This window comes from Pseudomonas sp. BC42, from assembly GCF_021560055.1.
Taxonomy (GTDB): Bacteria; Pseudomonadota; Gammaproteobacteria; order Pseudomonadales; family Pseudomonadaceae; genus Aquipseudomonas.
Map to the genome: position 1 here is coordinate 1,576,721 of NZ_CP091067.1, position 56,955 is coordinate 1,633,675.

The 56,955-nt window shown below is 63.4% G+C and carries 52 protein-coding genes (1 of these 52 running past the window's edge); 27 read left to right on the forward strand and 25 right to left on the reverse strand.

All coding sequences use genetic code 11. From position 1 onward, the window contains the following. The 4 genes from arcC to arcD (L1O02_RS07480) all read right to left on the reverse strand — a co-directional run bounded on the left by arcC (position 1) and on the right by arcD (L1O02_RS07480) (position 4,850). Positions 1–930, reverse strand: coding sequence for a carbamate kinase (gene arcC / locus L1O02_RS07465; RefSeq protein WP_060840697.1), 930 nt, complete (start codon positions 928–930; stop codon positions 1–3). An 88-nt stretch (positions 931–1,018) separates the two neighbouring features. Then, a complete protein-coding gene (locus tag L1O02_RS07470; protein ID WP_015636749.1) occupies positions 1,019–2,029 on the reverse strand; it encodes an ornithine carbamoyltransferase in 1,011 nt (336 codons plus the stop codon). An 84-nt stretch (positions 2,030–2,113) separates the two neighbouring features. Further along, complete coding sequence (gene arcA / locus L1O02_RS07475; RefSeq protein ID WP_060840696.1) at positions 2,114–3,370, reverse strand: arginine deiminase; 1,257 nt, start codon at positions 3,368–3,370, stop codon at positions 2,114–2,116. Positions 3,371–3,422: 52 nt separating this feature from the next. Then, on the reverse strand, positions 3,423–4,850 hold the full coding sequence (gene arcD, locus L1O02_RS07480) for an arginine-ornithine antiporter (RefSeq protein WP_108545338.1): 1,428 nt from the start codon (positions 4,848–4,850) through the stop codon (positions 3,423–3,425). Positions 4,851–5,300: 450 nt separating this feature from the next. Here arcD (L1O02_RS07480) and arcD (L1O02_RS07485) point away from each other — a divergent pair, with 450 nt between their 5' ends. After that, a complete protein-coding gene (gene arcD / locus L1O02_RS07485) occupies positions 5,301–6,728 on the forward strand; it encodes an arginine-ornithine antiporter (protein ID WP_235759741.1) in 1,428 nt (475 codons plus the stop codon). 166 nt (positions 6,729–6,894) lie between these two features. Here the strand turns inward: arcD (L1O02_RS07485) and L1O02_RS07490 are convergent, their stop codons facing one another. The 9 genes from L1O02_RS07490 to gap all read right to left on the reverse strand — a co-directional run bounded on the left by L1O02_RS07490 (position 6,895) and on the right by gap (position 17,876). Continuing rightward, on the reverse strand, positions 6,895–8,250 hold the full coding sequence (locus tag L1O02_RS07490) for a CoA transferase (RefSeq protein WP_235759742.1): 1,356 nt from the start codon (positions 8,248–8,250) through the stop codon (positions 6,895–6,897). 104 nt (positions 8,251–8,354) lie between these two features. Then, positions 8,355–10,499: a methyl-accepting chemotaxis protein gene (locus tag L1O02_RS07495; RefSeq protein ID WP_060840692.1), complete on the reverse strand. Its 2,145-nt coding sequence runs from the start codon at positions 10,497–10,499 to the stop codon at positions 8,355–8,357. 226 nt (positions 10,500–10,725) lie between these two features. Continuing rightward, positions 10,726–11,139, reverse strand: coding sequence for a YbaN family protein (locus L1O02_RS07500; protein ID WP_060845171.1), 414 nt, complete (start codon positions 11,137–11,139; stop codon positions 10,726–10,728). A gap of 116 nt (positions 11,140–11,255) precedes the next feature. Next, complete coding sequence (locus L1O02_RS07505) at positions 11,256–11,864, reverse strand: biliverdin-producing heme oxygenase (RefSeq protein WP_060844427.1); 609 nt, start codon at positions 11,862–11,864, stop codon at positions 11,256–11,258. A 112-nt stretch (positions 11,865–11,976) separates the two neighbouring features. Further along, positions 11,977–14,595, reverse strand: coding sequence for a TonB-dependent receptor (locus tag L1O02_RS07510; RefSeq protein WP_235759743.1), 2,619 nt, complete (start codon positions 14,593–14,595; stop codon positions 11,977–11,979). 122 nt (positions 14,596–14,717) lie between these two features. After that, positions 14,718–15,686, reverse strand: coding sequence for a FecR domain-containing protein (locus tag L1O02_RS07515; RefSeq protein ID WP_060844426.1), 969 nt, complete (start codon positions 15,684–15,686; stop codon positions 14,718–14,720). 113 nt (positions 15,687–15,799) lie between these two features. Continuing rightward, entirely contained in the window at positions 15,800–16,318 is a 519-nt protein-coding gene (locus L1O02_RS07520; protein WP_235759744.1) for a sigma-70 family RNA polymerase sigma factor, read from the reverse strand. 73 nt (positions 16,319–16,391) lie between these two features. Then, entirely contained in the window at positions 16,392–16,856 is a 465-nt protein-coding gene (locus L1O02_RS07525; RefSeq protein WP_060840687.1) for a methylglyoxal synthase, read from the reverse strand. A 15-nt stretch (positions 16,857–16,871) separates the two neighbouring features. Further along, positions 16,872–17,876 (reverse strand): type I glyceraldehyde-3-phosphate dehydrogenase, encoded by a 1,005-nt coding sequence (gap, locus tag L1O02_RS07530; RefSeq protein ID WP_060840686.1) that lies wholly within the window; start codon positions 17,874–17,876, stop codon positions 16,872–16,874. A gap of 223 nt (positions 17,877–18,099) precedes the next feature. Between gap and edd the strand changes: the two genes are divergently transcribed. The 11 genes from edd (at position 18,100) to L1O02_RS07585 (ending at position 31,594) form a co-directional block, all read left to right on the forward strand. Further along, on the forward strand, positions 18,100–19,926 hold the full coding sequence (gene edd, locus L1O02_RS07535) for a phosphogluconate dehydratase (RefSeq protein WP_060844422.1): 1,827 nt from the start codon (positions 18,100–18,102) through the stop codon (positions 19,924–19,926). Next, positions 19,923–20,879: a glucokinase gene (locus L1O02_RS07540; RefSeq protein ID WP_060844421.1), complete on the forward strand. Its 957-nt coding sequence runs from the start codon at positions 19,923–19,925 to the stop codon at positions 20,877–20,879. The genes edd and L1O02_RS07540 overlap by 4 nt, the downstream gene beginning before the upstream one ends. A 108-nt stretch (positions 20,880–20,987) precedes the next feature. After that, positions 20,988–21,719 (forward strand): response regulator transcription factor, encoded by a 732-nt coding sequence (locus tag L1O02_RS07545; protein WP_060840683.1) that lies wholly within the window; start codon positions 20,988–20,990, stop codon positions 21,717–21,719. Next, a complete protein-coding gene (locus L1O02_RS07550) occupies positions 21,709–23,178 on the forward strand; it encodes an ATP-binding protein (protein WP_281063682.1) in 1,470 nt (489 codons plus the stop codon). Before L1O02_RS07545 ends, L1O02_RS07550 begins: the two co-directional genes overlap by 11 nt. Before the next feature lie 226 nt (positions 23,179–23,404). Further along, a complete protein-coding gene (locus L1O02_RS07555; protein ID WP_235759745.1) occupies positions 23,405–24,664 on the forward strand; it encodes an AGE family epimerase/isomerase in 1,260 nt (419 codons plus the stop codon). A gap of 116 nt (positions 24,665–24,780) precedes the next feature. Continuing rightward, positions 24,781–26,073, forward strand: a complete 1,293-nt coding sequence (locus L1O02_RS07560; RefSeq protein WP_060840680.1) for an ABC transporter substrate-binding protein — start codon at positions 24,781–24,783, stop codon at positions 26,071–26,073. 187 nt (positions 26,074–26,260) lie between these two features. Next, entirely contained in the window at positions 26,261–27,169 is a 909-nt protein-coding gene (locus L1O02_RS07565) for a sugar ABC transporter permease (RefSeq protein ID WP_060840679.1), read from the forward strand. Beyond that, entirely contained in the window at positions 27,162–28,007 is an 846-nt protein-coding gene (locus L1O02_RS07570) for a carbohydrate ABC transporter permease (protein WP_019094567.1), read from the forward strand. The genes L1O02_RS07565 and L1O02_RS07570 overlap by 8 nt, the downstream gene beginning before the upstream one ends. 3 nt (positions 28,008–28,010) lie before the next feature. Then, positions 28,011–29,171 carry an ABC transporter ATP-binding protein gene (locus L1O02_RS07575; protein ID WP_060840678.1) on the forward strand — a complete coding sequence of 387 codons (1,161 nt, stop codon included), beginning with the start codon at positions 28,011–28,013 and terminating at the stop codon, positions 29,169–29,171. A gap of 88 nt (positions 29,172–29,259) precedes the next feature. Continuing rightward, positions 29,260–30,609 carry a carbohydrate porin gene (locus L1O02_RS07580; RefSeq protein ID WP_235759746.1) on the forward strand — a complete coding sequence of 450 codons (1,350 nt, stop codon included), beginning with the start codon at positions 29,260–29,262 and terminating at the stop codon, positions 30,607–30,609. 130 nt (positions 30,610–30,739) lie between these two features. Then, a complete protein-coding gene (locus tag L1O02_RS07585) occupies positions 30,740–31,594 on the forward strand; it encodes a D-hexose-6-phosphate mutarotase (protein WP_060844419.1) in 855 nt (284 codons plus the stop codon). A gap of 45 nt (positions 31,595–31,639) precedes the next feature. Here L1O02_RS07585 and L1O02_RS07590 read toward each other — a convergent pair whose 3' ends face one another. Continuing rightward, the gene (locus tag L1O02_RS07590) at positions 31,640–32,500 is read right to left on the reverse strand and encodes a MurR/RpiR family transcriptional regulator (protein WP_170001736.1); all 861 of its coding nucleotides are present in this window, start codon (positions 32,498–32,500) and stop codon (positions 31,640–31,642) included. A 226-nt stretch (positions 32,501–32,726) separates the two neighbouring features. Between L1O02_RS07590 and zwf the strand changes: the two genes are divergently transcribed. From zwf to L1O02_RS07605, 3 genes are read left to right on the forward strand one after another with little or no spacing between them, the layout of a single operon-like run. After that, positions 32,727–34,196, forward strand: coding sequence for a glucose-6-phosphate dehydrogenase (gene zwf, locus L1O02_RS07595; RefSeq protein WP_060840675.1), 1,470 nt, complete (start codon positions 32,727–32,729; stop codon positions 34,194–34,196). Beyond that, entirely contained in the window at positions 34,183–34,896 is a 714-nt protein-coding gene (pgl, locus tag L1O02_RS07600; RefSeq protein WP_108545346.1) for a 6-phosphogluconolactonase, read from the forward strand. The genes zwf and pgl overlap by 14 nt, the downstream gene beginning before the upstream one ends. A 17-nt stretch (positions 34,897–34,913) precedes the next feature. Further along, a complete protein-coding gene (locus tag L1O02_RS07605; RefSeq protein ID WP_235759747.1) occupies positions 34,914–35,579 on the forward strand; it encodes a bifunctional 4-hydroxy-2-oxoglutarate aldolase/2-dehydro-3-deoxy-phosphogluconate aldolase in 666 nt (221 codons plus the stop codon). Between the two features lie 170 nt (positions 35,580–35,749). Here the strand turns inward: L1O02_RS07605 and L1O02_RS07610 are convergent, their stop codons facing one another. Both L1O02_RS07610 and L1O02_RS07615 read right to left on the reverse strand, forming a co-directional pair. After that, a complete protein-coding gene (locus L1O02_RS07610) occupies positions 35,750–36,940 on the reverse strand; it encodes an aminotransferase class V-fold PLP-dependent enzyme (protein WP_235759748.1) in 1,191 nt (396 codons plus the stop codon). Positions 36,941–36,953: 13 nt separating this feature from the next. Further along, positions 36,954–37,190 carry a DUF3820 family protein gene (locus L1O02_RS07615; RefSeq protein WP_015636734.1) on the reverse strand — a complete coding sequence of 79 codons (237 nt, stop codon included), beginning with the start codon at positions 37,188–37,190 and terminating at the stop codon, positions 36,954–36,956. Between the two features lie 230 nt (positions 37,191–37,420). Between L1O02_RS07615 and L1O02_RS07620 the strand changes: the two genes are divergently transcribed. The 4 genes from L1O02_RS07620 to L1O02_RS07635 all read left to right on the forward strand — a co-directional run bounded on the left by L1O02_RS07620 (position 37,421) and on the right by L1O02_RS07635 (position 41,102). Next, positions 37,421–37,888 (forward strand): PA2169 family four-helix-bundle protein, encoded by a 468-nt coding sequence (locus L1O02_RS07620; RefSeq protein WP_060840671.1) that lies wholly within the window; start codon positions 37,421–37,423, stop codon positions 37,886–37,888. A gap of 155 nt (positions 37,889–38,043) precedes the next feature. Next, positions 38,044–40,032, forward strand: a complete 1,989-nt coding sequence (locus L1O02_RS07625) for an FUSC family protein (protein ID WP_060840670.1) — start codon at positions 38,044–38,046, stop codon at positions 40,030–40,032. Continuing rightward, positions 40,019–40,225, forward strand: coding sequence for a DUF1656 domain-containing protein (locus L1O02_RS07630; RefSeq protein WP_060840669.1), 207 nt, complete (start codon positions 40,019–40,021; stop codon positions 40,223–40,225). Before L1O02_RS07625 ends, L1O02_RS07630 begins: the two co-directional genes overlap by 14 nt. A gap of 10 nt (positions 40,226–40,235) precedes the next feature. Further along, on the forward strand, positions 40,236–41,102 hold the full coding sequence (locus L1O02_RS07635) for an HlyD family secretion protein (RefSeq protein ID WP_129406427.1): 867 nt from the start codon (positions 40,236–40,238) through the stop codon (positions 41,100–41,102). A 61-nt stretch (positions 41,103–41,163) separates the two neighbouring features. Here L1O02_RS07635 and L1O02_RS07640 read toward each other — a convergent pair whose 3' ends face one another. Beyond that, a complete protein-coding gene (locus L1O02_RS07640) occupies positions 41,164–41,634 on the reverse strand; it encodes a MaoC family dehydratase (RefSeq protein WP_011062855.1) in 471 nt (156 codons plus the stop codon). A gap of 50 nt (positions 41,635–41,684) precedes the next feature. Further along, entirely contained in the window at positions 41,685–42,629 is a 945-nt protein-coding gene (locus tag L1O02_RS07645) for an alpha/beta hydrolase (RefSeq protein WP_060840667.1), read from the reverse strand. 213 nt (positions 42,630–42,842) lie between these two features. Between L1O02_RS07645 and fadD2 the strand changes: the two genes are divergently transcribed. Further along, entirely contained in the window at positions 42,843–44,531 is a 1,689-nt protein-coding gene (gene fadD2 / locus L1O02_RS07650) for a long-chain-fatty-acid--CoA ligase FadD2 (protein ID WP_060840666.1), read from the forward strand. Positions 44,532–44,870: 339 nt separating this feature from the next. Next, on the forward strand, positions 44,871–46,562 hold the full coding sequence (fadD1, locus tag L1O02_RS07655; protein WP_060840665.1) for a long-chain-fatty-acid--CoA ligase FadD1: 1,692 nt from the start codon (positions 44,871–44,873) through the stop codon (positions 46,560–46,562). Positions 46,563–46,628: 66 nt separating this feature from the next. On the opposite strand, the gene L1O02_RS07660 is transcribed toward fadD1, so the two are convergent. Beyond that, positions 46,629–47,006, reverse strand: a complete 378-nt coding sequence (locus L1O02_RS07660; RefSeq protein ID WP_060840664.1) for a hypothetical protein — start codon at positions 47,004–47,006, stop codon at positions 46,629–46,631. A 211-nt stretch (positions 47,007–47,217) separates the two neighbouring features. Here L1O02_RS07660 and L1O02_RS07665 point away from each other — a divergent pair, with 211 nt between their 5' ends. From L1O02_RS07665 to def, 3 genes are all read left to right on the forward strand, one after another. After that, positions 47,218–47,409 carry a CsbD family protein gene (locus L1O02_RS07665; RefSeq protein WP_235759749.1) on the forward strand — a complete coding sequence of 64 codons (192 nt, stop codon included), beginning with the start codon at positions 47,218–47,220 and terminating at the stop codon, positions 47,407–47,409. Between the two features lie 189 nt (positions 47,410–47,598). Continuing rightward, positions 47,599–48,543: a YihY/virulence factor BrkB family protein gene (locus L1O02_RS07670; RefSeq protein WP_060840662.1), complete on the forward strand. Its 945-nt coding sequence runs from the start codon at positions 47,599–47,601 to the stop codon at positions 48,541–48,543. A gap of 2 nt (positions 48,544–48,545) precedes the next feature. After that, complete coding sequence (gene def, locus L1O02_RS07675; protein ID WP_047305712.1) at positions 48,546–49,085, forward strand: peptide deformylase; 540 nt, start codon at positions 48,546–48,548, stop codon at positions 49,083–49,085. Positions 49,086–49,100: 15 nt separating this feature from the next. Here def and L1O02_RS07680 read toward each other — a convergent pair whose 3' ends face one another. Continuing rightward, complete coding sequence (locus L1O02_RS07680; protein WP_235759750.1) at positions 49,101–49,526, reverse strand: GNAT family N-acetyltransferase; 426 nt, start codon at positions 49,524–49,526, stop codon at positions 49,101–49,103. 324 nt (positions 49,527–49,850) lie between these two features. Continuing rightward, complete coding sequence (gstA, locus tag L1O02_RS07685; RefSeq protein ID WP_108545354.1) at positions 49,851–50,453, reverse strand: glutathione transferase GstA; 603 nt, start codon at positions 50,451–50,453, stop codon at positions 49,851–49,853. Between the two features lie 98 nt (positions 50,454–50,551). On the opposite strand from gstA, the gene L1O02_RS07690 reads away from it, so the two are divergent. Then, positions 50,552–51,412, forward strand: coding sequence for a LysR family transcriptional regulator (locus L1O02_RS07690; RefSeq protein ID WP_108545355.1), 861 nt, complete (start codon positions 50,552–50,554; stop codon positions 51,410–51,412). Between the two features lie 519 nt (positions 51,413–51,931). Beyond that, positions 51,932–53,251, forward strand: coding sequence for a PAS domain-containing methyl-accepting chemotaxis protein (locus tag L1O02_RS07695; RefSeq protein WP_060840658.1), 1,320 nt, complete (start codon positions 51,932–51,934; stop codon positions 53,249–53,251). 60 nt (positions 53,252–53,311) lie between these two features. Here the strand turns inward: L1O02_RS07695 and L1O02_RS07700 are convergent, their stop codons facing one another. The 4 genes from L1O02_RS07700 to L1O02_RS07715 all read right to left on the reverse strand — a co-directional run bounded on the left by L1O02_RS07700 (position 53,312) and on the right by L1O02_RS07715 (position 55,936). Then, on the reverse strand, positions 53,312–53,818 hold the full coding sequence (locus L1O02_RS07700) for a hypothetical protein (protein ID WP_060840657.1): 507 nt from the start codon (positions 53,816–53,818) through the stop codon (positions 53,312–53,314). Between the two features lie 173 nt (positions 53,819–53,991). Then, entirely contained in the window at positions 53,992–54,735 is a 744-nt protein-coding gene (locus L1O02_RS07705; protein WP_235759751.1) for an NAD(P)-dependent oxidoreductase, read from the reverse strand. Between the two features lie 38 nt (positions 54,736–54,773). Beyond that, positions 54,774–55,406 (reverse strand): glutathione S-transferase, encoded by a 633-nt coding sequence (locus L1O02_RS07710; protein ID WP_060840655.1) that lies wholly within the window; start codon positions 55,404–55,406, stop codon positions 54,774–54,776. A gap of 98 nt (positions 55,407–55,504) precedes the next feature. Further along, positions 55,505–55,936 carry a PACE efflux transporter gene (locus L1O02_RS07715; RefSeq protein ID WP_016967280.1) on the reverse strand — a complete coding sequence of 144 codons (432 nt, stop codon included), beginning with the start codon at positions 55,934–55,936 and terminating at the stop codon, positions 55,505–55,507. Between the two features lie 122 nt (positions 55,937–56,058). On the opposite strand from L1O02_RS07715, the gene L1O02_RS07720 reads away from it, so the two are divergent. Next, on the forward strand, positions 56,059–56,955 hold the 5' portion of the coding sequence (locus L1O02_RS07720; protein ID WP_108545356.1) for a LysR family transcriptional regulator. 21 nt of this gene lie beyond the right edge of the window; only the first 897 of its 918 coding nucleotides appear in the window; its start codon is at positions 56,059–56,061; its stop codon lies off the right edge, out of view.

Genomic DNA, 56,955 nt, shown 5'->3' on the forward strand with positions numbered 1-56,955 from the left:
TTACAGGTAGCGGATGCCGGGTTGCGCCGTGCTGATGCGGGTACCGGCCTTGCCCTGGACGATCGCTTCGATGTCCGAGAGTGAACCGATCACCGCGACTTTGCCAGTGTGCCGGGCAAATTCGCAGGCGGCCTGGACCTTGGGTCCCATGGAGCCGGCGGCAAAGCCCAGCTTGTCCATTTCATCCGGATGGGCCTGGGCGATGGCCTTCTGGGTCGGCTTGCCGAAGTCGATGAAGGCTGCGTTGACGTCGGTGGCGATCACCAGCAGATCAGCCTCCAGTTGCTCGGCCAGCAGCGCCGAACACAGGTCCTTGTCGATCACCGCCTCGATGCCCCGGAGCTTGCCGTCCTCGCCGTACATGGTCGGAATGCCGCCACCGCCGGCACAGATCACGATGCTGCTCTTTTCCAGCAGCCACTTGATCGGGCGGATCTCGAAGATGCGCTTGGGTTTCGGGCTGGCCACCACCCGGCGGTACTTGTCGCCGTCCGGGGCGATGGCCCAGCCTTTCTCCTTGGCCAGCTTCTCGGCTTCTTCCTGGCTGTAGACCGGGCCGATGGGCTTGGTCGGGTTCTTGAAGGCCGGGTCCTTGGCATCCACTTCCACCTGGGTCAGCAAGGTGGCGAAGGGCACCTCGAAGTCCAGCAGGTTGCCCAGTTCCTGTTCGATGATGTAGCCGATCATGCCTTCGGTCTCGGCACCGAGCACGTCCAGCGGGTAGGGCGAAACCTGGGTATAGGCCGCCGCCTGCAGCGACAGCAGGCCCACCTGCGGACCATTGCCGTGAGCGATCACCAGCTGGTTGCCGGGATGGATCTTGGCGATCTGTTCGGTGGCGATGCGGATGTTGGCGCGTTGGTTGTCCGCGGTCATGGGTTCACCACGGCGGAGCAGGGCGTTACCGCCCAGTGCAACGACGATACGCATAATGCAGTCCTTCTAGGGGCTCTGCAGGCGCCGGCTTGCCAACGAACAGCGGTTGGCTGGCAAGCCGGCCCCGGCAGGGGGAGGCGGGTTAGAGGTCGGCCAGGGTCGAAACCAGGATCGCCTTGATGGTGTGCATGCGGTTTTCCGCTTGCTCGAAGGCGATGCAGGCTGGCGATTCGAACACGTCGTCGGTCACTTCAATGCCGTTGGCCAGGTGCGGATACTGTTCGGCGATCTGCTTGCCGACCTTGGTATCGCTGTTGTGGAAGGCCGGCAGGCAGTGCATGAACTTGGTCCGTGGGTTGCCGGTGGCTTTCATCAACTGGGCATTGACCTGGTACGGCAGCAGTTGCTCGATGCGTTCGGCCCAGGCCTCCACCGGCTCGCCCATGGACACCCAGACGTCGGTGTGGATGAAGTCCACGCCCTTGACCGCGGCTTTCGGGTCTTCGGTGAGGGTGATGCGGGCACCGCTTTCCTCGGCGTATTGCTTGCAGCGTTGCACCAGGTCGTCATGGGGCCACAGGGCCTTGGGCGCGCAGATGCGCACGTCCATGCCGAGCTTGGCGCCCACCAGCAGCAGCGAGTTGCCCATGTTGTTACGCGCATCACCCAGGTAGGCGTAGCTGATTTCATGGATCGGCTTGTCGGCGTGCTCACGCATGGTCAGTACGTCGGCGATCATCTGGGTCGGGTGGTATTCGTCGGTCAGGCCGTTGAACACCGGCACCCCGGCGAACTTCGCCAGTTCTTCGACGATTTCCTGCTTGAAGCCGCGGTACTCGATGGCGTCGTACATGCGCCCCAGCACCCGGGCGGTGTCCTTCATGCTTTCCTTGTGGCCGATCTGCGACGAGTTGGGGTCGATGTAGGTGACGTTGGCACCCTGGTCATAGGCCGCCACTTCGAAGGCGCAACGGGTGCGGGTCGAAGTTTTTTCGAAGATCAGGGCGATGTTGTTGCCCTTGAGGTGCTGCTGCTCGGTGCCGGTGTACTTGGCGCGTTTCAGGTCGCGGGACAGGTCCAGCAGGTAGCGCAGCTCGCGTGGAGTGTGGTGTTCCAGGCTCAGCAGGTTACGGTTGTGAATATTGAAAGCCATGATGGATCTCCTTTGATTTCGGTCGTCCACTTGCCGAGGCCCTTTGTGGGGGCAACGGCAAGCTGCTATGTCGGATAGGGGCGCTTAGTAGTCGATCGGGTCGCGGATGATCGGGCAGGTCATGCAGTGGCCGCCGCCACGGCCCCGGCCCAGTTCGCCGGCGCTGATGGTGATGACCTCGACCCCGGCCTTGCGCAGCAGGGTGTTGGTGTAGGTGTTGCGGTCGTAGCCGATGACCACGCCCGGTTCCACGGCCACCACGTTATTGCCGTCGTCCCATTGCTCGCGTTCGGCGGCGAAGCTGTTGCCACCGGTTTCCACCACGCGCAGGGCCTTGAGGTTGAGGGCCTTGGCCACGGTGTCGAGGAAGCTGGTTTCCTCGCGGCGCACGTCGATGCCGCCCGGCTTGCTTTCGTCAGGGCGCAGGCTGAAGGCGACGATCTGGCTCACCACTTCCGGGAAGACCGTGACCAGGTCGCGGTCGCAGAAGCTGAACACGGTGTCCAGGTGCATCGCTGCGCGGGATTTCGGCAGGCCGGCGACGATCACCCGCTCCACGGCCTTGTGCTTGAACAGGTTCAGCGCCAGTTGGCCGATGGCCTGGCGCGAGGAGCGCTCGCCCATGCCGATCAGGACCACGCCATTGCCGATGGGCATCACGTCGCCGCCTTCCAGGGTGGCGTTGCCGTGTTCCTGGTCCGGGTCGCCGTACCAGATCTGGAAGTCGGCGTGGGTGAACTCGGGGTGGAACTTGTAGATGGCGGTGGTCAGCAGGGTTTCCTGGCGTCGCGCCGGCCAGTACATCGGGTTCAGGGTCACGCCGCCGTAGATCCAGCAGGTGGTGTCGCGGGTGAACTGGGTGTTGGGCAGCGGCGGCAGGATGAAGCTGGAGTGGCCGAGGAAGTCGCGGAACATCTCGATGGTCTTGCCACCGAAGCTGGTGGGCAGGTCATCGGCGGACACGCCGCCGATCAGGAACTCGGCGACCTTGCGCGGCTCCAGGCTGCGCAGCCACGAACCGACCTCATTGACCAGGCCCAGGCCGACCTGGTTGGCGGTGATCTTGCGCTCCAGAATCCAGTCCAGGGCTTCGGGCATGGCGACGATGTCGGTCAGCAGGTTGTGCATTTCCAGCACATCAATGTCCCGCTCGCGCATCTTGGTGACGAAATCGAAATGGTCGCGTTTGGCCTGGGCCACCCACAGCACATCATCGAACAGCAGTTCATCGCAGTTGTTCGGGGTCAGCCGCTGATGGGCCAGGCCTGGGGAGCAAACCATGACTTTGCGCAGTTTGCCGGCTTCGGAATGGACGCCGTACTTAACTTTTTCCGTGGTCATTACTGTGATCCTCCAGAGACAAAACAATCGGGGTGTGGCTTCAAAGGCCGTGCTACAGGGTCAGGAAGCCGTCGTAGAGTCCGTAGGCCGCCACCAGGGCGCCTATGACCACCGCGGCAAAAATCAGCTTCTCGACGTTGGTGAAAATCGGTTTGTGCAGTTCCATCTTGGCCTTGGCGAACAGCACCACGCCGGGGGCGTAGAGCAGGGCCGAGAGCAGCAGGTACTTGACCCCGCCGGCGTACAGCAGCCAGATCGCGTAGAGCAGGGCGATGCCGCCGATGACCAGGTCCTTCTTGCGTTCGGCCAGGGCCTGTTCGTAGCTTTCGCCGCGCACCGCCAGCAGCACCGCGTAGGCCGCCGACCACAGGTAGGGCACCAGGATCATCGAGGTGGCGAGGTAGATCAGCGACAGGTAGGTGCTGGCCGAGAACAGGGTGATGATCAGGAAGATCTGCACCATGGCGTTGGTCAGCCACAGGGCGTTGGCCGGTACGTGGTTGGCGTTCTCGCGGCGCAGGAACTCCGGCATGGTGTGGTCCTTGGCCGCGGCGAACATGATCTCCGCGCACAGCAGCACCCAGGACAGCAGCGCTCCCAGCAGCGAGATGATCAGGCCGACGCTGATCAGCACTGCGCCCCAGTGGCCCACCACATGTTCCAGTACCGCCGCCATGGACGGGTTCTGCAGCTTGGCCAGTTCCGGCTGGGTCATGATCCCCAGGGACAGCACGTTCACCAGCACCAGGAACAGCAGCACGGTGATGAAGCCGATGACGGTGGCCTTGCCCACGTCCGAGCGTTTTTCCGCCCGGGACGAGAAGATGCTCGCGCCCTCGATGCCGATGAACACCCACACGGTGACCAGCATCATGTTGCGCACCTGGTTCATCACGCTGCCCAGGTCCGGGTTCTTCACGCCCCAGATGTCGGCGGTGAAGATGTCCAGCTTGAAGGCGAACAGGGCGATCAGCACGAACAGCAGCAGTGGTACGACCTTGGCGACCGTGGTCACCAGGTTGATGAAGGCGGCCTCCTTGATGCCGCGCAGCACCAGAAAATGCACGGCCCAGAGCAGCACCGAGGCACCGATCACCGCCGCCGGGGTGTTGCCCTCACCGAAGATCGGGAAGAAATAGCCCAGGGTGCTGAACAACAGGACGAAATAGCCGACGTTGCCCAGCCAGGCACTGATCCAGTACCCCCAGGCGGAAGAGAAACCCATGTAGTCGCCAAAACCGGCCTTGGCGTAGGCATAGACACCGCCGTCCAGATCAGGTTTGCGATTGGCCAGGGTTTGAAAGACGAATGCCAAGGTCAACATGCCGACAGCGGTAATCGCCCAACCAATAAGAACTGCACCGACATCGGCGCTGGCTGCCATGTTTTGCGGTAAGGAAAAGATCCCTCCGCCAATCATGGAACCCACTACCAGGGCGACTAAGGCGCCCAGTCTTAGTTTTCCGGGAGATTCAGACATTGCATGACTCCAATGCAGGAGAAGAGAGACGTCAGAGTAAATCTGCTTGCAATCAGAACAGCTGACTTAGATCAGTTCATTGCGGCATTCCGTTGTGAATGAATGACTTAAGATTTATTGCAGGAGGTAGAATGCTGCCCTGAGAGGGCCATTCCAGAGGCTTTAAACTACTTTTTAGTGGGCGCTCGGATTGTTGTTGTCGTTTGAAACTAGACCCTTTTGGCGAATGTGCAAATCCTCTAGGGTGGTCAACTAATAACCAGTGCGTGATGGCACTTAGTACATGTTTTTAACAAAATACTCGGTTATTCAGTGCCTTCTGAAGGCCATTCTGAAGTCCGCCCATAAAGGCTGTTTAATTGACTGTTACTGTTAGATGCACATTTCTGGAATGTTCATTAATGGCCTATCGTCTTATTGCCCGATCGACTCACTGATGCAGAGGTAGGAATGTCACAACCGGCGCAGAAGCTTCAACTCGGTGCACTGATCGCTCTGGTCGTGGGCTCGATGATTGGTGGCGGGATTTTCTCGCTGCCGCAGAACATGGCGGCCCGGGCCGATGTCGGCGCCGTGCTGATTGGCTGGGGGATCACGGCGGTGGGCATGCTGACCCTGGCATTCGTCTTCCAGACCCTGGCCAACCGCAAGCCGGAGCTGGACTCCGGGGTCTACGCCTACGCCAAGGCCGGTTTCGGCGACTACATGGGGTTTTCCTCGGCCTGGGGCTACTGGATCAGTGCCTGGCTGGGCAACGTCGGCTACTTCGTCCTGCTGTTCAGCACCCTGGGCTATTTCTTTCCGGTGTTCGGCCAGGGCAACACCCCGGTGGCCATCGGCTGCGCCTCCTTGTTGCTGTGGGCCGTGCATTTTCTGGTGCTGCGGGGGATCAAGGAGGCGACGTTCATCAACCAGCTGACCACGGTGGCGAAGATCGTGCCGCTGATGATGTTCATCGTCATCGCCGCCGTGGCGTTCAAGGCGGAGATCTTTACCCGGGATATCTGGGGGCGCAGCAACCCGAATTTCGGCGGGGTGATGGATCAGGTGCGCAACATGATGCTGGTCACGGTGTTCGTGTTCATCGGCATCGAGGGCGCCAGCGTCTATTCGGCCCGGGCGCAGAAGCGCGCGGATGTCGGTCGGGCCACGGTGATCGGCTTTCTCGGGGTGCTGGCGCTGCTGGTGCTGGTCAACGTGCTGTCCCTGGGGATCATGAGCCAGCCGGAACTGGCCAAGCTGCAGAACCCGTCCCTGGCGGCGGTGCTGGAGCATATCGTCGGCCCCTGGGGCGCCTTGCTGATCAGCATTGGCCTGGCGGTTTCGCTGTTGGGCGCCTTGTTGTCCTGGGCCCTGCTGTGCGCGGAGATCCTCTACGCCACCGCCCGGGACCGGACCATGCCGGCCTTCCTGAAGAAGGAAAACGCCAACCATGTGCCGGTCAATGCCCTGTGGCTGACCAACGTCATGATCCAGATCTTCCTGCTGATCACCCTGTTCTCCGCCGGCACCTACACCAACCTGATCTACCTCGCCTCGTCGATGATCCTGGTGCCCTACCTGTGGTCGGCAGCCTATGCGGTGCTGCTCAGCGGCCGAGGGGAAACCTACGAGCAGGCGTCCCGGGAGCGGATGAAGGACCTGTTCATCGCCGTCGTGGCCCTGAGCTACGCCATCTGGCTGTTGTACGCCGGCGGCTTGAAGTACCTGCTGCTCTCGGCGCTGCTCTACGCGCCCGGGGTGATTCTGTTTGCCAAGGCCAAGCGCGAGCAGGGCGAGCCGCTGTTCACCCCGCTGGAAAAACTGATCTTCGGTGCGGTGATCATCGGCGCCTCGCTGGCAGCTTATGGCCTGTACAGCGGCCTGCTGGCGCTGTGACCGAGCGTGTGCCTGATCGGGCCGCGGCCTGGCGACCGTGGCGCGGTTATGCGGCGCGGCAGGGTTGGTCGGCTTTGGCGGCGGTCGTCGCTGCGGGTGGTTCGCTGGCAAGCCAGCGCCCGGGGCGCCGGTAATCCTCCAGGTGGCGGCTTGCCGGCGAAGGCGCTCACCACCATTTGGGGCGATGGGCGCCCAGGGCGGTCGCCGGGCAATCCCACTGCACGGGCGTTGCGCTGATGTGCAACGGCACCTGCAGGCGCCGGGCCGGTCCCCAGGGAGTCTGCTCCTGAAGCAGCCCCTGATCTTCAGGGGTTTCGGCGCGCAGTGGCGTTTCGTTTCCCGTTGACCGGCAATGCTCAACCAGCAGCTTGGCGGTGCGGGCCAGGGACAGGCGCGCCGAGGTGCCCTGGCCGCCACTCAAGGACAGGTTCAGGGCCCGCAGGGCGCTGGCCGCCATCAGGTAGCCGGTGGCGTGATCCAGGGCCTGGACCGGCAGCGGCAGTGGTTGCTCCGCGGCTTTCCAGTCCATGCCGGCTGCGGCGATGCCGGCGCTCATCTGTACCAGGCTGTCGAAGCCCCGGCGGTCGCGCCAGGGGCCGCTCCAGCCATAGGCATTGAGGCTGACCTCGATCAGCCCCGGGGCGATTCGCTGGCGTGTCTCGGCGTCGTAACCCAGGTGGTCCAGGGCATCGGCGCGATAGCCGTGCAGCAGCAGGTCGGCTTCGGCCAGCAGGCCCTCGAATACCGCGCGCTGTTCCAGGTCGTGCAGGTCCAGGCGCGCGCAGCGCTTGCCCAGCGTCACCTCCGGCTCCAGGGCCGGTTCGTTCCAGCCCGGCGGGTCGATCCGCAGTACCTCGGCGCCCAGTCCCGCCAGCAGGCGGCTGGCCACGGGGCCGGCCAGGACCCGGGTCAGGTCCAGCACCTTCAGTCCGGCCAGGGGCCGGGCGCTGGAACCGCTCCAGGTGTTCGGCCGCGAGCCGCGGTGCGGCAGCCAGTGCACCAGGGGTTCGGCGTTGACCGCCTGCCCCTGCGGGTGCGCCTGCCACTGTGCCCAACTGCGCATCTGCGCGGCGCAACCGCCCTGATCGACGATGGCCTGCTCCAGCTCCAGGGCATCCCAGCTGGCCACGCGGGCGGCCATGGCGTCGCGCCCGCTCACCGCGCCCAGCACTCGTTCGGCGGCGGCGCGGTGGTGGGGCGCATTGGTGTGCAGACGAATCCAGCCGTCGCGGCTGGGGTAATCCCCGGCAATCGGGTCCCAGGGGGATGGCAGGCTCCAGCCTTGCGGGCGGATCGAACCGGCGAACCAGAATGAGGCCAGGCGCCGGTCGACGCTGACCTGTGGCCGGTGCCCGGTCTGGCTGTACAGGAGTTCGGCCAGGGCTTGCCCGGCGACGGCGATGCTGGCGCAGGCCAGGTCGGTTACGGCGAAGGCCGAGGGCAGGGCGCCCTGGCAGGTCTGTCGGACGCTTGCAGGCGCCAGGCCCAGCGCGGCCTGGAGGGTTGCCAGTAGTTCGGTCATGACGCACTCCCCGGTTCAGAGGAGGGCATTGCACCCTGAAACCGCCGCCACTGTCGATCACCTTAGGTCATCGGTCGCGGCGGGCGGCGGGGCGAGAATCGCGCTTACACCCGGAACTGATCCATCAGTTTCATCTGTTGGGTGGCCAGGGCGTTGAGCTGGCTGCTGACCTGGGCCGATTCGCTGGCTTGCTCGGTGAGGGTTTCGGTCACGCTGCGGATCGCCGAGACGTTGCGATTGACCTCTTCGGCCACGGCGCTCTGCTGTTCGGCGGCGCTGGCGATCTGCAGGTTCATGTCGCTGATCACGGTGACCGCGTCGCTGATCCTGCCCAGCGCCTGGACGGCCTGATGAATCTGTCCGGCGTTGTTCTGCGCCTGGCTCTGGCTGGCGTGCATGGTGTTGACCACATCGCGGGTGCCGCTCTGGATGCGCTCGATGACCACGCGGATCTCTTCCACCGAGTCCTGGGTACGTTTGGCCAGGTTGCGCACTTCATCGGCCACCACCGCAAAGCCGCGGCCGCTTTCGCCGGCGCGGGCCGCCTCGATGGCGGCGTTGAGGGCCAGCAGGTTGGTCTGTTCGGCGATGCTGCGGATCACTTCCAGCACCGAGCCGATCTGTTCGCTGCTCACCGCCAGGGCCTCGACTTCACCCACGGCCTTGCTCACCTCCTCGGCCAGCAGGCTGATATCCCGGGTACTGCGCTCGATGATGGTCATGCCGTCCTTGGCCGACTGGTCGGCGCCACGGGCGGCCTGGGCGGCATTGGAGGCGCTGTTGGCGACGTCGTGGGCCGTGGCGCTCATTTCATTGGACGCGGTGGCCACCTGGTCGATCTCGCGGAACTGCACCTGCATGCCTTCGCTGGTCTGGCGGGCGATCTCCGAAGACTGGTCGGCGGTGCCGCGGGCCTCGATGATGCTCTGCTTGATCTGGGCGATGGTGGGCTGCAGCTTGTCGAGGAACCGGTTGAACCAGCTCACCAGCTCGCCCAGTTCATCCTTCTTGCTGTAGTTCAGGCGCTGGGTCAGGTCGCCGTCGCCACTGGCAATGGCCTTGAGCATCTGCGCCACGCTGTTGATCGGCCGGGTCACGCCGGAGGCACTGAGCCAGATCAGCAGCAACCCCAGCAGGCCGGCGCCGATGGCCACCAGCAGGGTTTTCAGGGTGCCGCTGGTCTGGGCCTGATCCAGCAGGGTCTGCAGTTTTACCGAGTCTGCCAGCAGGACCTGCCGGGGCAGGTCGATGGTCACACCCCAGGCCTTGGCATCGGCAATCGGACTGAAGGGATAGACCGCGCGGATCAGGTCGCCCTGCTGCAGCACCTTGGGTTGGCCACCGGCAAGTGTCGCCAGGATGTCCTGGCCCTGGGCACCGGCGGTGTCCTTGATGTTCTTGCCGACCTGGGCGGCATCGGCGCCGACCGCTGCCAGCAGGCCGCTGCCGCCCATGATCAGCATGTGCCCGGCACCGCCGAACAGGTTCCGTTGCGCCTCGACGGCGGCCGCTTGCAGGGAGTCCAGGGCGATGTCGACGCCAATCACCCCGATGACCTTGCCGTCGGTCTGCAGCGGCAGGGAGATGGTGGTCATCAGCACCTGTTTCTTGTCCTCGCCGATGGTGTCGGCATAGGGATCGAGCAGGCAGGTGCGGCGGGTGTCACGGGGGCAGGTGTACCAGATGTTGTAAGGCGTGCCGCTGAGGTTGAGGGTGGTCTTGTTCATGTCCTCCTCGACCATCACCGTGTTCAGGGACTTGCCTGCGGGACGGCTCCAGTAGCTGGCGAAGCGCCCCTGTTCGTTGGACGCGCGGCTGGCGTCGTTGGCGAACGCACTGTCCTGGCCATCCAGCGCGTTGCGTTCGTAGGCCAGCCAGATTCCCAGCACCTTGGGGTTGCGCTCGAAGGCGGTTTTCAGGCTGTGGTTGAGTTCTTCGCGCAGGGCTGCGGCATCCAGGCCACGCTTTGCGGCCATTGCCCGCAGATCCTGGACCTGGTCCGCCAGGGCGGTGATCACCAGCTGGCTTTCACCGAAGGTCTTCTGGACGCGCGCGGCCTGTTCGGCCGCCTTGGCCTGCAACAGGTCCTCGACCCCGGCCGTCAGCATCTGTGTGCTGGAGGTGTTGACCAGCTGATTGTTCTGCTGGCTCTGGTACAGATTCATGCCGACGATCAGCGCCACCACGCCCAACAGGCACAGCCCGGACAGCAGCACGATTTTCAGGCGGATGGAGAGAGAGTCGAACATGGGGCGATCTCGCAATAGGTCGGATGGAAAGCACAAAGCCGGCTGGGTCGGATCGCCAAGTCCATTCAGCGCCATGCCCGAAACATCGGCTTGGCCGGCGTTTGCGTGAGTTTTTGCCGACGAACGGTAGGGTCGTTGCGGCGCCCCGCAGTCGCGGGCTTGCCGGCGAGGCGAGTGGCGAAGGGGAATGCCAGTGCGCAGGGCACCTTTGCCGGCCAGCAGGCTTCTACAGGGGCGGGGTGCAGGGTTGCGGCAGGGCTTCGGGGCGCGACCAGATCCACAGGTTGCCCAGGGCCATGCCGGCAATGGCGGCGTACATCGTCCAGTGATGGTTGAGCAGGGTCAGCATCAGGACGGCACAAAGCAGCATGCTGAGGGTGGCGCTGATCTTGGCTTTGCGGCTGACGATCCGGCCGTTGCGCCAGTTGCAGAGGATCGGGCCGAACAGGCGATGGTTCTCCATCCAGGCGCTGAGGCGGGGCGAGCTCTTGGTGGCGGCCCAGGCGGCCAGGAGGATGAACTCGGTGGTCGGCAAGCCCGGTACGACGATGGCGATCAGGCCGATGGCCAGGCTGACATAGGCCAGCGCGCCGAACAGCAGGCGGGAAATCTTCGACGAGGAGGGGCGAGTGGGGGTCATGGCTTCGATGATGAGGTAACGCGCCTTGCGGCTCAATCCGGAGAGCACGCCGGCCGACAAAATACCGTTGCGGGCCCGCGGCACGGACGCTGGCCGCGGGCCCGCAACGACGGGGGTCAGGCGGGTTGTGCGGCGCTGGAGTAAGCCTGTTCCAGCAACACGGTGAAGCGGTTGAAGGCATCCAGCGCGCCTTTTTCCGCCGCCGCTTCTTCTTCGGCGGTGAATTCCAGGCCGTCGAGGATGCGGGTGAAGGTCTTCCAGCCTTCGGCGCGGCCACCGGCCGGCTCGCCCAGGTGCCGGGCGCCGAAGGTTTCGCTCAGGCCCAGGCCCACGGCGCGCTTGATCAGGAACGCGGCGCCGAGCTTGGAACCCTCGGAAACGAAGATCCAGCCCAGGGCTTCGGCCTTGCTCGGGTTGCGCACTGCACCGGCCACCGCTGCCGGGACTTCGGTGTCCAGGTCCGCGAGGTCGGCCTTGGCCGCTTCGGCGCGGCAGCGCTCGGCCAGGTCAGGCACGATGCGGTTCAGTTCGGCATCGTTGTACAAGTCCACCAGTTCCGACTGGAACAGGTATTGGGCGACCACGAAGCGGGCGAAGGCACCCTGGGTCTCGAACGGTGCGTGCGCCTTGACCAGGGCGTCGAGCTTGGCATGGGGTTCGTGGGTGATCTGGTTCAGACGCTGGGAACGCAGGTGATGACGCTGGGAGGAATCCTGGGGGCTCATGCAGATGTCCTTGAGAATGAGAGGCACTTAGTAACTAGACGAACAAGAAGACGCGACACCGTAAAAAATCCTCACTGCCCCGATTGAAAAAGGACAGTGAGGCGCTTTGGCGTCAGATATCCCAGACCAGGTTGACCGAGAAGTTGCGGCCCGGCTGGGTCAGGCGGTCGAGGTTGGCGGGAGCGGTTTGTCCGGCCTCGCCGACGCTGTCGTAGCCGCGCACGTCGTCCCAGTTCCAGTATTTCTTGTCGGTCAGGTTGTACAGGCCGGCATTCAGGGTCAGGTCGTCGGTGACCTTGTAGAAGCCGCTGAGGTCGAGGATGCCGTAGCCCGGGGTCTTGAACTGGCCGCTGGTGGTGCGGCCATCCGGAGCCTTGAAGGTGCTGTTGTCGACCCGGTCCTTGCGCTTGACCAGGGTCCAGCTCAGCAGCGCGCCATAGTTGTCCTGGTCGTAGCCGAGGCCAAACACGCCCTTGAGCGGGTTGACGCTGTTGATCGGCTCGCCGTTGTCATTGTTGCGACCGTAGGCGTAGGCCACCGAGCCGAGGCTGTACAGGCCCTGTGGTGCACCGAAGGCGTCGAGGTTGAGACGGCCCCTGGCTTCGGCGCCCTTGATGGTGGCGTGCTTGATGTTGTTGCTCTGGATCACCGACTGCAGGGCGCCGGCGGTGATGGCGTCTTCGTTGATGAAGTCGCGGTACTGGTTGTAGAACACCGAGACGTCGAAGGAGCCCGCGTCGAAATTGCCCCGCAGGCCGGTCTCATAACCTTTGCTGGTTTCCGGCTTGAGGTTGGAGTTGGGCTCGACGACATAGCCGGTGGCGAGGTTTTCAAAGCGGCCGTAGAGCGCCTTGGCCGACGGCGTGCGGAAGCCCTCGGAGTATTGGCCATAGGCGGTGTAGTGCTCGTCGAAGGCGTAGGTCAGGCCGAGCTTGGGCGAAACCCGATGCCAGGTCTTCTTCTCACTGCTGACCGGATAGTTGCCGGTGGGGTTGGCGACATTGAGGAATTCCTGCGTCAGTTTCGGCTTGAGCTGGGTGTAGTCGTAGCGCAGGCCAGGGGTGAAGGTCCAGGCGTTCCAGCTGATCTGGTCCTGGGCGAACAGGCTGTAGGTGCTGACGGTGGGATCCGGGAAGTCGCTGGATTTTTTCACGCTGTCGCTGGCGCTCGGGCTGGGTGCGCCGATGGCGGTGCAACCTGCACCGACCTTCAGGCAGGTGGCGGTGCCATAGCGTGAGCCGGTGACTTTCTGTTGCTTGAGGGTGGTGCCGTAGGTCAGTTGATGCTCGGTTTCACCGAGGGTGAAAGCCTTGTCCAGTTGCGCGTCCAGTACCCACTGTTTTTCCTGGTACAGGGTTTGCCGCTCCCGCAGCACGTCACGGGCGTTGGGGGAGAACGCCGAGACCGGGTTGTAGCGCTCGGAAGTGCTCTGGTCGGTCTTGGCGATCTGGTAGTTCAGGCTCCACTTGATCTGGTCGGCGATCGGCGATTGCACGGCGAAGCTGTTTTCCAGGCCGAAGCGCTCACGGGTGATGGTGTCGTTGCCGACACGGGAGCGATACCAGTTCTGGCCGACGCCGTTGAGAAACAGGCCGCCTACCGCGCTTTTCTGGTTGGTGTCGCGGTCATCCTTGTACTTTTCGTAGGTCAGGCCCAGGCGAGCATCCGGGGCATAGTTCCAGCCGAGCTTGGCCAGGACGTTGGTGGTGCGGGCGTCTTCCGGGTTGGCGGCGGTGCGGTCGAGGCCGGTGCCGTTGTTGCTGCCGTAGGACTCGGTTTCGTGGCCGTCACGCCGGCTCAGGTGCAACAGGGCATCGAAGTCGCTGGCCCGTCCGGCCACGGTGGCGGACTTCAGCCAGCTTTCGTCAGCCGAGCTGTAGCCGGTCTTCAGGCGCGCGCCGACGTCCTGGCCGGGCTTGATGATGTCGTCGGCGTCCAGGGTGTAGTAGCTGACGGCACCACCGATGGCGCTGCTGCCGTAGAGCACCGAGGCCGGGCCGCGGAGGATTTCCACGCGCTTGACGATTTCCGGGTCGACGTAGTTGCGGTTGGTCTTGGCGTAGGGACCGCTGAAGAAGTGATCCGGTACTTCCACGCCATCGACCTGGGTGAGAATCCGGTCGCTGTCGATGCCGCGAATGTTGTAGCCGCTGATGCCCGCGCGCTGGCCCGCACCGCCGACGGAAACCCCGGGCTCGTAGCGCACCAGCTCCTTGATGGTGTTGACGTTCTGGCGGTCCAGTTCTTCCCGGGTCTGCACGCTCACGGTGCTGGGCACCGAATGGATGTCCTGTTCCTGGCGGGTGGCGCTGACGGTCACTTGCTGCAGGTTCACCGCATTGGCGGCGCTGCGCCGTTCCAGGACGATGTTGTGGTTGCCCAGCTTGCGGTAGCTCAGTTGGGTGCCGCCCAGCAGGCGCTCCAGGGCCTTTTCCGGGGGCAGCGAGCCGCGCACGCCCGGCGATGAAACCCCGCTGCCCAGCTCGGCCGGCAGCCCGACTTGCCAGCCGGTGACCGCGGTAAAGGCGTTGAGCGCCGATACCAGCGGTTGCTGGGCAATGGCGAAGTTGTAGTTGCCCATGCGCTGGCTGGAGGAGGCCGGGGCATCGGCGGCCATCACTGGCGTGGCTTGGGCGCCGGCCAGCAGGATCGCCGCGGTCAGCAGCGACAGGGTGCAGTGTTGCAGGCGGGCACAGGGAACAGAGGATCGGCTGTTGAGGCGAGGGGACATCGAGAGCGCTCCGGGTCGCACGAATCTTTTATAGGTGCAGATGCGCATTCAAAAATGCGAATCAGTTGCATTGGCTATAACGAGACGTACAACCCGGGGTGATCGCGTAAAAATAATTATTCTCAGTTGAGAATGACCAGTGCCGGGTATTCCGAGAGGCGTGCCGAGGTGATGTGGGCCAGGGAGCGCAGCACGTCCAGGGGCTGGTCCAGGCGGTAGTTGCCGGTAACCGCGATGTTCGCCAACCGCTCGTTGTTGTTGACGATCCAGCCCGGGTAATAGCGCCGCAGTTCCGCCAGCACCTGACTCAGGGGGCAGTTCTCGAACACCAGGCGGCCGTCGATCCAGGCCAGGTCCTTGCCGGCATCGAGCCTGGCCGGCGGGTCGAAGCCTTCGGGGCCGACGCGAACGCTCTCGCCGGCGCTCAGGCGCATGCGCTGATCGGCGTGGGTGGCGCGCAGGTCTATGTCACCGCGCTGCACCTGGACCTGGGCGATGCCGTCCAGGTAGCGCACGGCGAAGGCGGTGTCGGCGACGCTGGCCTTGACCGGGCCGGCATCCAGCTCCAGGGGCAGGCCCGGGGTGCCGGGGACCTCGAAGAAGGCTTCGCCCTGGTACAGCCGCGCCACGCGCTGGTGATCGTTGATCTGGCTGGAGAATGCCGAGTTGGTGTTGAGCAGCACCCTGGAGCCGTCTTCCAGTTGCAGGCGCTGGCGTTCGCCCACCAGAGTCAGGTGGTCGGCCTGCAGGCGCAGTGGCAGGTTGCTGAAGCTGAACAGCCCGAGCACCAGCACCGCGGCGACGGCCAAGGGTTTGTAGTGCGGGCGCAGGCGTGCCAGGCGCGAGACTTTCGGCGGTGTTGCCAGGGTCAGTGCGCATTGCGCCACTGGCGCTCCGTCCCAGATCGCCCGGGCCTTTTCAAAGGCCTGGGCATTGAGCGGTGAAGCCGCCAGCCACTGATGAAACTGGCGCACTTGTTCCTCGTTCGGATGGTCCAGCTCGATCAGCCAATCCAGCGCCTGATCCATGGCAAGGGTGCTTGAGTGCGGGCCGGCGGGAGTGGGCGGCTCGGCGCTGTGAGAATCCGTCACGGGTGTTCCTCGGCTGCGTCTGTGCGCGGCTGTTTTTTCAAGAGAGAGCGAAAGCCGGCCAAGGTTAGCAAAGGCCTGGGGCTGACGCAGTCATTGTGCTTGGCGGTTGAGACTCACTGACCGTCGAGACGTTCGGCGACGCCGATGCAGATGGCCATGATCAATTTCAATTCCTTTTGTACCGTGCTCGGCGAAACCCCGAGTTCGTCGGCGATCTGCTGATAGCTGTGGCCGTGCAAGCGGCTGAGGATGAAGATCTGCTGCTGGCGCGGGCTGAGCTGGCCGAGGCTGAGGTTCAGGCGTTCGAGCAGTTGCTCGGCGTGGGCGGCGTCTTCGGCGCTACTGACCGGGGCGGCGACGTTCTCCAGCACCTCGGCAGGCACGTCTTCGAGCAGGGTGCGGCCCTGGATGCGCCGGGCCCTTAGATGGTCGAGGGCGAGGTTGCGCGCGGTCTGGAACACGAAGGGTTCCAGGTGAGTGATCGGCCGCTCGCTGAGGGCCCGGGTCACCCGCAGGTAGGTTTCCTGCAGCAGGTCTTCGGCGGTGCTGTGGTTGTTGACCATCCGCTCCAGGGTTCGCAGCAGGGAAATGCGTTGAGTGAGGAAGACGTGGTTGAAGTGCGATTGACTCACGGCAAGGCCTGATCCATTTTTTCAGCGGATGATAATGATTGTCATCTGCGTCAATGGTCAAGCCTTGCGTGAATTATCCCCGGCCGGCCAGGTAGGCCTGGTAGTCGGGAATCCGGTGCTCGTGGGCCTGGTTCATCAACGGACTGCTGAGCAGGTAGTCGGCGCTGCATTCGTTGCAGGCCACCGCAATGTTCCACACCGCCGCCACGCGCAGCAGGGCCTTGATGTCCGGATCGTGAGGCTGTGGCTCGAAGGGGTCCCAGAAGAACACCAGCAGGTCGACCCGTTGTTCGGCGATCTGCGCGCCCAGTTGCTGATCGCCGCCCAGGGGGCCGCTGATCATGCTGTGCACCGGCAGCCCCAGGCGTTTGCTCAGCAGCAGCCCGGTGGTGCCGGTGGCCAGCAGCTCATGTTCGGCCAGGCGTGATTTCTGCCGCTCGGCCCAGTCCAGCAGAAAGGCCTTGCAATGGTCATGGGCGACCAGGGCGATGCGCTTGCGCGCCGCCATGGTCTTTTGGGTAAAACTGATACCGATCATCGACGAATATCCGTTTTATTCCGCGTTGCACAGGGCCAGGCAGTTATCCAGCATGCGGTTGGAGAAGCCCCACTCGTTGTCGTACCAGGCCAGCACCTTGAGCAAGCGACCGCCGCTGACCTTGGTGTGGTTGGCGTCGAAGATCGACGACAGCGGGTTGTGGTTGAAGTCGCTGGAGACCAGCGGCAGGGTGTTGTAGCCGAGGATCTTCGAATGCTGGCTGGCACTCTTGAGCAGGGCGTTGACCTCTTCGGCGGTGGTGTCGCGCTTGAGGGTCACGGTCAGGTCCACCAGCGATACGTTGATCACCGGCACGCGCACCGCCATGCCGGTCAGCTTGCCCGCCAGATCCGGCAGCACCAGGCCCACGGCTTCGGCGGCGCCGGTCTTGCTCGGGATCATGTTCTGGGTGGCCGAACGGGCGCGGTACGGGTCGCTGTGGTAGACGTCGGTGAGGTTCTGGTCGTTGGTGTAGGCGTGGATGGTGGTCATCAGGCCGTTGTCGATGCCCAGCTCGCGGTGCAGCACCTGGGCCACCGGGGCCAGGCAGTTGGTGGTGCACGAGGCGTTGGAAATGATCTGGTGCGACTGGCGCAGGATGTCGTGGTTGACCCCGTAGACCACGGTGGCGTCGGCGCCCTTGGCCGGGGCCGAGATGATCACTTTGCGGGCGCCGGCAGTAAGATGGGCGGCGGCCTTGGCGCGGTCGGTGAACAGGCCGGTGCATTCGAAGACTACGTCGATCTTTTCCGCGGCCCAGGGCAGTTCGGCCGGGTTGCGTATGGCGCTGACGGCAATCCGGTCGCCATTGACGGTCAGGCTTTCCTGATCGTGCTGGACCTCGGCGTCGAAGGTGCCGTGGACGGTGTCGTACTTGAGCAGGTGGGCATTGATCGCGCTGTCCCCCAGATCGTTGATGGCGACGATCTGCAGATCCTGACGATAGCCTTGGGTATAGAGTGCGCGCAGGACGTTACGGCCAATACGGCCAAAACCGTTGATTGCGATTCGAAGAGTCATGTGCAAACGCCTGTCGTTGAATTTGTTGTTGGAATTACAAGATTATTCGCATAGAAATAGAAAACAAGCCTTTTTAGTGGCAATATTTTGTTTTATCTACAACGAGTGACCTGAATCAACTGGTCCAAATGGTCAGGAATGTCCTCCACTGTCCCTCGGTGGCGGGGCTTCTGATCAGCATAGACAAACAGGTCGCCACATCCGTTAGCCTGGAGTTCTACATATGCATCCCCGCGTTCTTGAGGTCACCGAACGGCTTATCGCTCGCAGTCGCGCCACTCGCCAGGCCTATCTGGCGTTGATTCGCGGTGCCGCCAGCGATGGTCCGCAGCGCGGCAAGCTGCAGTGCGCGAACTTCGCCCACGGCGTGGCCGGTTGCGGCGCCGAAGACAAGCACAGCCTGCGGATGATGAACGCGGCCAACGTGGCAATTGTTTCGTCATATAACGACATGTTGTCGGCCCACCAGCCTTACGAGCACTTTCCCGAGCAGATCAAGAAAGCCCTGCGCGAGATCGGTTCGGTAGGGCAGTTCGCCGGCGGCACCCCGGCCATGTGCGATGGCGTGACCCAGGGCGAGGCCGGCATGGAACTGAGCCTGCCGAGCCGCGAGGTGATCGCGCTGTCCACGGCCGTGGCCCTGTCCCACAACATGTTCGATGCCGCGCTGATGCTGGGGATCTGCGACAAGATCGTGCCGGGCCTGATGATGGGCGCCCTGCGCTTTGGTCATCTGCCGATGGTCTTCGTCCCGGGCGGGCCGATGGTGTCGGGGATCTCCAACAAGCAGAAGGCCGATGTGCGCCAGCGCTATGCCGAAGGCAAGGCCAGCCGCGAGGAACTGCTGGAGTCGGAAATGAAGTCCTACCACAGCCCCGGCACCTGCACCTTCTATGGCACCGCCAACACCAACCAGTTGCTGATGGAAGTCATGGGCCTGCACCTGCCCGGCGCCTCCTTCGTCAACCCCAACACGCCACTGCGCGACGCCCTGACCCATGAGGCGGCGCAGCAGGTCACGCGCCTGACCAAGCAGAGCGGCAACTTCATGCCCATCGGCGAGATCGTCGACGAGCGTTGCCTGGTCAATTCCATCGTCGCCCTGCACGCCACCGGCGGTTCCACCAACCACACCCTGCACATGCCGGCCATCGCCCAGGCGGCGGGCATCCAGCTGACCTGGCAGGACATGGCCGACCTGTCCGAGGTGGTGCCGACCCTGTCCCACGTCTATCCCAACGGCAAGGCCGACATCAACCACTTCCAGGCCGCGGGGGGCATGTCGTTCCTGATCCGCGAGCTGCTGGAAGCCGGCCTGCTGCATGAAGACGTCAACACCGTGGCCGGCCCCGGCCTGAGCCGCTACACCCAGGAGCCGTTCCTCGACAACGGCAAGCTGGTGTGGCGCGACGGTCCGATCGAGAGCCTCGACGAAAACATCCTGCGGCCGGTGGCCCGGGCGTTCTCCCCGGAAGGCGGCTTGCGGGTCATGGAAGGCAATCTGGGCCGCGGAGTGATGAAAGTGTCCGCCGTGGCGCCCGAACATCAGATCGTCGAAGCCCCGGCGGTGGTGTTCCAGGACCAGCAGGACCTGGCCGATGCGTTCAAGGCCGGCCTGCTGGAGAAGGACTTCGTCGCGGTGATGCGGTTCCAGGGCCCGCGCTCCAACGGCATGCCCGAGCTGCACAAGATGACCCCGTTCCTCGGGGTGCTGCAGGACCGTGGCTTCAAGGTGGCGCTGGTCACCGATGGACGTATGTCCGGTGCCTCGGGCAAGATTCCGGCGGCGATTCATGTCAGCCCCGAAGCCCAGGTCGGCGGTGCGCTGGCCCGGGTGCTGGACGGCGACATCATTCGCGTGGACGGGGTCAAGGGCACCCTGGAGCTCAAGGTCGACGCCGCCGAATTCGCCGCCCGGGAACCGGCCAAGGGGCTGCTGGGCAACAACGTCGGCACCGGCCGCGAACTCTTCGCTTTCATGCGCATGGCCTTCAGCTCGGCAGAGCAGGGCGCCAGCGCCTTTACCTCTGCACTGGAGACGCTTAATTGAAACTGGCCCTGGTCGGTGACATCGGTGGGACCAACGCGCGGTTCGCGTTGTGGAAGGATCAGCAGCTGGACGCGATCCAGGTGCTGGCAACGGCGGACTATCGCTGCCCGGAAGACGCCATCCAGGCCTATCTGCACGCCCAGGGCCTGGCCCCGGGCGCCATCGGCTCGGTGTGCCTGTCGGTGGCCGGTCCGGTCAGTGGTGATGAGTTTCGATTCACCAACAACCACTGGCGCCTGAGCCGCCAGGCGTTCTGCCAGGCCCTGCAAGTGGAGCGGCTGTTGCTGGTCAACGACTTCTCGGCCATGGCCCTGGGCATGACCCGTCTGCAGCCCGATGAGTTTCGCGTGGTCTGCGAAGGCGTTGCCGAGCCCTTGCGTCCGGCGGTGGTGATCGGCCCGGGCACCGGCCTCGGCGTCGGCACCCTGTTGAACTTCGGCGACGGCCGCTACATGGCCTTGCCGGGGGAGGGCGGCCATGTCGACCTGCCCCTGGGCAGTGCGCGGGAAACCCAGCTCTGGCAACACATCCATGCCGAGATCGGCCATGTCAGCGCCGAGACTGCCTTGAGCGGCGGTGGATTGCCCCGGGTGTACCGGGCGATCTGCGCGGTGGACGGTCATGAACCGCGTTTGCACACCCCGGAAGCCATCACGGCGGCCGGCCTGGCCGGTGATCCGATTGCCCGGGAAGTGCTGGAGCAGTTCTGCTGCTGGCTGGGGCGGGTGGCGGGTAACAACGTCCTGACCACGGGCGCGCGGGGTGGGGTGTATATCGTCGGCGGGGTGATTCCGCGTTTCGCCGATTTCTTCATCCACAGCGGTTTTGCCAGAAGCTTTGCCGACAAGGGCTGCATGAGCGATTACTTCAAGGGCATCCCGGTGTGGCTGGTGACTGCGCCGTACTCCGGGCTGACCGGTGCCGGCGTGGCCCTGGAGCAGGCCCAGGGCTGACACCGAGCAGCATGGGCGCAGGATCCGGCTTGCCGGCGAAGAGGCGGTAACAGGCCTCCCGCCATCAGGCATAATCGCGCTCCCTGCCCAACAATGAGGACGGCCCCGGTGAGTTCAGTCAGTAAGTCGATCTTGTTGGTTGACGACGATCAGGAAATTCGCGAGCTGCTGGAAACCTACCTCAGCCGTTGCGGTTTCCAGGTGCGCACGACCGCCGATGGCGCCGGTTTTCGTCAGGCCCTGAACGAGGCGCCCAGCGACCTGGTGATCCTCGACGTGATGCTGCCCGACGAAGACGGCTTCAGCCTGTGCCGCTGGATTCGCCAGCACCCGCGGCGCAGCCAGGTGCCGATCATCATGCTCACCGCCAGCTCCGACGAAGCCGACCGGGTCATCGGCCTGGAGCTGGGGGCCGACGACTACCTGGGCAAGCCCTTCAGCCCCCGGGAGTTGCAGGCGCGGATCAAGGCGCTGCTGCGCCGCGTGCAGTTCGCCCAGGAGCGGGTCGCCGGTGAAGTGTTGTGCTTCGACGAATGGCGCCTGGATGTGATCAGTCACCGGCTGTTCCACAACGACGGCGAGGAGGTGATTCTCTCCGGTGCCGACTTCGCCCTGCTCAAGCTGTTCCTCGACCATCCCCAGGAAATCCTCGACCGCGACACCATCGGCAATGCCACCCGCGGGCGCGACCTGATGCCCCTGGACCGCATCGTCGACATGGCGGTCAGCCGCCTGCGCCAGCGCCTGCGGGACACCGAAAAGCCGCCGCGGCTGATCCGCACCGTGCGTGGCAGCGGCTATCAGTTGGCAGCCAATGTGGTTGCCGGCAATGCTCTCTGAGGCATTGCGCGGCCTGCTGCGCCGGGTGCCGGTGCCCCGTTCCCTGCTGGGGCGCATGCTGCTGTTGACCTTGCTCGCGGTGTTGTTCGCCCAGGCGCTGTCCAGCGTGATCTGGGTTTCGCAGTTGCGCGCCACCCAGCTCGAAGGCCTGGTGACCAGCGCCCGCAGCCTGGCCCATTCGATGACCGCCAGCGTCAGCTACCTGCGTTCGTTGCCGGTGGCGTACCGGCCCCTGGTGCTGGACCAGTTGCGCAGCATGGGCGGCACCCGATTTGTCGTGACCCTCAATGACAAGCCCCTGGGCATGCAGGTGCTGCCCGCCACCCCACGCAAGGAAGCGGTGCTGCAGGCGGTGGAACAGGTGCTGCGCCAGTCCCTGGGCAATGACGCGGATATCTCGGTGACCTTTGTCAGCCCCGATGACCTGCGGATCTTCAATGGCGGCCTCAAGCTCGACGAGTTGCCCCGCTCCTGGGCCCATTACGCCCTGACCCTGGAGCCGGTGAATCCGCCGGTGCTGGTGACCCAGATCCAGATGGCCCCGGGGGAATGGCTGTACATCGCCTCGCTCTTGCCCGAGCCCTACACCAGCCTCGAAGAGCAGGGCCTGCCGGCGCAGCAGGTGTGGTTCATCCTGCTCACCAGCGGGTTTCTGCTGCTGTTCATCGGCCTCTTGGTGCACTGGCAGAGCCGGCCCCTCAAGCGCCTGGCCCGGGCCGCGCGGGACATGTCCCTGGGCGCCGACGTCGAGCCGGTGGCGGAGGGCGGCGGCAGTGAAGTGGTGGAAGTGGGGCGGGCCTTCAACAGCATGCGCGAACGCATCAGCCGCTACCTGACCGAGCGCAGCCAGCTGTTCAGTGCCATCTCCCACGACCTGCGCACCCCCATCACCCGCCTGCGCCTGCGGGTCGAGCTGCTGGAGGACGAGCAACTGCAAGCCAAGTTCGGCCGCGACCTGGACGAACTGGAACTGCTGGTCAAGGGCGCGTTGCAGTGCGTCAAGGACACCGACATCCACGAGAACATCGAGCCAGTGGATCTCAACCAGGTGCTCGATTGCCTGGTGGAGCCTTACCTGGCGCCCCACGGCAATGGCCGGGTAACCCAGCAGGGGCGGGCGCTGGCCAGTTACCCGGGCAAGCCCCTGGCGCTCAAGCGCTGCATGGGCAACCTGATCGACAACGCCCTGAAGTACGGGCAGAACGCCCACCTGTACATCGAAGACGACGACAGCGGCTTTGTCCTGCATGTCGACGACGAAGGCCCGGGTGTGCCGGAGCAGCGCCTGGAGCAGGTGTTCGAGCCGCATTTTCGCCTGGCCGGCCAGCAGCAGGGCTACGGCCTGGGCCTGGGCATCGCGCGCAACATCGCCCACAGCCATGGCGGCGAAGTCAGCCTGCAGAACCTGCGTGAAGGCGGCCTGCGGGTGACCCTGTACCTGCCCCGGACCTTCGACTGAGCGGCTGGCCTGTGCAGACGCTGACTTGTGTAGGAGCTGGCTTGCCAGCGAAGGCGTCCCCAAGGGCACTGCAGGATTCAAGGGCCTCTTCGCCGGCAAGCCGGCTCCTACGGGTGGAGCCGCGCAATGTCACGGTTTGGTGACATTGTGCTGGCCCTTCGTTACCTGCGGTTGCGAGCGGCTTGATTAGACTCAAGCCTTCGATAAAAACAACAACAGGCCACTCATGGACTCTCTCCCCCTGCCGCTGCGCAGTTGGCTGAACGCGCCCGCTCACCATTCCTGGCTCGCCGCCGAAGGCCTGCGCCTGCTGGATTTCGCCAAGGCTTCACGACTCGCCGAAGGCTTCGGCAACCTCGATGCCCAGGGCTGCCTGCCCGCCGGTGCCCAGGCCGAAACCATGAACACCGCGCGCATGACCCACAGCTTTGCCATGGCGCATGTCCAGGGCTTGCCGGGTTATGCCGGGCTGGTGGATCACGGTATCGCCGCGCTCATGGGGCCGTTGCGCGATGCCGAGCACGGCGGCTGGTTCGCCGTTGCCGGGCAGGCGGACGGCAACAGCACCAAGGCCGCCTACCTGCACGCCTTTGTCGCCCTGGCCGCCATCTCCGCGGTGGTGGCGCAGCGGCCGGGTGCCCAGGCCCTGCTTGAGGAGGCGATCCGGATCATCGACGGGCATTTCTGGAGCGAGGAGGAGGGCGCCATGCTTGAGTCCTTCAATCGCGACTGGAGCGAGCAGGAAGCCTATCGCGGCGCCAACAGCAACATGCACGCCACCGAGGCCTTTCTGGCCCTGGCCGATGTCACCCAGGACCCGCGCTGGCTCAACCGCGCCCTGCGCATCGTCGAGCGGGTGATCCATCAGCACGCCGCCGCCAACGACTTCATGGTGATCGAGCATTTCGACTGTGACTGGCTGCCCCTGCGCGACTACAACCGGGCCTTTCCCGCCGATGGTTTCCGTCCCTTCGGCACCACGCCGGGCCACGGTTTCGAATGGGCGCGCCTGCTCTTGCACCTGGAGGCGTCGCGCGGCCTGGCCGGGATGCTGACCCCGGGCTGGCTGGCGCTGGATGCGCAGCACCTGTTCGCGAGCAACTGCCGCCACGGCTGGGACGTGGACGGTGCCCCGGGCATTGTCTACACCCTGGATTGGGACAACCGGCCGGTGGTGCACCAGCGCCTGCACTGGACCCATGCCGAGGCCAGCGCCGCCGCCAGCGCCTTGCTCAAGCGCACTGGCGAGCAGCAGTACGAGGTCTGGTACCGGCGTTTCTGGGAGTTCTGCGAAGGGTATTTCATCGATCGCCAACAGGGCAGCTGGCATCACGAACTGGGCCGCGACAATCGCCCGGCCGCCGAGATCTGGGGCGGCAAACCGGACCTCTATCACGCCTGGCAAGCGGTGCTGATTCCGCGCCTGCCGCTGGCGCCGAGTATGGCTTCGGCTTTGGCCCAGGCGTCTGTTCCGGGCCTTGTGTAACCATGTCGTGACATTTCACCGTCGCTTCGTTACCCGAACGTTCGACTAGGCTGTTTAGACTCGTGTGCAGCGCAAGCACCAGACTTGCATGCATAACAACAAGAAAGGTACTTCAAATGAATGCGATTTCTCGCCTCGCCACTGTCATTTCCCTTGCCTCTCTGTTTCCCCTGAGTGCCCTCGCCGCCGACTCCAAAGGTTCCGTGGAAGTTGTCCACTGGTGGACTTCGGGTGGCGAAAAAGCCGCCGTCGATGTGCTCAAGGCCCAAGTGGAAAAAGACGGTTTCACCTGGAAGGACGGCGCCGTGGCCGGTGGTGGCGGCTCCACCGCAATGACCGTGCTGAAAAGCCGCGCCGTGGCCGGTAATCCGCCGGGCGTCGCCCAGATCAAGGGCCCGGACATCCAGGAATGGGGCAGCACCGGCCTGCTCAGCACCGACACCCTCAAGGACGTGGCCAAGGCGGAAAACTGGGACGGCCTGCTGTCGTCCAAGGTGGCCAACACCGTCAAGTACGAAGGTGACTACGTCGCCGTGCCGGTGAACATCCACCGGGTCAACTGGCTGTGGATCAACCCGCAAGTGTTCAAGAAGGCCGGGATCGACAAGGCCCCGACCACCCTCGAAGAGTTCTATGCCGCCGGCGACAAGCTCAAGGCCGCGGGCTTCATCGCCCTGGCCCACGGTGGCCAGCCGTGGCAGGACAGCACCGTGTTCGAAGACGTGGTGCTCTCGGTCATGGGCCCTGAAGGCTACAAGAAAGCCCTGGTGGACCTGGACCAGAAGACCCTCGCCGGCCCGGAAATGGTCAAGGCCTTCGCCGAGCTGAAGAAGATCACCGGCTACATGGACCCCAACCGCGCCGGGCGTGACTGGAACATCGCCGCCGCCGACGTGATCGGCGGCAAGGCCGGCATGCAGATGATGGGCGACTGGGCCAAGAGCGAGTGGACCGCGGCGAAGAAGATCGCCGGCAAGGACTACCAGTGCGTGCCGTTCCCGGGCACCGACAAGGCCTTCACCTACAACATCGACTCCCTGGCGGTGTTCAAGCTCAAGGCCGATCGCAAGGGTGACATCGCCGCTCAGCAGGACCTGGCCAAGGTGGCGCTGGGCAAGGACTTCCAGAAGGTCTTCAGCATCAACAAGGGCTCGATCCCGGTGCGTACCGACATGCTCAATGACATGAGCGCCGAGGGCTTTGACTCCTGTGCCCAGGCCTCGGCCAAGGACTTCCTGGCGGACGAGAAGACCGGCGGCCTGCAGCCAAGCATGGCGCACAACATGGCCACTTCCCTGGCGGTGCAGGGCGCGATCTTCGACGTGGTCACCAACTTCATGAACGACAAGGATGCGGACCCGGCCAAGGCCAGTGCGCAACTGGCCTCGGCGGTCAAGGCCGCGCAGTAACTGCGCACGCCGCAGCCCTGTCTGCGGCGATTTATCTGACGATGCTTCCCCCCTTCTGTAGGAGCGAGCTTGCTCGCGATGACGGCCTGACATTCACCCTGGGTGTCGACGGCTGGATCGCTATCGCGAGCAAGCTCGCTCCTACAGAGGGCGCGTCGGACTTCATTCCTTCAACCGGGTTATTGCGATGAGCTCTGTGGCGGTTTTCAGCAAGGCCTCACCCCTGGACGCATTGCAGCGCTGGCTGCCCAAGCTGGTGCTGGCGCCAAGCATGGTGATCGTGCTGGTGGGGTTCTACGGTTACATCATCTGGACGTTCATTCTGTCCTTTACCAATTCCAGCTTCATGCCGAGCTACAAGTGGGTCGGCCTGCAGCAGTACCTGCGGCTGATGGACAACGACCGCTGGTGGGTGGCGAGCAAGAACCTCGCGCTGTTCGGCGGCATGTTCATCGCCATCAGCCTGGTGCTGGGGGTGTTCCTGGCGGTGCTGCTGGACCAGCGCATCCGCAAGGAAGGCTTCATCCGCACCGTGTACCTCTATCCCATGGCGCTGTCGATGATCGTCACTGGCACTGCCTGGAAGTGGCTGCTCAACCCCGGCCTGGGCCTGGACAAGATGCTCCGCGACTGGGGCTGGGAGGGCTTTCGCCTGGACTGGCTGGTGGATCAGGACCGGGTGGTCTACTGCCTGGTGATCGCCGCCGTGTGGCAGGCCTCGGGCTTTGTCATGGCGATGTTCCTCGCCGGTCTGCGCGGTGTCGACCAGTCGATCATCCGCGCCGCCCAGGTCGACGGCGCGAGCCTGCCGACCATCTACCTGAAGATCGTTCTGCCGAGCCTGCGCCCGGTGTTCTTCAGCGCCTTCATGATCCTCGCCCACATTGCCATCAAGAGCTTCGACCTGGTGGCGGCAATGACTGCGGGCGGCCCGGGCTACTCCTCCGACCTGCCGGCGATGTTCATGTATTCCTTCACCTTCAGCCGGGGCCAGATGGGCATCGGTTCGGCCAGCGCCATGCTGATGCTCGGTGCCGTGCTGACCATCCTGGTGCCGTACCTGTACTCCGAACTGCGAGGCAAGCGTCATGACTAACTCCCTCGCCAAGCCGACCCTGAACTTCAGCCGGATCGCCATCTACGCCACCTTGCTGCTGGCGGCGGCGGTGTACCTGATTCCCCTGGTGGTGATGCTGCTGACCAGCTTCAAGACCCCGGAAGACATCCGCACCGGCAACCTGCTGAGCTGGCCCCAGGTGGTGGACGGCATTGGCTGGATCAAGGCCTGGGACACCGTGGGCGGCTACTTCTGGAACTCGGTGAAGATCACCGTGCCGGCGGTGCTGATCTCCACCTTCATCGGTGCAATGAACGGCTACGTGCTGTCGATGTGGCGCTTTCGCGGCTCCCAGCTGTTCTTCGGCCTGCTGCTGTTCGGCTGCTTCCTGCCGTTCCAGACCGTGCTGCTGCCGGCCTCGTTCACCCTCGGCAAGTTCGGCCTGGCCAATACCACCACCGGCCTGGTGCTGGTGCACGTGGTCTACGGCCTGGCCTTCACCACGCTGTTTTTCCGCAACTACTACGTGAGCGTGCCGGATGCCCTGGTCAAGGCGGCGCGCCTGGACGGCGCGGGGTTCTTCACCATCTTCGGCAAGATCCTGCTGCCGATGTCGGTGCCGATCATCATGGTCTGCCTGATCTGGCAGTTCACCCAGATCTGGAACGACTTCCTGTTCGGCGTGGTGTTTGCCAGCGGCGACGCACAACCGATCACCGTGGCCCTGAACAACCTGGTCAACACCAGCACCGGGGCCAAGGAATACAACGTTGATATGGCGGCGGCGATGATCGCCGGGCTGCCGACACTGCTGGTCTACATCTTCGCCGGCAAGTATTTCCTGCGCGGGCTGACGTCCGGCGCAGTCAAGGGGTAAAGCATGGCCACTCTCGAATTACGCAACGTCAACAAGACCTACGGTGCCGGCCTGCCGGACACCCTGAAGAACATCGAGCTGAAGATCGACGACGGTGAGTTCCTGATCCTCGTCGGCCCGTCCGGCTGCGGCAAATCCACCCTGATGAACTGCATCGCCGGGCTGGAGCACATCAGCGGCGGGGCGATCCTGGTGGACGACGCAGACATCAGCGGCATGAGCCCCAAGGACCGAGACATCGCCATGGTGTTCCAGTCCTACGCGCTGTACCCGACCATGAGCGTGCGCGACAACATCGCCTTCGGCCTGAAGATCCGCAAGATGCCCAGCGCCGAGATCGACGCGGAAGTGGCGCGGGTGGCCAAGCTGCTGCAGATCGAGCACCTGCTGACCCGCAAGCCGGGCCAGCTTTCCGGTGGCCAGCAACAGCGGGTGGCCATGGGCCGGGCCCTGGCGCGGCGGCCGAAGATCTACCTGTTCGACGAACCGCTGTCCAACCTCGACGCCAAGCTGCGGGTCGAGATGCGCACCGAAATGAAACTGATGCACCAGCGCCTGAAGACCACCACGGTCTACGTCACCCACGACCAGATCGAAGCCATGACCCTGGGCGACAAGGTGGCGGTGATGAAGGACGGGATCATCCAGCAGTTCGGTACGCCGAAGCAGATCTACAACGACCCGGCCAACCTGTTCGTGGCGAGCTTCATCGGTTCGCCGCCGATGAACTTCATTCCCCTGCGCCTGCAACGCAAGGACGGCCGCCTGCTGGCCCTGCTGGACAGTGGCCAGGCCCGTTGCGAGCTGCCCCTGGGGCCGCAGGACGCCGGGCTGGAAGACCGCGAGGTGATCCTCGGCATTCGTCCGGAGCAGATCTCCCTGGCTCCCGCCGAAGCCAATGGCTTGCCGACCCTGCGCGCCGAGGTCCAGGTGGTCGAGCCCACCGGCCCCGACACCCTGGTGTTCGTCACCCTCAATGGCACCAAGGTCTGCTGCCGTCTGGCTCCGGATCAGGCGCCCGATGCCGGGGAAACCCTGACCCTGCAGTTCGATCCGGCCCGGGTGCTGCTGTTCGATGCCCAGAGCGGCGAGCGCCTGGGGACGGCCGCGGCGTCGATGAGCGAAACCCGTGGCGGTAACGTTGCGCAGTTCAAGGGCCGTTGAATCCATGGCGGATGGCCTGTCATCCGTCGCACCCGCTGTAAACCACGTTGGATAGATCGTTAATAACAATAAAGACGAGGATGTAGGGATGAAAAAGCGACACAGCAACACCCGGCTGCTCTGCCAGTTGTCGGCGCTGGCGGCACTGGTCCTGTCCGCCAATGCCATGGCCGACGAGGCGTTCAGCGCCGACTCCAAGTGGATGACCGGCGACTGGGGTGGTGAGCGCACCAGGCTGATCGAGCAGGGGATCGACATCAAGGCCGACTACGTCGGGGAAATGGGCGCCAACCTGCGTGGTGGCTACAACGACGACAAGACCGGGCGCTACAGCGATCAGTTCGGCCTTGGCGTGGCCTTCGATCTGCAGAAGCTTCTGGGCTGGGACAACACCCAGGCCAAGATCCAGCTGACCAACCGCAACGGCCAGAACATCTCCAATGACCGCATCGGCGACCCCCGTGCCGGCACCCTGAGTTCCTCCCAGGAAGTCTACGGCCGTGGCCACATGGTCCGTCTGACCCAGTTGTGGGTTCAGCACCAGTTCCTCGACGGCAAGCTGGACGTCAAGGCCGGTTATTTCGGCGAGGGCGAAGACTTCAACACCTTCCCCTGCGAGTTCCAGAACCTGGCCTTCTGCGGCTCCCAGGTGGGCAACTGGGCCACCGGCATCTGGTACAACTGGCCGGTCAGCCAGGCGGCGTTGCGCATCAAGTACCACATCACCCCCGAGCTGTATGCGCAGATCGGCGCCTACAACCAGAACCCGTCGCAGCTGGAACACGGCAACGGCTTCAAGCTCAGCGGCAGCGGCACCAAGGGCACGGTATTGCCGGTGGAACTGGTCTGGTCGCCCAAGCTCAATAATCTGCCGGGCGAGTACCGCGTCGGTTACTACAAGAGCACGGCCGACGCCAATGATGTGCGCAAGGACGTCAACGGTCAGGACGCCGCGGACACAGGCGACGCCTATCGCGTGCACAACAGCAAGCACGGCTACTGGTTCGTCGGGCAGCAGCAACTCACCACCCATAACGGTGACGCTTCCCGTGGCCTGAACATCGCCGCCAACGCCACCTTCCACGACAAGGACACCAACGTCGTCGACAACTACCAGTCGTTGATGTTCGTCTACAAGGGCCCGTTCGACGCCCGTCCGAAAGATGACGTGGGCATCGGTTTCGCGCGTATCCACGTCAACGACGATGTGCGCAAGAACGCTCAGTTGATCAACGAGGACAACGGCATCAGCAACTACGACAACCCGCTGTACATGCCGCTGCGCGACACGGAATACAACTACGAGATCAACTACGGTTTCCACGTGACCAACTGGCTGACCGTGCGCCCCAACCTGCAATACATCACCCATCCGGGCGGCGTGGATGAGGTGGATAACGCGTTGGTGGCCGGTCTGAAAATTCAGTCGGTGTTCTAGAGCTGTTGCGATAAGCTCCTCCTCCATGTGCGCATTTTGCGGATGGCCCAGGCCGTCCGCTTTTTTTTGTGGGGCAGGCGCATTCCCCTCATGAATATCGAGACAGCAGTGATTTTCAGGACCGCGGCCCATGCATGAGCATCCGCTACAACGCTTTTTCAAATCCTTGCGCGAACGCCCGGTGTTCGCCTGGGAGCGCTATCAGATGCGCGATGTGCTGGTGATTGATCACCCGCTGTGCCAGGCGGTGTTCAGTCGCCAGGGCGCCCAGTTGCTGCACTTCCAGCCGGCCGGGCAGAAGCCCTGGCTGTGGTGCGCCTCGAAGTGGCCGCAAGTGGGGGCGATCCGTGGCGGGGTGCCGGTGTGCTGGCCCTGGTATGGCCGTCACCCTAGCGAGAATGCCTGGCCGTCCCACGGTTGGGCGCGGCTGCTGGACTGGAAGCTGCTGGACAGCAGCAACGATGAAGACGGCGTGCGCCTGCACTGGCAATTGCAGCTGTGCGACTGGAAGGTCGACCTGCATGCGCACCTGGGCCAGAGCATGGACCTGCGCCTGAGCACCGAGCATCAGGACACTGAACCCTGTCAGTTGAGCCAGGCTTTGCACGCTTACTGGCGTATTGGCGACGTCGGTGAGGTAGCGCTGTCTGGACTCGATGGCGCCCAGGGTTACGATCAGTTGAACCGCCAGGCCTGCCAGCAGCAGGGCGAGTTGCGGGTCGAGGGCGGTTGCCAGCGGGTGTTCCAGCACGAAGGCGAATTGCAGCTCAAGGATCACGCCTGGCAGCGCGAGCTGTGCATCGATACCGGTGACGATGCCGACACCGTGGTCTGGCATCCGGGGAGCCGGCCGCTGCTGGGGGTGAGCTGGAATGAGGTGTCGCGGTTTGTCTGCGTCGAAGCGGCTGCCGGGGGCACCGACAGCCTGTGCCTGGCGCCGGGGGAGCAGGCGCACCTGAGCTTGCAGGCGCGGGCTGCGGTGTAGGACGCAGGTTGCGGTGTAGCCGGCAGGCCGGCGAACCGGCCTGCCTCAGTTGAACTCGTCGCCCACCGGATAGCGGCTGGCGTTGAGGCTTTCCTTGATCTTGCGCAGGTGCGGCTGGAAGTCCACGCCCCGGCGCAGGGTCATGCCGGTGGCCAGCACGTCGAGCACGGTGAGCTGGATGATCCGCGAGGTCATCGGCATGTAGATGTCGGTGTCTTCCGGCAGCGGGATGTTCAGGCTCAAGGTACTGGCCTTGGCCAGGGGCGAGTTCTCTGCGGTCAGCCCCAGCACCGATGCGCCGTTTTCCCGGGCAATGCGTGCCACTTCCACCAGTTCGCGGGTGCGGCCGGTGTAGGAGATGATCACGAACAGTTCGCCGGTGTGAGCCACCGAGGCGATCATGCGCTGCATCAGCACGTCGGCATGGGCGGTGACCGCCAGGTTGAAACGGAAGAACTTGTGCAGCGCATCCATGGCCACCGGGGCCGAGGCACCGAGGCCGAAGAAGTGGATCTGCCGGGCCTGGATCAACAGGTCGACGGCCTTGCTGATCAGGTTCGGGTCCAGGGCCTGGCAGGCGCTGTCCAGGGAGGCGATGGCGCTGCCGAAGATTTTTTGCGTGTAGGCTTCGGGGTTGTCGTCGGCCTCCACCGCGCGGCTGACGTAGGCCGCGCCGCTGGCCAGGCTCTGGGCCAGTTGCAGCTTGAGTTCCGGGTAGCCGCTGACGCCGAAGGAGCGGCAGAAGCGATTGACCGTCGGCTCGCTCACCGAAGCGGCCTGGGCCAGGGCGGCGATGCTGAAGCGAGTCGCCTGCTGCGGGTTGAGCAGGATGACTTCGGCGACTTTACGTTCCGCTTTGTTCAGTTCTTCAAGGCGGTTCTGGATCTGCTCCAGAAGATTTCGCACTCGGTCCATTAAAGTTTCCTAGATCGGCTAGACAGGCGCCGCGGCAGAGCCGCGACAAGCGCCCGCAATGCGAAGTTGAGAGGAGGCCTATCCTACTGATGGCTCGGAACGACCACCACCTGGAATCTGTATTTTGTAAAAATGTTGTGTTTATTACTACATTTTTCCTTGAGTGATGCCTTGAAAAAAGGTATTTGTAGCTTAACTTGATAAAAGAACAAACATCATGCCTTCGATTACGGTTGAACCCTGCACCTTTGCCTTGTTCGGCGCGCTGGGCGATCTGGCGCTGCGTAAGCTGTTTCCTGCCTTGTACCAACTCGATGCCGCCGGTCTGCTGCACGACGACACGCGGATTCTGGCCCTGGCCCGTGAGCCGGGCAGCGAACAGGAGCACCTTGCGAACATCGAAACCGAGTTGCGCAAGTACGTCGGCGACAAGGACATCGATGCCCAGGTTCTCAAGACCTTCCTGGCCCGCCTGAGCTACCTGCACGTGGATTTCCTCAAGGCCGAGGACTACGTGGCGCTGGCCGAACGCGCCGGCAGCGAACAGCGGCTGATCGCCTACTTCGCCACTCCGGCTGCGGTCTATGGCGCGATCTGCGAGAACCTGTCCCGGGTCGGGCTCAACCAGCACACCCGCGTGGTCCTGGAAAAGCCCATCGGCTCGGACCTGGATTCCTCGCGCAAGGTCAACGACGCGGTGGCCCAGTTCTTCCCGGAAAACCGCATCTACCGGATCGACCACTACCTGGGCAAGGAGACGGTGCAGAACCTGATCGCCCTGCGTTTCGCCAACAGCCTGTTCGAAACCCAGTGGAACCAGAACTACATCTCCCACGTGGAAATCACCGTGGCCGAGAAGGTCGGCATCGAAGGCCGCTGGGGTTACTTCGACAAGGCTGGCCAACTGCGGGACATGATCCAGAACCACCTGCTGCAGCTGCTGTGCCTGATCGCCATGGACCCACCGGCGGACCTCTCCGCCGACAGCATCCGTGACGAGAAGGTCAAGGTGCTCAAGGCCCTGGCGCCGATCAGTCCGGAAGGCCTGACCACCCAGGTGGTGCGCGGCCAGTACATCGCCGGCCACAGCGAGGGCCAGTCGGTGCCGGGTTATCTGGAGGAAGAAAACTCCAACACCCAGAGCGACACCGAAACCTTCGTCGCCCTGCGGGCCGATATCCGCAACTGGCGTTGGGCCGGGGTGCCGTTCTACCTGCGCACCGGCAAGCGCATGCCGCAAAAACTGTCGCAGATCGTCATCCACTTCAAGGAACCGTCGCACTATATCTTCGCCCCCGAGCAGCGCCTGCAGATCAGCAACAAGCTGATCATCCGCCTGCAGCCGGACGAAGGCATTTCGCTACGGGTGATGACCAAGGAGCAGGGCCTGGACAAGGGCATGCAACTGCGCAGCGGTCCGCTGCAACTGAATTTTTCCGACACCTATCGCAGCGCGCGGATCCCCGATGCCTACGAGCGGTTGTTGCTGGAAGTGATGCGCGGCAATCAGAACCTGTTTGTCCGCAAAGATGAAATCGAAGCCGCGTGGAAGTGGTGTGACCAGTTGATCGCCGGGTGGAAGAAGTCCGGTGATGCGCCCAAGCCGTACGCGGCCGGGTCCTGGGGGCCGATGAGCTCCATTGCACTGATCACGCGGGATGGGAGGTCCTGGTATGGCGATATCTGATTTGCAACTGCCGGCGGGTGTAGCCGCCCACGAGTTCCGCAGCCCGACCCTGTTGGCCGAAGGCCAGGCACTGCGCGTGGCCCACCTGCTGCGCGAGGCCATTGCCGCCCGCGGCAAGGCGACCCTGGTGGTGTCCGGTGGTCGCAGCCCGGTGGCGTTTTTCCAGGCCCTGGTCAAGCAGGAGCTGGATTGGTCCAAGGTGCTGATCACCCTCGCGGACGAGCGCTGGGTGCCGGTGGAACACGCCGACAGCAATGCCGGCCTGCTCAAGCGTTACCTGCTTCAGGGGCCGGTGGCCAAGGCCGGTTTCTTAAGCCTCTACAGCGCTGCGGCCAATCTGGAGGAGGCGGCCCAGCAGGCCGATCGTCTGCTGGCCGAGTTGCCGGGCATCGATGTGCTGGTACTGGGCATGGGCGATGACGGACACACCGCGTCGCTGTTTCCCAACAGCCCGAACCTGACCGAAGCGCTCCAGGCCGACGGCACTCGCCGCTGCTGGCCGATGCTGGCACCAAGCGTGCCCCATCAGCGCCTGAGCATGAGTCGGGCCTTGCTGGCCTCGGCCCGTCATTCGCTGTTGTCGATTTCCGGTCAGTCCAAGCTGGCCACCCTGAGTGCCGCACTGGCTGGTGACGCTGTCGCCGAGATGCCGATTCGTGCCTTCCTGCAAACCCCGTTAGAGATTTACTGGTGCCCATGAGCCAAGGATCAGCCGCTATGACAAACCTATCCCCGACCGTTTCCATGGCGGACAAAGTTGCCCTGATCGACAGCCTCTGCGCCAAGGCGCGGATCCTGCCGGTGATCACCATCGCCCGGGAGCAGGATGTACTGCCACTGGCCGATGCCCTGGCCGCCGGTGGCCTGACGGCCCTGGAAGTGACCCTGCGCTCCCAGTTCGGCCTCAAGGCCATCCAGATCCTGCGCGAGCAGCGTCCGGAGCTGGTGACCGGTGCCGGCACCGTGCTCGATCCGCAGATGCTGGCCGCGGCGGAGGCGGTGGGCTCGCAGTTCATCGTCACCCCGGGGATTACCCGTGACCTGCTGCAAGCCAGCGTGGCCAGCCCGATCCCGCTGCTGCCGGGGATCAGCAACGCCTCCGGAATCATGGAGGGGTATGCCCTGGGTTATCGCCGCTTCAAGCTGTTCCCGGCGGAAGTCAGTGGCGGTGTGGCGGCGATCAAGGCCCTGGGCGGGCCGTTCGGCGAAGTCAAATTCTGCCCGACCGGCGGCGTCGGCCCGGCCAATATCAAGAGCTACATGGCCTTGAAGAATGTGATGTGCGTGGGCGGTAGCTGGATGCTCGATCCCGAGTGGATCAAGAACGGCGACTGGGCGCGGATTCAAGAATGCACGGCCGAGGCCCTGGCCCTGCTGGACTGAAGTTTTATCTGATTCGTTGGTGTGTTCTACGGCTTTACGGTGCGCTTGGTCGGTGCACCGTTTTTTTTTGCCTGGAGAAAAGTCCGGTAGCGTTCGAGCGCCCCGGCCTGCAACGCGGCGATGCTTGGCAGGCGCGGCTGTTGCCGGGCCGGGGGCGCTGCTCGCGGATCTTAATGGCGGGCCAGATCGGTCACGGCCTGGATCAGCCGCTGCATGTGCTCAAGGGGTGTCGCCAGCCCCGGCGTGATGCGGATGCAGGGGCCGAACCCTGCGCCGTTGCGGACCACGGTGAACAGGTTGTAGTCCTGCAGCAGGCGATTCACCAGGGCCTGCTGGTCTGGGTGCCCGGTGAAGCGCAGGGCGCTGATGGCGCAGCACAGGCGCGGGTCCCGCGGGGTCATGATCTCGACCCCCGCCAGCTCGCGCAGCGCTTCGCTCCAGGTGTGTCGCAGGTAGTTCAGGCGCGCGCCCTTGGTTGCCGCGCCGCCCATGGCCCGGTGTTCCTCGAACACCCGGGGCAGGGTCATCAGCGCAGGAATGTTCGGGGTGCTGTAGGGCGTGCGGGCGCGCACGTCGTCCCTTGGAAAGTGGAACTCGCCCATGTCCGGGTCGATGTCGTCCAGGCGCTCGGGGTGGATATAGAGAAAGCCCAGGCTCAGCGGTGCGCCGATCCATTTATGCAGGTTGAAACCGGCGAAGGCGATGCCCAGCTCGGCCAGGTCGAAGTCGATCTGGCCCAGGGCATGGGCGCCGTCGAGGATGATATCGACGCCATGTTCCCGGGCCGCGGCGGCAATCGCCTGGACCGGCATGACCAGGCCGCTGCGATGAGTGACGTAGGTCAGGGGCATCAGTTTGAGCCTGGGGTAACGCTGGAAGGCAGTGGTGTAGGTGCCGACAAGGCTGTCAAAACTGGCAGGGTGCGCGTGGACGATTTCTATCACTTCGACCCCGCGCTGGCGGGCCAGCCAGCGCATGGCGCTTTTGACCGTGTCGTACTCCAGGTCGCTGACCAGGACCTGGTCGCCCGGTTGCAGGCGGTTGTAGTTGCGGATCAGCGACTGCAGGGCGTCGGAGGCGCAGCGGGTCAGGGCCACGGCATTGTCCGGGGCCCCCAGCAGTGCGGCCAGCTGGCCGCGGATCTGCAGGGCGTCGACCTGTTCGAAGCGCTGGCGTACCAGCACCGAGTTGCTGCGGTTCACCCATTGGATGTGGTGCTGGTATTCCTCGGCCACGGTGCGGGTCATGCGCCCGAAATAGCCGTTTTCCAGGTTGATCGGGCCCGGTTCGAGGTCGAACTGGCGGGCAATGCCTTGCCAGTGTTGTTCGTCTCGGGCAAGTGTGTCGGCAGTCCTTGGCATGGCGGGCTCTTGTTCAGTGACGGGGCTTGGGTTTGCCGTGTTTGGCGCGCAGCGGGTCCAGCAGGTCGGACAGGCCGTTGTGGTCGATTTCCTGCATCAGGGCCAGCAGGCCACCCAGTTCCCCCTTGGGGAAGCCTTCGCGGGCGAACCAGTTCAGGTAGGGGCCGGGCAGGTCGGCGAGGATGCGGCCCTTGTATTTGCCGAAGGGCATTTCCCGGGTGACCAGCAGTTCAAGTGTTTCAGGAGTCATGGGGGTCGCCTGGCGGTGGTACGAACGCCTGTGAAAATACAGGCATTCTGCATGCAGGCCAAATGACAGATCATGCAAATAACGCGGATACAGATTTTTGGCTATTGGCTAACTAATTGAAATATAAGTAAAAAATTTATATCCAGTGTCTGGCATGGCGGGTGCAAAGGTTAGGTCAGCAGTTAACTCAACCGTTGACTCAACTCTCCCCACCCGTAAGGAACCAGAAAATGACTGACTTGAATAAAGAAGCGATTTCGGTACTCAACAGCCTGATCGAGACCAGCAAGGACGGTCAGGAGGGGTTCAAGACCTGTGCCGAAGACATCAAGCATCCGGAGCTCAAGGCGCTGTTCATCAAGCGCTCCAGCGACTGCGCGACGGCCGCTGCGGAATTGCAGGCGGTGGTGCGCTCCATGGGCGGCGATCCGGAAACTTCCACCAGCGTCAGCGGTGACCTGCATCGCCGTTGGGTCGACCTCAAGTCGCTGGTGACCGGCAAGGACGAGGAGTCGGTGCTCAACGAGGCCGAACGCGGTGAAGATCACGCGCTGAAGTCCTACAAGGAAGCCCTGGAGAAAATCGGCAAGCACAACCTGGTGGGGATTCGTGATGTGGTGGAGCGCCAGTACCACGGCGTGCAACGCAATCACGATCAGGTCAAAGCCTTGCGCAACCAGGCCCGTGCCCGTTCGTAAGTCATAAACCTGTCAAAAACGCCAGCCAGCCTGGCGTTTTTTTATGCCCGGGATTTAGTGCTGGACGGGATTTAGTTAGCTAGCTAATAATTAGCCCGCGCCCGCTCGTGGCGATCACGACTATGGTTAATTCATCCCTTCGAGAGTCCCGGTTCGTGCCTATTACCTTGCAGGCGTTGCTTGCGCCCAGCCTTCCCGCTTTGCAGTTCGCGATCAAGACCCTGTTGGGCGGCGGTCTGGCGCTCTGGCTGGCCTTGCGCTGGGGCCTGGAGCAGCCGGCCTGGGCGCTGATGACCGCGTTCATTGTCGCCCAGCCGTTGTCCGGAATGGTTCTGCAAAAGGGGCTGGCCCGGCTGCTGGGGACCTTGATCGGTACCCTGATGTCGGTGCTGTTCATGGGCCTGTTCGCCCAGACCCCCTGGCTGTTCCTACTGGCCCTGGCCCTGTGGCTGGGGGTGTGTACCGCCAGCTCCACGCTGCTGCGCAGTGCCTGGTCGTATTCCTTCGTGCTGGCGGGCTACACCGTGGCGATCATCGCCTTGCCCGCCATCAGCCACCCGTTGACCGTGTTCGATCAGGCCGTGGCCCGTTGCACGGAAATCTCCCTGGGGATCATCTGCGCCACGGCCAGCAGTGCCCTGATCTGGCCGATGCGGGTAGAGCGGCAACTGGCGGATCAGGCTCGCAGCGCCTGGCACAGCGGAATGCAGGCGGCCCGCGCGACCCTGGCCGGCGATGCGCTGGCACGCCAGGGCTTGCTGGAGATACTCGGGCGCATTGTCGCCGTGGATTCCCAGCGGGAACACGCCTGGTTCGAAGGGCCAATGGGCCGCCAGCGAGCGCGGGCCATCAGTGGCCTGAGCCAGAAGCTGCTGATGCTGTTGCGGATTGCCCGGTCGGTACGCCGCCAGTGGAAACAGTTGGACGCCGACGAGGCCCGGCAACTGCAGCCCCTGATGGAGCCGGTGCAGGAGGCCCTGGGCGGCTCCGACAAACAGGCTCTGCAGGCGTTGCGTCCGCGCCTGCTGGAGGCCTCCCATGATTCCCGGCTCAGCGCGGCGCAGAGCTTTTGCCTGGCACGCCTGGCGCTGCTGCTGGATACCGCCCTGGCGGCAAGCAACGCGCTGGAAGCGGTGCAGGAAGGGCGCGCGCCGCTGGAGCAGCCGGCGACCCTGACGCCTCATCGCGACCTGTCGCTGGCCCTGGTGTTCGGTGCTCGCAGTGCCTTGGCATTCCTGACCGTGGCCAGCTTCTGGCTGGCCACGGCCTGGCCGGCGGCCTCCGGGGCCATGCTCCTGACCTGCGTGGTCTGCAGCCTGTTCGCCAGTCGTGAAAACGGCGCGCAGATCGGCATGAGCTTCATGCGCGGTATCTTCCTGGCGATTCCGGCGGCGTTCCTGGTGGGGCAGATCCTGCTGCCGCAATGGAGCGGATTCGCGATGTTGGCCATGGCCATGGGGGTGCCGCTGTTCTTCGGCGCACTGGGCATGGCCAAGCCGCAGATCGGCGCCACGGCCACCTCGTTCTGCCTGCACTTCATCGTGTTGATCTCGCCGATGAACCGCATGAGTTTCGATGTCGCCAGTTTCTTCAATAACGCCCAGGCCATGGTGCTGGGGGTGGGGGCTGCGGTGCTGGCCTTTCACCTGTTGATCCTGCGCGATCCGGCCTGGCATGGCCGGCGTCTGTTGGCGGCGACCCTGAGCGATCTGGTGCGCCTGACCCGGCGTAACCTGCGGGGCGCGGAAAGCTGGTTCGGCGGGCGCATGGCCGACCGTCTGCTGCAACTGGCCCGGCATTACCCGGAGCTGCCGGAACCGGCCCGCAGCCGCTGGGACGATGGTCTGCTGGGCCTGGATATCGGTGACGAACTGCTGCACCTGCGCCTGAGTCTGGCGGTGGCCCAGGTGCCGGTTAGTGCCGCGCAGCGCGAGTATTTCGAGCACTTGCAACGGGTTCTGCAACAGGGACCGGCGGGCCCCTGCCAGGAAGCGCTGGCGCAGCCCAGCGCGACGTTGCTCGCCGCCCTGGAACAACAGCCGCCCAGCGACGCCTTGAAGCTGGCCAAGGGCGCGGTGGTGCAATTGCACAACAGCTGGCGCAGTTGGTGCCGGCAACAGGAGGACAGCCATGGGGCTGCGTGAGTGGTCGTTGGGCGGGGTACTGCTCAGCCCGTTTCTGATTTATGTGGTGCTGGCCCTGGTGGTCACCGCCGGCCTGCGAGGGCTGGTGCGAGTCACCGGGCTGGGGCGCTGGATCTGGCATGAAGCCCTGTTCGATTGCGCCCTTTACGTGTGTGTCCTGACCCTGATCACGGTGGTCCTGGGACCTTTATAAGGAGTTGATTATGCGTACACCCGTACGTGTCGTAGTGACCTTGTGCCTGGTGGCGGTGGCGATCTTCGCCGGGTATCACCTGTGGCAGTACTACATGCTCACGCCCTGGACCCGGGATGCGCGGATCCGTGCCGATGTGGTGATCGTGGCCCCGGACGTATCCGGCTGGGTGCGCGAGCTCAAGGTGGCGGACAACCAGCAGGTCAAGGCCGGTGATTTGCTGCTGAGCATCGATCGCGACCGTTTCGAGGCCGCGCTGGAGAAGGCCCAGGCGGTGGTGCAGACCCGCCAGCAGCAACTGAGCCTGCGCGAGCACGAGGCCAGCCGCCGCGCCGCCCTGGGGCCCCAGGCCATCAGTGCTGAACTGCGGGAGAACGCCCAGATCAACGCCGGTATCGCCCGCGGCGAACTGCGCCAGGCCCAGGCCGAGGCCAAGGTCGCCGAATTGAACCTGGCCCGCAGTCAGGTGCACGCGCCCCGCGATGGGCACATCACCAATCTGCGTCTGGCCGAAGGCAACTATGTCAACGCCGGGCAGCCCGTGATGGCGCTGATCGATGATTCGACGTTCTACGTGCAGGCCTATTTCGAGGAAACCAAGCTGCCGCGGATTCAGGTCGGCGATCCGGTGAAGGTCTGGCTGATGAGTGCCGGCGATGCCTTGCAGGGGCACGTGCAAAGCATCAGCCGGGGTATTACCGATCGCAACGCCACCCCTGACGGGCAACTGCTGGCGGAAGTCGAACCGACCTTCAACTGGGTGCGCCTGGCCCAGCGGATACCGGTGCGGATCAAGCTCGACAAGGTGCCTGAAGGCATCAACCTGAGTGCCGGCATGACCGCCAGCGTGCAAGTGGAGGAGGGGGGCAAACGGTAGGAGCCGGCGAACCGCTGGGCGTCGCCTGTGCCGGCAAGCCGGCTCCTGCCGTGAGCGAGGCTCAGCCGATGGTGATGGCCGGCAGGGTCGGCAAGGTCACGGTCTGTTGCTTGCGTGGGGCAAGGATCTCGGCCTCGCCGTCCACCACCAGCTCATCGCGCTGGTTGAACACGCGGGTGGCGATGCGCACGCGGAACTTGGGCAGTTTTTCGAGGATTTCCAGGCGCACGGTCAGGGTGTCGCCGATCTTCACCGGCTTCTGGAAGCTCATCTGCTGGCCGATGTAGATGGTGCCCGGGCCTGGCAGCTCGCAGGCCACGGCGGCGCTGATCAGCGCGCCACTGAACATGCCGTGGGCGATGCGCTCCTTGAACATGGTGGCGGCGGCGAACTCGGGGTCCAGGTGCACCGGGTTGTGGTCGCCGGACATGGCGGCGAACAGCTGGATGTCACGTTCTTCGACAGTCTTGCTGTACTGGGCGGTCTGACCGACTTCCAGGGCTTCGTAAGGGGTGTTGGTAACCTGGGTCATGTTGCTGAAATCCTCTGACAGATAAATGAACGTAGCGACTGCGCCAGCCCTTACTCCGCGCGGGGCGGGCGACGGTGTAGCAGGGCCTGATCGAGCCAGGCCAGGACGTCGTGGGTCACTTGGTCACGGTTGCTTTCGTTGAACAGCTCATGACGCGCTTGCGGGTAGATATTGAGTTGCAGGCACTGGCTGCCGGCCTCGCGCAGGGCGTTGGCCAGATCCTTGAGACGCTTGCCGGCGCTTACCGGATCACATTCACCGCCCATCACCAGCAACGGCAGGCCCGGATCGATCTGCGCCAGGTTGGAAATCTTGCTGATCTGCTGCAGGCCGCCCAGCAGGTCGATCCATAGCTGGTTGCTGCAGCGGTAGCCGCACAAGGGGTCATTCACGTACTTGTCGACTTCCACCGGGTCGCGGCTGAGCCAGTCGAAGGCGGTGCGATTGGGCTTGAAGGCCTTGTTGAACGAGCCGAAGGACAGCCACTCGATCAGGGCGCTGCGTCCTTTTGCGCCCTGGCGCCAGCGTTCGAAACGGGCGATCAGGCTGGCGATGCGGTACAGGGCCACGGGCTGGAAGTTCGAGCCGCTGAGGATCGCCCCATGCAGGCTGGCGCTGTGGTGCAGCAGGTACGCCTGGGCGATGTAGCTGCCCATGCTGTGGCCCAGCAGCACGATGGGGGTGCCAGGGTGCTGCTGGCCGATGTGCTGGTTGAGGCTGGCCAGGTCGCCGACCACCTTGTTCCAGCCGCCGTGATCCGCGTAGTGGCCGAGCACGCCGTGCTGCGCGGTGTTGCCGTGGCCGCGCTGATCCGGGGCATAGAGGCCATAACCTTGGGCGCAAAGGGCCGCCGCCAGCCGGGCATAGCGCCCACTGTGCTCGGCCATGCCGTGGGACAGCAGGATCACCGCCTTGAGCGGAGGCTCGGGCAGCCACTGGTTGACGAAGAGCCGTTGGTGGTCGCTTGTGGTCAACCAGAAGGTGTCGTGGGTCATGGCGATTCCTTTGCTCGGAGACGCTGCACTTTATAGCGCATCAAGGCGTGTCCGTCCGATTCGTCGGCCTGTTGGACGCAAGATTCACACAGTTAATGACACACTTGCGCATATTTGCCTGAATCGCCATAGCTGCTAACGTCCGAGGAGCCCCGCCGCTGATAGCGTTACAGTGGCGGCCCGGACCGTTCAGGCAAAAAGAGGACAAGAATAATGCAACCTGATTTCTGGAATGATAAGCGCCCCGCCGGCGTGCCCAACGAGATCGATCTGGGGGCCTACAAGTCGGTGATCGAGGTGTTTGAGCGTTCCTGCAAGAAGTTTGCTGACCGCCCGGCGTTCAGCAACATGGGGGTGACCCTCACCTACGCCGAGCTGGAACGCTACAGCGCGGCCTTCGCCGGTTATCTGCAAAGCCATACCGACCTGGTTCCGGGGGATCGTATCGCGGTGCAGATGCCCAATGTCCTGCAGTACCCGATCGCGGTGTTCGGCGCGCTGCGGGCCGGGCTGGTGGTGGTCAACACCAACCCGCTGTACACCGCGCGGGAGATGCGTCATCAATTCAAGGATTCCGGGGCCCGGGCCCTGGTCTACCTGAACGTGTTCGGGCAGAAGGTTCAGGAAGTGCTGGGCGACACCGACATCCAGTTCCTGATCGAAGCCAGGATGGGCGACATGCTGTCCAGTGCCAAGGGCTGGCTGGTCAATACCGTGGTGGACAAGGTCAAGAAGATGGTGCCGGCCTATCACCTGCCCCAGGCCATCGCCTTCAAGAGTGCCTTGCGCCTTGGGCGCGGCCTGGGGATCAAGCCGCTGCAGGCGGGGCTGGAGGATGTCGCCGTGCTGCAGTACACCGGTGGCACCACCGGCCTGGCCAAGGGGGCAATGCTGACCCACGGCAACCTGGTGGCCAACATGCAGCAGGCCCGGGCCTGCCTCGGCCAGCACGGGCCCGATGGCCATACCCAGTGGCGCGAAGGCCAGGAAGTGATGATCGCGCCGCTGCCGCTGTACCACATCTATGCCTTCACCGCGAACTGCATGTGCATGATGGTGACCGGCAACCACAACGTGCTGATCACCAACCCGCGAGACATCGGCGGCTTCATCAAGGAGTTGAAGAAGTGGCGGTTTTCCGCGCTGCTGGGGCTGAACACGCTGTTCGTGGCGCTGATGGATCACCCGGAATTCAAGAACCTGGATTTTTCCAGCCTCAAGCTGACCAACTCCGGTGGCACGGCCCTGGTCAAGGCCACGGCGGAACGCTGGCAGCAGCTGACCGGATGCCGGATCACCGAAGGCTATGGCCTCACCGAAACCTCGCCGGTGGCGTGCACCAACCCCTACGGCGACCGCTCGCGGTTGGGCACGGTCGGTCTGCCGGTGCCGGGCACCACCTTGAAGGTCATCGATGACCAGGGCAACGAGCAGCCGCTGGGCGAGCGTGGCGAGCTGTGCATCAAGGGGCCGCAGATCATGAAGGGCTACTGGAACAAGCCCGAAGCCACCGCGGAGGTGCTGGACGCCGAAGGCTGGTTCAAGTCCGGGGATATCGCGGTGATCGATCCGGACGGTTTCGTGCGCATTGTCGATCGCAAGAAGGACATGATCATCGTCTCGGGTTTCAACGTGTACCCCAACGAGATCGAAGATGTGGTCATGGCGCACCCCAAGGTCGCCAACTGCGCGGTGATCGGCGTGCCGGACGAGCGTTCCGGCGAGGCGGTGAAGCTGTTTGTGGTGCCCCGTGAAGCGGGGGTCAGCCTGGAAGAGCTCAAGGCCTACTGCAAGGAGAATTTCACCGCCTACAAGGTGCCCAAGCACATTGTCCTGCGTGAGTCGCTGCCGATGACGCCCGTGGGCAAGATCCTGCGCCGCGAGTTGCGTGACATCGCCTGATCCTTGAGTTCCTCCCTCGGGGCCAGCCGGTTGACGCAACGGGCTGGCCCCCGAGTCATTTAAGGGGTGCAAAGCCCCGGACTAGAGCGGAATTCAAAGTGATAGAATTTTTACTCTAAAAATGACCATTAAATGGTCTTGAGTCACAAATGTGACTATTCAGGCCTTCTTTGGCTCTAGGCGGCCTTTTTCAAAGCTGCTACTCTCGGCGCGCTTTGTGACTTCTCGGCCTGAGTAAACAGCCAGACTCACCAACAATAGACACCAATAAAAAACACAGACAAATAATAATCGCATCAACTGCGGTGATGAATTCGCGTTGCTGAGGAGTGGGCTTCCATGATCGAAGACTTTTGGAAGGATAAGTACCCAGCTGGAATTGCTGCCGATATCAATCCAGACGAGTATCCGAATATTCAGGCGGTATTGAAACAATCCTGCCAACGTTTCGCTGACAAACCGGCCTTTAGCAACCTTGGCAAGACAATCACCTACGGTGAGTTGTATGAATTGTCCGGGGCCTTCGCCGCGTACCTGCAGCAGCATACCGATTTGCGGCCCGGCGATCGAATCGCTCTGCAACTGCCCAACCTGCTGCAATACCCGGTCGCGGTATTCGGCGCGATCCGCGCCGGTCTGATCGTGGTCAACACCAACCCGCTGTACACCGCGCGGGAAATGGAACACCAATTCAATGACTCCGGGGCCAAGGCCCTGGTCTGCCTGGCCAACATGGCCCATCTGGCGGAAAGCGTGGTGCCCAAGACCGGGGTCAAGCATGTGATCGTCACGGAAGTGGCGGATCTGCTACCGCCACTCAAGCGCCTGCTGATCAACAGTGTGGTCAAGTACGTGAAGAAGATGGTGCCGGCCTACCACTTGCCCCAGGCGGTCAAATTCAATGACGCCTTGAGCAAGGGCCGCGGCCAGCCGGTGCAGGAAGCCAATCCCGCCAGCGGTGATGTGGCCGTGCTGCAGTACACCGGCGGTACCACCGGCGTGGCCAAGGGCGCGATGCTGACCCACCGCAACCTGGTGGCCAACATGCTGCAGTGCAAGGCGTTGATGGGCTCCAACCTCAATGAGGGCTGCGAGATCCTCATCACGCCGCTGCCGCTGTACCACATCTATGCGTTCACCTTCCATTGCATGGCCATCATGCTCATGGGCAACCACAACATCCTGATCAGCAACCCGCGGGACTTGCCGGCGATGGTCAAGGAACTGTCGAAGTGGAAGTTCAGCGGTTTTGTCGGCCTCAACACCCTGTTCGTGGCCCTGTGCAACAACGAAGCCTTCCGCAAGCTGGATTTCTCTGCGCTGAAAGTCACCCTCTCCGGGGGCATGGCCCTGCAGCTGGCGGCCGCCGAACGTTGGAAGGAAGTGACCAACTGCCCGATCTGCGAAGGCTACGGCATGACCGAAACCAGCCCGGTGGCCACGGTCAACCCGATCCAGAACATCCAGATCGGCACCATCGGCATTCCGGTGCCTTCGACCCTGTGCCGGGTGGTCAACGACGCCGGCGAAGAGCTGGCGCTGGGCGAAGTCGGCGAGTTGTGCGTGAAGGGCCCGCAAGTGATGAAGGGCTACTGGCAGCGCCAGGACGCCACCGACGAAGTCCTCAGCAGCGAAGGCTGGCTGAAGACCGGTGACATTGCCCTGATCCAGCCGGACGGCTATATCCGCATCGTCGACCGCAAGAAGGACATGATTCTGGTTTCGGGCTTCAACGTTTACCCCAACGAACTGGAAGATGTGCTGGCCTCGCTGCCGGGCGTGCTGCAGTGCGCGGCGATCGGCATACCGGATGAAAAATCCGGCGAGACCATCAAGATCTTCATCGTCGCCAAGCCGGGAGTGACCCTGACCAAGGAACAGGTGATGGAGCACATGCGCGCCAATGTCACCGGCTACAAGGTGCCCAAGGCCGTGGAGTTCCGCGATGCCCTGCCGACCACCAACGTTGGCAAGATCCTGCGCCGCGAACTGCGTGACGAAGAGTTGAAGAAGCTCGGCGTGAAGAAGTAGGCCGCAGCGTCCACAAAAAAGCCCCGCCAGTGCGGGGCTTTTTCATGGGCGCGCGCCAGCGGCGGCTTATTGCTGGAACTGGGCAAAGCTCACGCCGGTGCCGGCGGGGCGCACGTCCTTGAGGAAGGAGTCCTTGTCGGCGCTCAGCTCCAGGCTCAGGGCGGCCTTGCGCTTGCCTTGGTTGCGGATCACCAGGCCTTCGAGTTTTTCCCGCAGGAACACCGTCGGCACTTTCAGGTGCAGCAGTTGGTCGGTGTCCGGGGTGTGCAGCAGCAGGTGGACCCACTCGTACTGACCGATGGCCAGGCGGGTGACCAGGATATCGAACCACCAGATGTTGCGATTGCGGTTCAGCTCCGCGAAATGGCAGTTGTTGACGCCCAGCACCGCACCGCCCAGTTCCTGGTTTCTGCGGGCGATGGCCTGCTTTTTATCGAGTTTCATAACATTCCTACGGGGATTGGATCTTCAGTGCTTGGCCTGAACAGGCCGAGCATTCTCCCGGGTTGCCCGGCAAACATAAAGCGCAACCTGGCAACGGCGATGAAATGCCCGACGAAAAAAATTGAAACTCTGCGCAACGGCCACGAGTCAACCTTGGGTAACGACGCAAATCCTCTTTGTTTGATCAATGAATGTTCTACGGAGAAATACCATGGGCAGCACAGCAGATAAGGCAAAAGGTCTGGCCAACGAAGCCATCGGCAACGTCAAGCAAGGTGTCGGCAAGGCCACCGACAACACCAAACTGCAAGTTGAAGGCACGGTGCAGGAGAAGAAGGGTGAAGCCCAGCAAGCCTTGGGCAAAGCCAAGGATGCGGTGAAGAAAACCATCGACAAGGCCTGAAACTCCCAGGATCGATGATGCACCGCAGCGGCCATCCAAGGATGGCCGTTTTTATGTTCAGGCTCAGAGGGGCGATCAGCCAATCCACGTGTTGTCATGGTTGCGGTTCGCCAACTGAGCTAATTTGTTGTAGAAAACGCCCCCTGAGTCGCTTTCGACTTCAACCTTTTTGCGGCGAAAGGAGACGCTATGATTTTTCCGGACCTCAAAGGTTTGCCCTTGCACCGAGTGCTGATTCGCACGGTGCATGAATTCATTGCGGACGAGATGTCCACCTACGCCTCGGCACTGGCCTACCAGATGCTGTTCTCGCTGTTCCCCTTCATCCTGTTTCTCATTGCCCTGATCGGTTTCTTGCACTTGCCGGACTTCTTCAGCTGGCTGCGCCTGCAATCGGAACTGGTGTTGCCGCCCCAGGCGCTGGAGCAGGTCAACCCGGTGATCGACCAATTGCAGCAGTCCAAGGGCGGGCTGCTTTCCGTGGGTATCGTCATCGCGCTGTGGACCGCCTCGGCCGGCGTGCGCCTGATGATGAGCGCGATGAACGCGGCCTACGACGTGGTCGAGGGGCGGCCGATCTGGAAGCGTTTTCCGCTGTCGATCTTCTACACCGTGGGTATCGCCGGCATGCTCCTGGCCGCTGCGGCGCTGATGGTGCTGGGGCCGCAGGTGATGACCTGGCTGGCCGGGCAGGTGGGCCTGGAAGAGTTCATCGTCACCCTGTGGACCATCCTGCGCTGGCCGGTGATCGTGCTGCTGATGATGGTGGCCGTGGCCCTGATGTATTACGTGATGCCGGATGTGAAGCAGAAATTCCGCTTTATCACCCCCGGTTCGGTGCTGGCGGTGGTGGTGTGGATCGTCGCGTCCCTGGGGTTCGCCTACTACGTGAAAACCTTTGCTAACTACAACGCCATGTATGGCAGTATCGGCGCGATCATCGTGCTGCTGCTGTACTTCTATATCTCTTCGGCCGTGCTGTTGCTCGGAGCGGAGATGAATGCGGTGATCGAACACATGTCGGCCGAAGGCAAGGACCCTGGCGAAAAGGACTTTGACGGGCTCGGCGATAAACAACACGTTTCTGGACTGGGCCGGGACCACTCGCTCCATCCCACTACTGACGAAGCCTGAACATGATCCGTGAAATCCTCAAAATGGGCGATGAACGCCTGCTGCGTATTGCCCCGCCGGTGCCGCCCGAGATGTTCGACAGTCCGCAGTTGTGGGAGCTGATCGACGATATGTTCCAGACCATGGAAAGTGTCGGAGGCGTGGGGCTGGCAGCGCCGCAGATCGGTGTCGACCTGCAGCTGGTGATCTTCGGCTTCGAGCACAGCGAACGTTATCCGGACGCCGAAGCGGTGCCCCAGACCATCCTCATCAATCCCCTGATCACTCCGCTGAGCCCGGTGCTGGAAGAAGGCTGGGAAGGCTGCCTCTCGGTTCCCGGACTGCGCGGAGCGGTGCAGCGCTACCAGCACATTCGCTACGAAGGCTTCGATCCCAAGGGCGAGCCGGTGGTGCGCGTGGCGTCGGGCTTTCACGCCCGGGTGGTGCAGCATGAATGCGATCATCTGATCGGTCGGCTGTACCCGTCGCGGATCAGTGACTTCAGCAAGTTCGGGTTCACTGAGGTGCTGTTTCCCGATCTCGATCCCAACGCCGACGATTGATCTTCCGGCCTCGGCTCACGGGGTCTGGTCGCAGGCCGGGGCGCCCATGGCCAGCAACGGCTTGCTGCGTTGGTAGCGGGCCAGGCGTTCGGCCAGGGGCGCTGGCAGGTGCGTCGCGCGGGTGAAACTCATGCGTTGATACAAAGTTTCCAGGTCCGAGTGGCAGAACAGCCAGAGCGGGCCTGGCACGGCCTGTCGGGCTTGCTGCACCAACTGCGCCGCCAGCCCCTGGCCACGGTGGGACGGGGCGACGAACAAACCCGTCAGCCAATGCCCCTGAGCCACCGGGGCCAGGCTCATCCCGGCAATGACCTCGCCCTTCCTGACCACCCACAGCTGACCCTCGGCCGAAGCACGCATGGACGAACGGTGCTGGCGATAGAACTTGTTCAGCAAGGGACGAGAGGCCTCGTCGAGCGGGCCGATCTGCAGGCTGGGCATGAGGTTTCCGGGGTTGCAACGGGACGCGGCGGATTATAAAGGAACCCTGGCTGCCCATAGGTGCTATACCTCAAGCCTATCCCGCCACAGTGGAGTCGCAGTCATGTCCAAAGGTATGAACGCCAAGAAAAACGCCAAGAAGAAACCGGCCAAGAGCGCGGACGAGAAACGCGCCGAGAAAAAGGCCAAGAAAACCGAAGTGAACATCTTCGGCCATTGATCGCTTTGACCAAGCCCGCACTGCGGGCTTGGTTTTGTCTGCTCTCGGGCGCGCCCGGCTGGTTGTTCCTGCCGATTGGTTGCGCCTGATTCTCTCCAGCTCCTCTATGCCATTTCCAGCGCCAGTGCCTCTCGCACGGTCGGGCGCTGCTCGATTCGTGCCTGGTACTTCAGCAAGGCTGGCCAGGCGCCCAGGTCGATGGCAAACACCGCGGTCCAGCGCAGCACGGTGAACAGATAGGCATCGGCAATGCTGAACTGTCCACCCTGCAGGTAGTCCTGGTGCTCCAGGATCTGCTCCAGCAGCGCCAAGCGCTTGAACAGCTTTTGCCGGAACAGGTCCTTGGCCTTGTCATCCAGCGCTGAGTTGAACAGCCAGCCCATGATCCCGTGAACCTCGCTGGTGATGAAGTTCAGGGTTTCCTGCAGCCGTACCCGTTGCCAGCTGCCCTGTGGGGCCGCCAGACCGGCCTCGGGCTTGAGGTCGGCGAGGTACTGCAGGATCGCCGGGCCCTCGGTCAGCACTTCGCCGTTGTCCAGTTGCAGGGCGGCAACGTAGCCCTTGGGGTTGATGGCGAGGAAGTCCTCACCATCGGCCGTGCGCTTGCTGCGATTGTCGACACGGATCGCTTCGAACGGCAGTTGCAGTTCCCGCAGCACGATATGGCAGGCCAGGGAGCAGGCTTGAGGGGCGTAGTAGAGTTTCATCGGCGGCTCTCGAGTGAAGGGTCGAAGCAGTGTCGGCGAGGCTGCTGGCATGGGTAAAATTCATTTTTCAGAAAGCAGCCATAAGGACAGCTACTGCCATGATGAACCTGATGCACTGGCGCCTGCTGGTGGCGATCGCCGAGTGCGGCACCATCACCCGTGCCGCCGAGGAAGTGGGGATGACCCAGTCCGGGGCCAGCCAGGCTCTGGCGCAGATGGAGGACATGCTTGGTGTACAGGTGTTCATCCGCGAGCGTCGCCGGGCGCTGCCTACGGCTATCGGCCTGCAGGTGCTGGAGCAGGCGCGGGTGATGCTGGGGGCCCTGGCCCAGGTGCGGCGCCAGGTCGACGCGGCCCGCGGAATGCTCCACGGCAGCCTGCGCCTGGCGGGGTTTCCCATGGTCCTGGCGCAGGTTCTGCCGCCCTTGCTGCGGCGCTTCAGGCAGTTGCACCCGGGGATCGAGGTGGTGCAACTGGAGGTCAGCGACGATGAGGTCGAAGCCCTGCTGGAGGCGCAACTGGTGGACCTGGGGGTGGTGCTGAACCCCGCGGCCGGGCGTCGTTCGTGGTTGCTGGGGCTGGACTCGTGGGTGGCGGTGTTGCCCCGGGAGCACTCCTGGCAGGCGGCGAGCATCGACCTTGCGACCTTGCTGGCACAGCCCTTTGTCCTGGCCACTGGCGGTTGTTCGGTGAACGCTCGCAGTCTGGCTGCCGACGCCGGCGTGCCACTGGCGGACGTGCGGATCGAAGTGCGGGAGTGGAACAGCGCATTCAGCCTGGTGCGTGAAGGGCTGGGGGTGACCCTGGTACCGGAAAGCACCCTGCCGGAGCTGCGCCAGGGGTTGCGGGTGCTGCCGTTGAGTCGGCCCATCGAGCGTCGGTTTGCCCTGGTAGCGGCACCGGGTCGTGAGGCCAACGGTATGGTTCAGGCGTTCGTGCAGATACTTGAGGGCGGTTAGTCAGAACATTCTTTAATGCCTTGTTGGGCACTTGTTGAGAATGCTTCCAATGATGTTGAAAGTTGTGAAAACCGACTGACTGGTGGCCTTGCATAGGGGGCGCGGCTGTCTATGCTCAGTTGTGAAAAAACTATGGATAGCGTTGTCCGGTACTGTCCCATCACCCCTCGATGTTTGCCCTTGCAGCGGGTGTTTGCACATTGTTTATCCAGGGAACGGCAGCGATAACATGAACAAAGACGAGAGTGCGCAGCTAGAGGCACCAGCGGTTCGGGAGTAATTAATTAGATGGAGTTTCTTTTCTTTGTTGGGTCGGCCCGTTTATCGGGCATCAAGAAAAGGATGGCTTGATAAGAGCGTTGCAATATGAACTCTCCGATTGAACATCATTGATCACCTGACAATTCCTCTCTCATATGAAGGGGGGTGTTTGCCGTGTTTTATCGAACGTTGTAGTGGCTCAGTTGAAAGACTAGGAACTTCCGTCAATCAAAAGACAGCGTTGAAGGTGATACAACCATGTTTAACCTACATCACAAGGCTGACCTGCAAGAGATCGAGCGTTTTAATTGTGCGCTGGCCGAGGCCAACGCCAAGCTGGCGGCAATCAGCCGCTCCATGGCGATGATCGAGTTTTCGCCCGATGGCATCGTGCTCGATGCCAACGAAAACTTCTGCCAGACCATGGGGTATTCCGCTGAAGAGATACGTGGCAAGCATCACCGGATCTTTTGCGAGGAAGAGTTCTACCGCAGCGAGGAATACGCCAAGCTCTGGCGCGACCTGGGGCGGGGCGAACCGGTCAGCGGCACCTTCCTGCGGCTGAACAAGCGGGGCGAGGAGATCTGGCTCGAAGCCAGCTACATGCCGGTGTTCGATGCCGATCGTCGGGTCAAGAGTGTGATCAAGGTGGCGTCGGACATCTCCGAACGCATCCATATCGAACATGAAAACCAGAGCCTGCTGAATGCCATCGGCCGTTCCATGGCGATCATCGAATTCAGTCCGGACGGCACTATCCTCAAGGCCAACGACAACTTCCTCAAGACCATGCAGTACCCCTTGAATGAAATCCTTGGCCAGCACCACAGCATGTTCTGTCACCGGGCTGAAGCCGAGTCATCGGAGTACAAGCAGTTCTGGGCTTCGTTGAACCGTGGCGAGTATCACTCCCATCGTTTCGAACGGGAAAACAAGTACGGCCAGACGGTGTTCCTGGAAGCCTCGTACAACCCCCTGTTCGACACCAAGGGCCGCTTGTACAAGGTGGTCAAGTTTGCCAGCGATATCACCCAGCAGATGACCAGCCTGCAATCCGCCGCCGAATCCGCCCACAGCACCTCGGTACAGAACGACGCCTGTGCCCAGAAGGGCTCGCAGGTGGTGCAGCAGACGGTGCAGATCATCCAGCAGATCTCTCACGACCTGAACGCAGCGGCGCGCAGCATCGATGCGGTGAGCAAGCAGTCGGAAATCATCGGCAGCATCGTCCAGACCATCCGCGGAATCGCCGACCAGACCAACCTGCTGGCGCTCAATGCGGCCATCGAGGCGGCTCGGGCCGGCGAGCATGGGCGAGGCTTTGCGGTGGTGGCGGACGAGGTGCGCAGCCTGGCGGCGCGCACCAGTCAGGCCACGGTGGAAATCGTCGAAGTGGTGCGCAAGAACCACGACCTGTCGATGAGCGCGGTCACCAGCATGCAATCGAGCCTGAGCCGCACCGGCGTCGGGGTCGAACTGGCCAATGAGGCGGGGGAGGTGATCCTGGAGATCCAGCAAGGCTCGCGACATGTGGTGGATGCCATCAGCCAGTTCAACTCGACCCTGCAGTTGCAGTGATCGGGGGGCGGCGGGCACAAAAAAGGGTTCCCGTTGGGAACCCTTTTTCGTCGTGCGCGATTACAGCGAGGCGAGGAATTTCTCGTCGATCGGCTTGGCGCTGGTCTTGGTGTCAGCCTCTTCCTTGGCCAACTGCATCTTGTCCTTCAGGCGCTCGGCGATTTCCTGGTTGATCGCCAGCTGGCGCTCCGGTGGCAGGTCTTTCAGGTCCTCTTCGGTCAGGCCCATATCCTTGAGGATGCTGTCGCGCAGACGCTGTTCGGGCGTCTTGCTCATGTAGTCCTTGAACTCGCTCAAGGCGCTGGACTCGGTGGCGCTATTGGCCTGTGGCGTGCTGGAAGTCGGCGGCGTGGCCTGGAGCAGGACACGGGTCTTGGCGAACGCGGCATTGACGTTGTCGTCCACGGTATTGCCTTGCAGGCTGGACTGGGACGTCGGCACGGTGACGGAGTTCTGGGCCTGCTGCAGCATGCCGCTGTACAGCGCGCTGGCGGCTGCAGTGGTCGGGTCCATATCGGTGCGCGAGGTGGGCTGCACCGAAACGGATTTCTGGGCGTTGACCAACATGATCGGGAACCTGTGTGAGAGAACTAGGCGAGTACTTCAGCAAGATCCATGCCTAATAAAATCGGCCTTCAATATCAAGGGATTGGCGCGCTCGAGCACTGCCGGGCTGTCCGCGGGCGGACAAGTCTTGCCGCTTTCTGGCAAGCGCCGCCCGGGTTTGCCGAGGGCCGCGCTCAGTAGGTGATGGGTATGCCGAAGTCCTCCTGGAAGGCGTCGTCCACCGGCTCATAGCCGAGGACCCGCGTGGTGTCGCTGAGGTCCAGGCGCTTGAAGCGATTGTTGGAGATACCGTGGCCGATGAAGTGCTGCACCCCGGGGGTTTCCACGGCCCGTTGCAGCAGCTGCAGGGCGTCTCGGGGGCTGAGCCAGGCGCTGAGGTCGCGGCGGCTGGTCAGCTCGTGATGCTCGGGGAACTCGAAGGCGCCGATGCGCAGGGCGATGCAGGACAGCCCGCGCCTGGCGGCATAGAAGGCACACAGTGCCTCGCCGTAGCACTTGCTGACCCCATACAGGTTGGCCGGCATCACCGGCATGTTGGCCGTGATCTGTCGATCCACCGGGTAGCCTTCGATGGTCTGGGCGCTGCTGGCGAACACCAGGCGCCGGCAGCCGGCGTTGACGGCGGCCTCGAACAGGTAGGTGGTGGCGAGGATATTGTTGGGCAACAGTTGCTCGAAACTGGCGCTGGCATGGGGGATGCCGGCCAGGTGGACGACGACGTCGATGCCCGGCAGGAGACGGCCAATGGTCTGCGGGTCGTCAAGATCCAGGCGCACGAAGCGGTGGGGCGCCGGGATCTCGAAGTCCGGTTCGACGCGGTCGGTCAGGGTGAAGCGGTAGCGCTCCTGCGAGCCCTGGAAGAATACCTTGCCGATCCGGCCACAGGCGCCGGTCAGCAATACGTTGAGTCCATCCATGTCCAATCTCCGGTGGCTAGGTAATGCTGTGGCCCAGGCTAGGGGGTGCCGTTGCGTCCGTGCAGGCGAAAGCCCGGACGCAGGCTGAGGCGCTCGTAGTAGGCGTCTATGGCGGGGAAGTCCGGGTGCTCCATGGGGGTCATCTTCCAACGGTTGACCGAGAGCCCGAGGACGATGTCCGCCAGGCTCGGGTGCTCCCCGAGGACATAGGCTGCGGAGCGCTGCAGCTGTTGTTCGAGTATCGCCATCTTGGCGTTCCAGGCCTGCAGGCTGGCGTCGATGCGCCGAGAGTCCTGGTAGTCCGCATGCCGGCGCACCAGGCCCATGAAGGCGTAGCTCCAGGCCGGGTTGAGTTCGCAGGCCTGCCAGTCCATCCACTGTTCCACCAGGGCCCGGGCCCGTGGGGCGATCGGCAACAGGCCGCTGCCGGGGTGCAGGTTGGCCAGGTAGCGGCAGATGCTGTTGGACTCCCACAGGGCGCCGGCGTCATCGATCAGCACCGGAACCTGGGCATTGGGGTTGAGGGCGAGGAACTCGGGAGTGTGGGTCGATTGGAAGCCGCTGCCCCAATCTTCCTGTTGGTAGGAAAGGCCGAGCTCCTCGCAGGTCCACAAGACTTTTCTGACGTTGATGGACGAGGCTTTGCCGAGAATTCTGTAGGGGGTTCCCATGACGCTTCCTTGTTCGTGGCTCAGGCGGGCCATGGGAATCTATCAGTGTGCCCGGTCCTCGGCGATGGCCAATGTGCCTCCGGATGTTTGTCCGCGCTTCAGGCCGGGTCGGGCAAGGCCGAGGCCGGCAGGCCGAAGACCCGGTCGAACAGCCAGTTGAAGACGAAGGTGTAGCAAGGGATGAACAGGATCAGCGCCAGGTCCAGGAGAAAGGCCTGTACCAGGCTGATGCCCATCCACCAGGCAATCAGCGGGATCAGGAACACGATCAGGGTCAGTTGAAAGCCCACGGCGTGGGCGATGCGTCGCTTGACGGTGCGGGTGCGTGACGGCTGGCGGCTTTCCCAGCGTTCGAACAGACTGGTGTAGATGAAGTTCCAGGTCACCGCGATGCTGGTGATCACCACCGCCAGCGGGCCGGTGCTGCTGGGCGAGGTGCCGGACAGCAGGGCCAGGCCGAGGGCCGAGAAGGTCATGCCGAACACCTCGAACAGGGATACGTAGAGCAGTTTGCGTTTCACGCCTTGCATGGGAATTCCTCGGTATTGAATGCAGGTGGCCAGGGCTGGGCTGGCACGGGGCGCGAAAGATAGCTTCAATGTCCATGATAGAAAAAGTCGGAAGCTTTCAGTTTTACTGATAGGTTGTGCCCATGAATTTTTCCAGCGACAGCATCCAGTTGTTTCTTGCCGTGCTTGAGCGCGGTTCCTTTTCTGCGGCGGCCCGCGCCCTGGGCAAGGTGCCCTCGGCGGTGAGCATGGGCATTGCCAACCTTGAGGCCGAACTGGGGTACGCCCTGTTCGATCGCCGTCATCGCGAGCCGGTGCCGACGCCCCTGGCCCTGTCGCTCGCGCCCCATGCCCGGCTGATTGCCGATCAGCTCAAGCAGTTGCAGGTGCATGCCATCGAGCTGTCCCTGGGGCTGGAGAGCACACTGTCGATCGCGGTGGTGGATGACATCGACAAGCAGCGGTTGCTGGCAGCCATCAAGCTGCTGGCCGAGCGCTATCCGTTGCTGGATGTGGAAGTGCTCAGCGCTCCTCAGGATGACGTGCTGCAACTGCTGCACAGCGGACGGGTCAGTGTCGGCGTAGCCTTCGCCGGCCTGAGCGTGAACGCCCTGGAATACTTCCAGTACGCCGGCAGCGAACGGATCATCGCCTGTATTTCACCCCGGCATCCGCTGTGTTTGGCCAGTGATGGGGCGCTGTATCTGGAGGAGTTGATCCGGGTTCGCCAGGTGGTGGTGGCCAGCCGCGACCTGCCCATCAGCGATACCCGGCCCCTGGTGGGCGAGTCGCTGTGGCGCACCGACAGCCTGGCCATGGCCCTGCACATGGTGGAGGCCGGGATCGGCTGGGGCAATTTCCCGCTGTCGGTGATCCAGCCGCTGCTGGCGGCAGGTCGCTTGCAGCGCCTGAAGTTCAAGAACCTCGACAACGGCCTGTCGCTGCCGGTGCATGCGGTGTGGCTCAAGAGCCGGCCGCTGCAGAAGGGCGCCCTGGCCCTGGTGCAACTGCTCAGTGGCGAAGATCCGGCGCTGGGGCCG

Coding starts and splice junctions, on each gene's coding strand:
- arcC (WP_060840697.1), bottom strand. CDS start 930: ATGCGTATCGTCGTTGCACTGGGCGGTAACGCCCTGCTCCGCCGTGGT.
- L1O02_RS07470 (WP_015636749.1), bottom strand. CDS start 2,029: ATGGCTTTCAATATTCACAACCGTAACCTGCTGAGCCTGGAACACCAC.
- arcA (WP_060840696.1), bottom strand. CDS start 3,370: ATGACCACGGAAAAAGTTAAGTACGGCGTCCATTCCGAAGCCGGCAAA.
- arcD (WP_108545338.1), bottom strand. CDS start 4,850: ATGTCTGAATCTCCCGGAAAACTAAGACTGGGCGCCTTAGTCGCCCTG.
- arcD (WP_235759741.1), top strand. CDS start 5,301: ATGTCACAACCGGCGCAGAAGCTTCAACTCGGTGCACTGATCGCTCTG.
- L1O02_RS07490 (WP_235759742.1), bottom strand. CDS start 8,250: ATGACCGAACTACTGGCAACCCTCCAGGCCGCGCTGGGCCTGGCGCCT.
- L1O02_RS07495 (WP_060840692.1), bottom strand. CDS start 10,499: ATGTTCGACTCTCTCTCCATCCGCCTGAAAATCGTGCTGCTGTCCGGG.
- L1O02_RS07500 (WP_060845171.1), bottom strand. CDS start 11,139: ATGACCCCCACTCGCCCCTCCTCGTCGAAGATTTCCCGCCTGCTGTTC.
- L1O02_RS07505 (WP_060844427.1), bottom strand. CDS start 11,864: ATGAGCCCCCAGGATTCCTCCCAGCGTCATCACCTGCGTTCCCAGCGT.
- L1O02_RS07510 (WP_235759743.1), bottom strand. CDS start 14,595: ATGTCCCCTCGCCTCAACAGCCGATCCTCTGTTCCCTGTGCCCGCCTG.
- L1O02_RS07525 (WP_060840687.1), bottom strand. CDS start 16,856: ATGATCGGTATCAGTTTTACCCAAAAGACCATGGCGGCGCGCAAGCGC.
- gap (WP_060840686.1), bottom strand. CDS start 17,876: ATGACTCTTCGAATCGCAATCAACGGTTTTGGCCGTATTGGCCGTAAC.
- edd (WP_060844422.1), top strand. CDS start 18,100: ATGCATCCCCGCGTTCTTGAGGTCACCGAACGGCTTATCGCTCGCAGT.
- L1O02_RS07550 (WP_281063682.1), top strand. CDS start 21,709: ATGCTCTCTGAGGCATTGCGCGGCCTGCTGCGCCGGGTGCCGGTGCCC.
- L1O02_RS07555 (WP_235759745.1), top strand. CDS start 23,405: ATGGACTCTCTCCCCCTGCCGCTGCGCAGTTGGCTGAACGCGCCCGCT.
- L1O02_RS07560 (WP_060840680.1), top strand. CDS start 24,781: ATGAATGCGATTTCTCGCCTCGCCACTGTCATTTCCCTTGCCTCTCTG.
- L1O02_RS07565 (WP_060840679.1), top strand. CDS start 26,261: ATGAGCTCTGTGGCGGTTTTCAGCAAGGCCTCACCCCTGGACGCATTG.
- L1O02_RS07570 (WP_019094567.1), top strand. CDS start 27,162: ATGACTAACTCCCTCGCCAAGCCGACCCTGAACTTCAGCCGGATCGCC.
- L1O02_RS07575 (WP_060840678.1), top strand. CDS start 28,011: ATGGCCACTCTCGAATTACGCAACGTCAACAAGACCTACGGTGCCGGC.
- L1O02_RS07580 (WP_235759746.1), top strand. CDS start 29,260: ATGAAAAAGCGACACAGCAACACCCGGCTGCTCTGCCAGTTGTCGGCG.
- L1O02_RS07585 (WP_060844419.1), top strand. CDS start 30,740: ATGCATGAGCATCCGCTACAACGCTTTTTCAAATCCTTGCGCGAACGC.
- zwf (WP_060840675.1), top strand. CDS start 32,727: ATGCCTTCGATTACGGTTGAACCCTGCACCTTTGCCTTGTTCGGCGCG.
- pgl (WP_108545346.1), top strand. CDS start 34,183: ATGGCGATATCTGATTTGCAACTGCCGGCGGGTGTAGCCGCCCACGAG.
- L1O02_RS07605 (WP_235759747.1), top strand. CDS start 34,914: ATGACAAACCTATCCCCGACCGTTTCCATGGCGGACAAAGTTGCCCTG.
- L1O02_RS07610 (WP_235759748.1), bottom strand. CDS start 36,940: ATGCCAAGGACTGCCGACACACTTGCCCGAGACGAACAACACTGGCAA.
- L1O02_RS07615 (WP_015636734.1), bottom strand. CDS start 37,190: ATGACTCCTGAAACACTTGAACTGCTGGTCACCCGGGAAATGCCCTTC.
- L1O02_RS07620 (WP_060840671.1), top strand. CDS start 37,421: ATGACTGACTTGAATAAAGAAGCGATTTCGGTACTCAACAGCCTGATC.
- L1O02_RS07630 (WP_060840669.1), top strand. CDS start 40,019: ATGGGGCTGCGTGAGTGGTCGTTGGGCGGGGTACTGCTCAGCCCGTTT.
- L1O02_RS07635 (WP_129406427.1), top strand. CDS start 40,236: ATGCGTACACCCGTACGTGTCGTAGTGACCTTGTGCCTGGTGGCGGTG.
- L1O02_RS07640 (WP_011062855.1), bottom strand. CDS start 41,634: ATGACCCAGGTTACCAACACCCCTTACGAAGCCCTGGAAGTCGGTCAG.
- L1O02_RS07645 (WP_060840667.1), bottom strand. CDS start 42,629: ATGACCCACGACACCTTCTGGTTGACCACAAGCGACCACCAACGGCTC.
- fadD2 (WP_060840666.1), top strand. CDS start 42,843: ATGCAACCTGATTTCTGGAATGATAAGCGCCCCGCCGGCGTGCCCAAC.
- fadD1 (WP_060840665.1), top strand. CDS start 44,871: ATGATCGAAGACTTTTGGAAGGATAAGTACCCAGCTGGAATTGCTGCC.
- L1O02_RS07660 (WP_060840664.1), bottom strand. CDS start 47,006: ATGAAACTCGATAAAAAGCAGGCCATCGCCCGCAGAAACCAGGAACTG.
- L1O02_RS07665 (WP_235759749.1), top strand. CDS start 47,218: ATGGGCAGCACAGCAGATAAGGCAAAAGGTCTGGCCAACGAAGCCATC.
- L1O02_RS07670 (WP_060840662.1), top strand. CDS start 47,599: ATGATTTTTCCGGACCTCAAAGGTTTGCCCTTGCACCGAGTGCTGATT.
- def (WP_047305712.1), top strand. CDS start 48,546: ATGATCCGTGAAATCCTCAAAATGGGCGATGAACGCCTGCTGCGTATT.
- L1O02_RS07680 (WP_235759750.1), bottom strand. CDS start 49,526: ATGCCCAGCCTGCAGATCGGCCCGCTCGACGAGGCCTCTCGTCCCTTG.
- gstA (WP_108545354.1), bottom strand. CDS start 50,453: ATGAAACTCTACTACGCCCCTCAAGCCTGCTCCCTGGCCTGCCATATC.
- L1O02_RS07690 (WP_108545355.1), top strand. CDS start 50,552: ATGATGAACCTGATGCACTGGCGCCTGCTGGTGGCGATCGCCGAGTGC.
- L1O02_RS07695 (WP_060840658.1), top strand. CDS start 51,932: ATGTTTAACCTACATCACAAGGCTGACCTGCAAGAGATCGAGCGTTTT.
- L1O02_RS07700 (WP_060840657.1), bottom strand. CDS start 53,818: ATGTTGGTCAACGCCCAGAAATCCGTTTCGGTGCAGCCCACCTCGCGC.
- L1O02_RS07705 (WP_235759751.1), bottom strand. CDS start 54,735: ATGGATGGACTCAACGTATTGCTGACCGGCGCCTGTGGCCGGATCGGC.
- L1O02_RS07710 (WP_060840655.1), bottom strand. CDS start 55,406: ATGGGAACCCCCTACAGAATTCTCGGCAAAGCCTCGTCCATCAACGTC.
- L1O02_RS07715 (WP_016967280.1), bottom strand. CDS start 55,936: ATGCAAGGCGTGAAACGCAAACTGCTCTACGTATCCCTGTTCGAGGTG.